General features: G+C 64.8%; 44 protein-coding genes. 21 read left to right on the top strand and 23 right to left on the bottom strand.

Features of this window, described 5'->3' with window-relative positions; genetic code table 11:
- Positions 1-306 precede the first annotated feature (306 nt).
- The gene (locus AC5ZG5_RS39960; RefSeq protein WP_456646226.1) at positions 307-1752 is read right to left on the bottom strand and encodes a helix-turn-helix domain-containing protein; all 1446 of its coding nucleotides are present in this window, start codon (positions 1750-1752) and stop codon (positions 307-309) included.
- A 181-nt stretch (positions 1753-1933) separates the two neighbouring features.
- Here AC5ZG5_RS39960 and AC5ZG5_RS39965 point away from each other — a divergent pair, with 181 nt between their 5' ends.
- The 3 genes from AC5ZG5_RS39965 (at position 1934) to AC5ZG5_RS39975 (ending at position 4575) form a co-directional block, all read left to right on the top strand.
- Positions 1934-3571 carry an isocitrate lyase gene (locus AC5ZG5_RS39965; protein ID WP_028167479.1) on the top strand — a complete coding sequence of 546 codons (1638 nt, stop codon included), beginning with the start codon at positions 1934-1936 and terminating at the stop codon, positions 3569-3571.
- Between the two features lie 25 nt (positions 3572-3596).
- Positions 3597-3806 (top strand): DUF4170 domain-containing protein, encoded by a 210-nt coding sequence (locus AC5ZG5_RS39970; protein WP_028167478.1) that lies wholly within the window; start codon positions 3597-3599, stop codon positions 3804-3806.
- A gap of 211 nt (positions 3807-4017) precedes the next feature.
- Positions 4018-4575 (top strand): hypothetical protein, encoded by a 558-nt coding sequence (locus tag AC5ZG5_RS39975; protein ID WP_456646224.1) that lies wholly within the window; start codon positions 4018-4020, stop codon positions 4573-4575.
- A 5-nt stretch (positions 4576-4580) separates the two neighbouring features.
- Here AC5ZG5_RS39975 and AC5ZG5_RS39980 read toward each other — a convergent pair whose 3' ends face one another.
- Positions 4581-5468, bottom strand: coding sequence for a metallophosphoesterase family protein (locus tag AC5ZG5_RS39980; protein ID WP_456646223.1), 888 nt, complete (start codon positions 5466-5468; stop codon positions 4581-4583).
- Between the two features lie 145 nt (positions 5469-5613).
- On the opposite strand from AC5ZG5_RS39980, the gene AC5ZG5_RS39985 reads away from it, so the two are divergent.
- The 4 genes from AC5ZG5_RS39985 to AC5ZG5_RS40000 are packed head-to-tail and all read left to right on the top strand — an operon-like array spanning position 5614 to position 8831.
- A complete protein-coding gene (locus AC5ZG5_RS39985) occupies positions 5614-6090 on the top strand; it encodes an NUDIX domain-containing protein (RefSeq protein ID WP_035691794.1) in 477 nt (158 codons plus the stop codon).
- Between the two features lie 57 nt (positions 6091-6147).
- Positions 6148-7293 carry a hypothetical protein gene (locus tag AC5ZG5_RS39990; RefSeq protein ID WP_456646222.1) on the top strand — a complete coding sequence of 382 codons (1146 nt, stop codon included), beginning with the start codon at positions 6148-6150 and terminating at the stop codon, positions 7291-7293.
- A 17-nt stretch (positions 7294-7310) separates the two neighbouring features.
- Positions 7311-8270, top strand: coding sequence for a glycosyltransferase family 2 protein (locus AC5ZG5_RS39995; protein WP_456646221.1), 960 nt, complete (start codon positions 7311-7313; stop codon positions 8268-8270).
- Positions 8271-8318: 48 nt separating this feature from the next.
- Complete coding sequence (locus AC5ZG5_RS40000; protein ID WP_028167472.1) at positions 8319-8831, top strand: GNAT family N-acetyltransferase; 513 nt, start codon at positions 8319-8321, stop codon at positions 8829-8831.
- Positions 8832-8889: 58 nt separating this feature from the next.
- Here the strand turns inward: AC5ZG5_RS40000 and AC5ZG5_RS40005 are convergent, their stop codons facing one another.
- The 6 genes from AC5ZG5_RS40005 to AC5ZG5_RS40030 all read right to left on the bottom strand — a co-directional run bounded on the left by AC5ZG5_RS40005 (position 8890) and on the right by AC5ZG5_RS40030 (position 18998).
- Positions 8890-11271 (bottom strand): TonB-dependent receptor, encoded by a 2382-nt coding sequence (locus AC5ZG5_RS40005; RefSeq protein ID WP_456646220.1) that lies wholly within the window; start codon positions 11269-11271, stop codon positions 8890-8892.
- A 102-nt stretch (positions 11272-11373) separates the two neighbouring features.
- Entirely contained in the window at positions 11374-11787 is a 414-nt protein-coding gene (locus AC5ZG5_RS40010; protein WP_456646219.1) for a DUF2946 family protein, read from the bottom strand.
- 276 nt (positions 11788-12063) lie between these two features.
- Positions 12064-14127 carry a hypothetical protein gene (locus AC5ZG5_RS40015; RefSeq protein WP_456646218.1) on the bottom strand — a complete coding sequence of 688 codons (2064 nt, stop codon included), beginning with the start codon at positions 14125-14127 and terminating at the stop codon, positions 12064-12066.
- 133 nt (positions 14128-14260) lie between these two features.
- Positions 14261-17065 carry a DUF4159 domain-containing protein gene (locus AC5ZG5_RS40020; protein ID WP_456646217.1) on the bottom strand — a complete coding sequence of 935 codons (2805 nt, stop codon included), beginning with the start codon at positions 17063-17065 and terminating at the stop codon, positions 14261-14263.
- The gene (locus tag AC5ZG5_RS40025) at positions 17062-18003 is read right to left on the bottom strand and encodes a DUF58 domain-containing protein (protein ID WP_028167467.1); all 942 of its coding nucleotides are present in this window, start codon (positions 18001-18003) and stop codon (positions 17062-17064) included. Before AC5ZG5_RS40025 ends, AC5ZG5_RS40020 begins: the two co-directional genes overlap by 4 nt.
- A complete protein-coding gene (locus AC5ZG5_RS40030) occupies positions 18003-18998 on the bottom strand; it encodes an AAA family ATPase (RefSeq protein WP_028167466.1) in 996 nt (331 codons plus the stop codon). Before AC5ZG5_RS40030 ends, AC5ZG5_RS40025 begins: the two co-directional genes overlap by 1 nt.
- 234 nt (positions 18999-19232) lie before the next feature.
- Between AC5ZG5_RS40030 and AC5ZG5_RS40035 the strand changes: the two genes are divergently transcribed.
- From AC5ZG5_RS40035 to AC5ZG5_RS40055, 5 genes are read left to right on the top strand one after another with little or no spacing between them, the layout of a single operon-like run.
- Positions 19233-19847 carry a DUF1285 domain-containing protein gene (locus tag AC5ZG5_RS40035; protein WP_456646216.1) on the top strand — a complete coding sequence of 205 codons (615 nt, stop codon included), beginning with the start codon at positions 19233-19235 and terminating at the stop codon, positions 19845-19847.
- Positions 19848-19855: 8 nt separating this feature from the next.
- Complete coding sequence (locus tag AC5ZG5_RS40040) at positions 19856-20515, top strand: CoA pyrophosphatase (RefSeq protein ID WP_409334758.1); 660 nt, start codon at positions 19856-19858, stop codon at positions 20513-20515.
- Positions 20512-20775, top strand: coding sequence for a DUF6111 family protein (locus tag AC5ZG5_RS40045; protein WP_456646215.1), 264 nt, complete (start codon positions 20512-20514; stop codon positions 20773-20775). Before AC5ZG5_RS40040 ends, AC5ZG5_RS40045 begins: the two co-directional genes overlap by 4 nt.
- Complete coding sequence (locus AC5ZG5_RS40050; RefSeq protein WP_456646214.1) at positions 20772-22028, top strand: CCA tRNA nucleotidyltransferase; 1257 nt, start codon at positions 20772-20774, stop codon at positions 22026-22028. The genes AC5ZG5_RS40045 and AC5ZG5_RS40050 overlap by 4 nt, the downstream gene beginning before the upstream one ends.
- Complete coding sequence (locus AC5ZG5_RS40055) at positions 22025-22783, top strand: TSUP family transporter (protein WP_456646213.1); 759 nt, start codon at positions 22025-22027, stop codon at positions 22781-22783. The genes AC5ZG5_RS40050 and AC5ZG5_RS40055 overlap by 4 nt, the downstream gene beginning before the upstream one ends.
- 151 nt (positions 22784-22934) lie before the next feature.
- Here AC5ZG5_RS40055 and AC5ZG5_RS40060 read toward each other — a convergent pair whose 3' ends face one another.
- From AC5ZG5_RS40060 to AC5ZG5_RS40085, 6 genes are all read right to left on the bottom strand, one after another.
- A complete protein-coding gene (locus tag AC5ZG5_RS40060) occupies positions 22935-23186 on the bottom strand; it encodes a YodC family protein (RefSeq protein ID WP_456646212.1) in 252 nt (83 codons plus the stop codon).
- Positions 23187-23315: 129 nt separating this feature from the next.
- Positions 23316-24077, bottom strand: a complete 762-nt coding sequence (locus AC5ZG5_RS40065) for an HAD family hydrolase (protein WP_456646211.1) — start codon at positions 24075-24077, stop codon at positions 23316-23318.
- Positions 24061-24948 carry an oxygen-dependent coproporphyrinogen oxidase gene (hemF, locus tag AC5ZG5_RS40070; RefSeq protein ID WP_028167458.1) on the bottom strand — a complete coding sequence of 296 codons (888 nt, stop codon included), beginning with the start codon at positions 24946-24948 and terminating at the stop codon, positions 24061-24063. The genes AC5ZG5_RS40065 and hemF overlap by 17 nt, the downstream gene beginning before the upstream one ends.
- 2 nt (positions 24949-24950) lie before the next feature.
- Positions 24951-25316 carry a 6-pyruvoyl trahydropterin synthase family protein gene (locus AC5ZG5_RS40075; protein ID WP_454617271.1) on the bottom strand — a complete coding sequence of 122 codons (366 nt, stop codon included), beginning with the start codon at positions 25314-25316 and terminating at the stop codon, positions 24951-24953.
- Between the two features lie 16 nt (positions 25317-25332).
- Entirely contained in the window at positions 25333-25965 is a 633-nt protein-coding gene (gene queE / locus AC5ZG5_RS40080) for a 7-carboxy-7-deazaguanine synthase (RefSeq protein ID WP_130228188.1), read from the bottom strand.
- Positions 25966-25975: 10 nt separating this feature from the next.
- Positions 25976-26431, bottom strand: a complete 456-nt coding sequence (locus tag AC5ZG5_RS40085) for a tRNA (cytidine(34)-2'-O)-methyltransferase (protein ID WP_456646210.1) — start codon at positions 26429-26431, stop codon at positions 25976-25978.
- Between the two features lie 276 nt (positions 26432-26707).
- Here AC5ZG5_RS40085 and petA point away from each other — a divergent pair, with 276 nt between their 5' ends.
- The 4 genes from petA (at position 26708) to AC5ZG5_RS40105 (ending at position 31161) form a co-directional block, all read left to right on the top strand.
- Positions 26708-27238, top strand: coding sequence for a ubiquinol-cytochrome c reductase iron-sulfur subunit (petA, locus tag AC5ZG5_RS40090; protein WP_456646209.1), 531 nt, complete (start codon positions 26708-26710; stop codon positions 27236-27238).
- Between the two features lie 61 nt (positions 27239-27299).
- Positions 27300-29372, top strand: a complete 2073-nt coding sequence (locus tag AC5ZG5_RS40095) for a cytochrome c1 (protein ID WP_456646208.1) — start codon at positions 27300-27302, stop codon at positions 29370-29372.
- Between the two features lie 125 nt (positions 29373-29497).
- Entirely contained in the window at positions 29498-30172 is a 675-nt protein-coding gene (locus AC5ZG5_RS40100; protein WP_456646228.1) for a dienelactone hydrolase family protein, read from the top strand.
- A gap of 89 nt (positions 30173-30261) precedes the next feature.
- A complete protein-coding gene (locus AC5ZG5_RS40105) occupies positions 30262-31161 on the top strand; it encodes an NAD-dependent epimerase/dehydratase family protein (RefSeq protein ID WP_456646207.1) in 900 nt (299 codons plus the stop codon).
- Between the two features lie 21 nt (positions 31162-31182).
- On the opposite strand, the gene AC5ZG5_RS40110 is transcribed toward AC5ZG5_RS40105, so the two are convergent.
- A complete protein-coding gene (locus AC5ZG5_RS40110) occupies positions 31183-32187 on the bottom strand; it encodes a VOC family protein (protein WP_456646206.1) in 1005 nt (334 codons plus the stop codon).
- 325 nt (positions 32188-32512) lie between these two features.
- Between AC5ZG5_RS40110 and AC5ZG5_RS40115 the strand changes: the two genes are divergently transcribed.
- Positions 32513-34678 (top strand): anthranilate synthase component I, encoded by a 2166-nt coding sequence (locus AC5ZG5_RS40115; RefSeq protein ID WP_130228193.1) that lies wholly within the window; start codon positions 32513-32515, stop codon positions 34676-34678.
- A gap of 117 nt (positions 34679-34795) precedes the next feature.
- Complete coding sequence (locus AC5ZG5_RS40120; RefSeq protein WP_028167448.1) at positions 34796-35335, top strand: adenine phosphoribosyltransferase; 540 nt, start codon at positions 34796-34798, stop codon at positions 35333-35335.
- Between the two features lie 135 nt (positions 35336-35470).
- On the opposite strand, the gene AC5ZG5_RS40125 is transcribed toward AC5ZG5_RS40120, so the two are convergent.
- From AC5ZG5_RS40125 to AC5ZG5_RS40160, 8 genes are all read right to left on the bottom strand, one after another.
- Entirely contained in the window at positions 35471-36139 is a 669-nt protein-coding gene (locus AC5ZG5_RS40125) for a P-loop NTPase family protein (protein ID WP_456646205.1), read from the bottom strand.
- 60 nt (positions 36140-36199) lie between these two features.
- Positions 36200-36949: a P-loop NTPase family protein gene (locus AC5ZG5_RS40130; protein ID WP_456646204.1), complete on the bottom strand. Its 750-nt coding sequence runs from the start codon at positions 36947-36949 to the stop codon at positions 36200-36202.
- 167 nt (positions 36950-37116) lie between these two features.
- Positions 37117-38334: a M48 family metallopeptidase gene (locus tag AC5ZG5_RS40135; protein WP_456646203.1), complete on the bottom strand. Its 1218-nt coding sequence runs from the start codon at positions 38332-38334 to the stop codon at positions 37117-37119.
- A 149-nt stretch (positions 38335-38483) separates the two neighbouring features.
- Positions 38484-39044, bottom strand: a complete 561-nt coding sequence (locus tag AC5ZG5_RS40140) for a LemA family protein (protein ID WP_456646202.1) — start codon at positions 39042-39044, stop codon at positions 38484-38486.
- A gap of 110 nt (positions 39045-39154) precedes the next feature.
- Positions 39155-40123 (bottom strand): small ribosomal subunit Rsm22 family protein, encoded by a 969-nt coding sequence (locus tag AC5ZG5_RS40145; protein ID WP_456646201.1) that lies wholly within the window; start codon positions 40121-40123, stop codon positions 39155-39157.
- 119 nt (positions 40124-40242) lie between these two features.
- Complete coding sequence (gene smc, locus AC5ZG5_RS40150) at positions 40243-43704, bottom strand: chromosome segregation protein SMC (RefSeq protein WP_456646200.1); 3462 nt, start codon at positions 43702-43704, stop codon at positions 40243-40245.
- Positions 43705-43906: 202 nt separating this feature from the next.
- Positions 43907-44563, bottom strand: a complete 657-nt coding sequence (locus AC5ZG5_RS40155; protein ID WP_130231715.1) for a DsbA family protein — start codon at positions 44561-44563, stop codon at positions 43907-43909.
- Positions 44564-44682: 119 nt separating this feature from the next.
- The gene (locus tag AC5ZG5_RS40160; protein WP_028167440.1) at positions 44683-45162 is read right to left on the bottom strand and encodes a DUF721 domain-containing protein; all 480 of its coding nucleotides are present in this window, start codon (positions 45160-45162) and stop codon (positions 44683-44685) included.
- Between the two features lie 129 nt (positions 45163-45291).
- On the opposite strand from AC5ZG5_RS40160, the gene mutY reads away from it, so the two are divergent.
- From mutY to AC5ZG5_RS40175, 3 genes are all read left to right on the top strand, one after another.
- Positions 45292-46392, top strand: coding sequence for an A/G-specific adenine glycosylase (gene mutY, locus AC5ZG5_RS40165; RefSeq protein WP_456646199.1), 1101 nt, complete (start codon positions 45292-45294; stop codon positions 46390-46392).
- A 61-nt stretch (positions 46393-46453) separates the two neighbouring features.
- The gene (locus tag AC5ZG5_RS40170) at positions 46454-46873 is read left to right on the top strand and encodes a PaaI family thioesterase (protein ID WP_456646198.1); all 420 of its coding nucleotides are present in this window, start codon (positions 46454-46456) and stop codon (positions 46871-46873) included.
- A gap of 77 nt (positions 46874-46950) precedes the next feature.
- Positions 46951-47568: a glutathione S-transferase family protein gene (locus AC5ZG5_RS40175; RefSeq protein ID WP_456646197.1), complete on the top strand. Its 618-nt coding sequence runs from the start codon at positions 46951-46953 to the stop codon at positions 47566-47568.
- Positions 47569-48080: the final 512 nt, after the last annotated feature.

Consider the following 48080-nt stretch of genomic DNA (forward strand, 5'->3'; position numbering starts at 1 on the left):
CTACCCCCGTGCTTTTTGTTGCACGGGACCCACGGGTGCAACCAGCACCCGGCTTTCCCTGCGCCCTCTGCTATCGAGGAGGGTGGAAAGTGAAGCAAAGCTCGGGCGCAAAGCGCCGCGAGAATGCGGCTTCATATCCACGGTTTGAATCAGACGTAGGATGGGTAGAGCGCAGCGAAACCCATCATTCGCGCAGCTTGCTCCAAAGCCGATGGGTTTCGCTTCGCTCTACCCATCCTACAGGTCCGTTGCTTGATATTTGAATCAGACCCATCCGCGTTATTGCGAGCGCAGCGAAGCCGACGGTCACAACTCCCGCGCATTCGAGAACGCAAACGAACTCACCCGCCGCGTGTTCTCGTCCAGGATCAGCGTGCGCGTGATCGGCGGCTCGGCGCGCTGGGCGCAGTTCTCGCGCTCGCAGAGGCGGCAGTTGACGCCGATCGGCGTGCCCTCGGCCTTTTCGAGGTCCATGCCGGCGGCGTAGACGAGGCGCGAGGCGTGGCGGATCTCGCAGCCAAGGCTGATGGCAAAGCGCGGCTGCGGCAGCGGATGCGGGGCGATCGGCCGGCGCACCATCTGCGCGATCGAGAAATAGCGCGTGCCGTCGGGGAGCTCGATCACCTGCTTGAGCAGGCGGTCCGGGGTGTCGAAAGTCGAATGCACGTTCCACAGCGGGCAGGTGCCGCCGAATTTCGAGAACGGAAACGTGCCGGAGGAGAAGCGCTTGGACACGTTGCCGGCATTGTCGACGCGCAGCATGAAGAACGGGACGCCGCGCGCGTTCGGCCGCTGCAGCGTGGTGAGGCGATGGCAGATCTGCTCGAAGCCGGCGTTGAAGCGCTGCGCCAGCACATGCACGTCGTAGCTCAGCGCCTCCGCGGCGCTAAGGAAGGGCTGGTAGGGCATCATCACGGCGGCGGCGAAATAGTTCGCGAGCGTGATGCGGTAGAGCCGCCGCGCCGCATCGTCGAGCGGCCCGCCGCGACCGGCGATGGAATCAATGCTTGCTCCGCATTCGGCGAGCCCGATCTGCAGCGCGAGCTGGAAGGTGCGGCTCGGCGTATCGACCAGCTCGGAGATCAGGAGCTGCCGGCGATGGCGGTCGAAGCGCCGCAGTGTCTCGCGCATCACGTCAACAGGCATGATCCGGGTCACGATCGAATGCTTTTCGCGCAGCCGCGCCGAGAGCGCGGCGAACAGCCCGTCGGCCGCCACGTTCATTTCGTCGCGCAAATTCTCTGCCGCGGTCTCGAGTTCGGGGAAATAGTTGCGGTTGGCCTCGATCAGGTCGCGCACGCGCTCGATCGGATTGGCCTCGAAGCGGGCGCCTTCGTTGCGGTCGGCCATCTGGGCGGCGACCAAGGTCTCGCCGCGGCGCGCCTCGGTATAGGCGGCATAGAGCCGCTGCAGCGCGTGGGTCACGCCGGGGCAGAGTTCGGCGAGGTCACGCAGTTCCTGCTTGGGAACGTCGATCTGGCGGAACAACGGATCGGAGAAAATCTCGTTGAGCTCGGCGAAGAAGCGATCCTCGTCGGCGGTCGCAAGATCGCGCAGGTCGAGGTCGTAGGTCTCCGCCAGGCGGAGCAGGATCTGGGCTGTCACCGGGCGCTGATTGCGCTCGATCAGGTTGATGTAGCTCGGGGAAATGCCAAGCCCCTCGGCGATCTGGGTCTGCGACAGCCCCAATTGCTGCCGGATCCGGCGGAATCGGGGGCCGACAAACAGCTTTTTTCCGGACTCGGCAGGCATGGCAGTGTTCCTGACCTAATTTTTACAAAACTTACAAAATGACATTCCACACAAAAACAGATGTTACATGACATCACCAATAGAATGCAAGGTATCTGTACTAATTCAAGCGCTTCGCGTTTAGCTCCTGACACGCATTTCGCAATGCACTGTCACGAATGTCGATTGAAGGATCACACACATGAACTATCAGCCACGTGGGATCAGCGACCGGGCTATCCAGGGACCGGCTTCCTATCTGAGCGAGATTGAAGCGGCCGAAGCACTGCTCAAGACCAAGGACACGTGGAACGGCGTGACCGCCGAAGCCGTGGCACGCATGCGGCTGCAGAACCGCTTCAAGACCGGCCTCGATATCGCCCGCTACACCGCGGCGCTGATGCGCGCCGACATGGCCGCCTATGACGGCGACCCCACCAAGTACACTCAGTCGCTGGGTTGCTGGCACGGCTTCATCGCCCAGCAGAAGCTGATTTCGGTGAAGAAGCATTTCGGCACGACCGATCGCCGTTATCTGTACCTGTCCGGCTGGATGATCGCCGCGCTCCGCTCCGAGTTCGGACCGCTGCCCGACCAGTCGATGCACGAGAAGACCTCGGTGCCGGCCCTGATCGAGGAGCTCTACACCTTCCTGCGTCAAGCGGACTCCCGCGAGCTGAACGATATCTTCCGCGCGCTCGACGCCGCCCGCAAGGAAGGCGACAAGGCCAAGGAAAAGGCGCTGATCGAGAAGATCGACAACTTCCAGACCCACGTCGTGCCCGTCATCGCTGACATCGATGCCGGCTTCGGCAACGCGGAAGCGACCTACCTGCTCGCCAAGAAGATGATCGAAGCGGGCGCCTGCGCCCTGCAGATCGAAAACCAGGTCTCGGACGAGAAGCAGTGCGGCCACCAGGACGGCAAGGTCACCGTGCCGCATGAGGTGTTCCTGGCGAAGATCCGCGCCTGCCGTCACGCGTTCCTTGAGCTCGGCGTCGAAGACGGCGTCGTCGTGACCCGCACCGACTCGCTCGGCGCCGGCCTCACGCAACAGATCGCCGTGAGCCATAAGCCCGGCGATATCGGCGACCAGTACAACAGCTTCCTGGATTGCGAGGAAGTGACGGCCGCCAACGCTCGGAACGGCGATGTCATCATCAACCAGAACGGCAAGATGATGCGTCCGAAGCGGCTGCCCAGCAATCTCTATCAGTTCCGCCCCGGCACCGGCGAAGACCGCTGCGTGCTGGACTGCATCACCTCGTTGCAGAACGGCGCCGATCTGCTGTGGATCGAGACGGAGAAGCCGCATATCGAGCAGATCGCCAAGATGGTCGATCGGATCCGCAAGGTGGTCCCGAACGCGAAGCTGGCCTACAACAACTCGCCGTCGTTCAACTGGACACTCAACTTCCGTTGGCAGGTCTACGATGCAATGAAGGAAGCCGGCAAGGACGTCAGCAAGTACAACCGTGCCGAGCTGATGAAGGCGGAATACGACGACACGCCGCTGGCAATCGAAGCCGACGAGCGCATCCGCACCTTCCAGGCCGATTCAGCCAAGCGTGCCGGCATCTTCCATCATCTGATCACGTTGCCGACCTATCACACGGCAGCTCTGTCGACGGACAACCTCGCAAGGGAGTATTTCGGCGAGCAGGGTATGCTTGGCTACGTGAAGAACGTTCAGCGCCAGGAGATCCGTCAGGGTATCGCCTGCGTCAAGCATCAGAACATGGCCGGCTCGGATATCGGCGACGATCACAAGGAATATTTCGCGGGTGAAGCCGCTCTGAAGGCGGGCGGCGTCCACAACACGATGAACCAGTTCGGCTAACGGTTGAATCGATCAGGAGACTATCATGACCACAGGCAGCAATTTCTGGGTGATCGGCGGTGAGTTCGGTTCGATGAACTTCCACAAGCTCGTCGAAGGCTCGGCCCAGGTCAAAGGTCCGTTCAAAACCCGCAAGGAAGCGGAGGACTGCTGGCGCGAAGTGTCGGAAGAGAACCGCCACAAGGCCGGCGTACGCTTCTCCATCGTGGAGGAGCCCTCCCGCGTCCCCGCCTGAGGCTGCCGACGGTCAAGCGTAGAAGAAGACGTCCAAGGACGGACGGCCCCATCCGGATTTCCGGGTGGGGCTGTCTGATTTCGGGACGCCCCTTTGAGGCCCCTTGGGGATAAGTCGCGCGATAACCCCTTGGGAACCAACGGCCTTTGCGGACGTAACGGTTACTGATAGGTTAATAGGCGTAGAACCCGTCAGGACGAGGCCGCAAGGGATGTCGGACGCCCAGAATACCGGCAATGCCGCCAGCGAGATGCGGCCGACGCTGCGCGAAGCCTTGCGCAAGGCGCGGATCGAGGCTGCGGACCGCACCGGCGTCGTCGTCGAACTGCGCGATGCCGAGGTCGCGCGGCTGGAAATCTTGAACGAGGCGCTTGATCCCTTGTTTGCGCAGGTGCCGGAAAAGGTCGATCTGTTCGACCGCGGCATCAGCCAGGGTGAGACGCCACGGCTGTGGATCGATGTCGTTGCCCATGTCGTGATGGGACGCGACAAGCGGGTCTACCGCTTCGTGCAGGACACCCGCTTCGGCCGCATCGTACTCGCCGAATCGCACGATGTGCCTGTCATCGTCGATGCCGTCACCGACTATGTTGCCCGCCGCATGATCGAGCGCGAGCATGCGATGGTGGCGACGGCGAAGGTGGCGGGGCCCGTGCCCGCCGAGAAGCCGCGGCGCCGCCGCGGGTTCGGGATGTTCCTGCTCGGCTTCATCCTCGGCGCGCTCGCGCTGTTCGGCCTCGCCCTGTTCGCGAGCCTGGGCAATCTGTAGCAGCGTCACACCAGCCGCGTGTCGCTCAGACGCCCGACGCGCAGGTCGTCGCCGATCCCGCGCACCACTTGCTCGCAGCGCCAGGCATTGCCGTCGCGCTCGATCGAAAACAGATTATACGCCGCCGCCGGATAGTGATGGCGCGGCAGCGCCGAAGCCGAGGGCACGCCGATCGCCGGGATCTTGCCGCTGGGGCCGTCGAACCACATCGTGGAATGGATGTGGTCGTGGCCGTGCAGGATCAATTCCACGCCGTATCGCTTGATGAGATCGAGCAGCTTGTGCGAGTCGGTGAGCCGCTTGACGCGCGCATCCGAATGCAGGGGATGATGAACCAGCAGCACGCGGAAGGCACCTTCGGTCGACAACTCCGCCAGCATCCGCTCGAGCGCCGCGAGCTGCGCGTGGCCGAGCCATCCGGTCGCCATCAAGGGCGGCGTCGGCACCGCGGAGGATGTCCCGATCAGGGCCACCGGACCGCGCCGGCGCAGGAACGGAAACAATGCGGCGCCATCTGCGCCATCGCCGCGCAGATAGTCGGCGAAGGTCGTGGCGAAGCGATGCCGCGTCGCCCGCACATAGGCGTCGTGATTGCCGGGAACGACGGTCACGCGATCCGGCGGGCCGACGCTCTCGAGCCAGGCGCGCGCCGGCTTGAACTCCGTCTCCAGCGCCAGATTGACGAGATCGCCGGTAATCGCAGTGTGATCCGGATGTTGCCCCTGCAAGTCCGCCACCAGCGCATCCAGCACCTCGCGCCGATGGTATTTGTGCCGGTTGCGGGTCCAGTTCAGATAGCCGAAGGCGCGCTTGCCTGCGAGGTCGCGCAGCCGCGCCACCGGCAGCGGCGGCAGATGCGGATCGGACAGATGCGCCAACCGAAACGCCGCCATCATTCCGTCCCTGTTGGCCTGTCCGTGATATACAGCCGCGGCATGGTTATTCCCTGATGGTCCGCATTCTATTGGCAAGCGGGCGGCTTCCGCGCAAGGATCAAACGTCGTTGTCGTTCCAGTCGAGGTTTTCGTGACGTTTCTGATGGATTTGCGCAAGCGCTACGAGCCGCAGCTCAGGCGGGTGTTCCATCTCTATTTTCGGCTGGCACGCGGCATGACGCTCGGCGTGCGTGCGGTCGTGCTTAACCACGAGAACAAGGTGTTCCTGGTCAAGCACAGCTATGTCAGCGGCTGGTATCTGCCGGGCGGAGGCGTCGAGGTCGGCGAGACGCTGATGGAAGCGCTGCGGCGTGAGCTCGAGGAGGAGGGGCGCATCGAGCTTGTGGGCGCCCCGGTGCTGCACGGTGTCTTCCTCAACAGCCACGTCTCCCGCCGCGACCATGTCGCGGTCTACGTCATCAGGCAGTACCGCCAGGACCGCCTGCCGGAGCCGAACCATGAGATCGTGGACACCGGTTTCTTCGATCCGGCGGCATTGCCCGCCGACACCACGCCCGGTACCCGCCTGCGGATCGCCGAAGTGCTCGATGGCGGGGCGCCGATCGCCACATGGCGCTAGCGACGGCTTGTGCTAGAAGACCCAACCTTGAAGATGGAACGCCGCGACAGGGGCCGGATGAAACAATTGAAAACCGCCTTCGGCGTCGTGTTGCTGCTGATCCTGATCAGCAACATCTGGACAATCTCGAAATGGAACGAAAGCCGCGGCGTCTACGATGACATCTGCTACCTCCGCCAGGCGCATCTGTTCCAGCGGTTCGGCGCCAGCGGCCTGGACACGAACGTCGTCAGGGATGACGACGGCTACACACTGCGTAAACTCCAGGAGATCCACTTCCCGGATCCGGGCGATCCCGCGCGCTGGCCGTGCCACACCTTGACGGCGGCGTTGAACAAGGTCGTGCTGCAATATCCGCCCGGCACCGGCTTTGTGCTCGCGCTGTTTCCGTCGGGCTTCCAGGTGACTCCGCTCTATGCCGCCGCGTCGATCGCGATTTTCGCCGTCGCGCTGCTTGCCCTGGCCCGCGCTGCCACGCGTTCCGCTGTCGTGCTCGCCGGCCTGTTCGGTATCGTGGCGCTCTATTTGATGATCAACCCGACCAAGGCAAGCTATTCCGTGGCGCCGACCATGATCGTCTGCGCGCTGACTGGATTCCTGACCGCGCGGCTGTTTGCGAGTAGCGGCGCACGTCGCATCCTGCTTGCCGCGTCGGTCGGCTTGTTGATCGGCCTTTCCGTCAATTTCCGTCTGCCGAACCTGTTTCTGTCGGCAGGCTATGCGGTGTTCTTCCTTATCGCCTTCCTGCGCGCACGGAACATGAACACCTTTTGGCAAGGTCTTTCGTTCGGCATCGCGTTCCTGATCGGCATGGCACCGACAATGATTGCGAATGCGATCAATGCGGGAAGCCCGTTCTCGACCACCTATGGCGGTGTCGACGCGGTGCCGCCGGCATTGGATGCGTCCGTCCTGCTGCAATATGTGCGGGATGCGCAATTCCCGCTGCTGCTGATTGCGATCGCCTGGGTAGTGGCGCTGTGGCGGTCAGGGGGGCGCGTGGCGACACGACAGATCGTCGCCGTGGTCGCGCTTAACCTCGTCATCAATCTGATCTTCTTCACGAGCCATCCCGTCTTCACGCCCTATTACGTGATCCCGATTGTCATGCTGTCATTGTGGACGTTGTTGTTCGCTACCCTGGATCATTGGGCGCCGAAGCTCGCGGATGATTTTCGCGTGCCGCAAAAAGCGGGTGCCTGATGGTGAGCGAGGACGTCATGGCTCGGTCAGCGACGGTGGCGATGGCGGCGTCCGCATTGCGCGTCGCGGTGCTTGTGCCGTGTTTCAACGAGGAAGCGGCGATCGGCACTGTGGTTTCCGATTTCCGCAATGCGCTGCCGGAGGCGCAGATCTTCGTCTATGACAACAACTCGCGCGACCGTACCGCCGAGATCGCGCGTGCCTCGGGTGCAGAGGTCCGCAGCGAGCGGCGCCAAGGCAAGGGACATGTGGTGCGGCGGATGTTCGCCGACATTGACGCGGACATCTATGTTCTGGTCGATGGCGATGCGACCTATGACGCGCCGAGCGCCTCGCGCATGATCGAGACGCTGGTGAACGATCATCTCGACATGGTGGTCGGCGTCCGGATCGATCAATCCGCGGCCGCCTACAGAAGAGGCCACCGCACCGGCAACCGGATGTTGACCGGCTTCCTGTCCGCCGTGTTTGGCCACGCATTCCGCGACATCCTGTCCGGCTATCGGGTGTTCTCGCGCCGCTTCGTCAAGTCCTTTCCGGTGCTGTCGGACGGTTTCGAGATCGAGACCGAGCTCAGCGTCCATGCGCTGGAATTGGCATTGCCGGTCGGCGAGATCGAGACGCCCTATTATGCCCGGCCGGAGGGATCGGTCAGCAAGCTGAACACCTGGCGTGACGGGTTTCGGATTCTCGGAACCATCCTGAGGCTCTACCGTTCGGAGAAGCCACTGCGGTTTTTCACCGGCATTGGCGTGGTCCTCGCGCTGATCTCGATCGTGCTGGCGATCCCGATCGTCATCACGTTCATCGAAGAGGGCATCGTGCCACGGCTGCCGACGGCGGTGCTGTCGACCGGCCTCATGATCGTGGCGATGCTGTCGGTCTCATCAGGGCTGGTGCTTGACACGGTGACCCGCGGCCGCCGCGAGATGAAGCTGCTCGCCTATCTGTCCCAGCCGGGTATTAACAAGAAATGACGCGGGCGATGGACCGCGCCCGATCCAGGTGCTATCCCGCGCATCACCATGAGTGATTTGTCGCTGACCATTCTGCCGGAAACGCCGAACGACGCCCAGGCGATCGAACGCCTGCATGAACGCACGTTCGGGCCGGGCCGTTTCGTGCTTAGCGCCTATCGGCTGCGCGAACATGTCGACCATCTGCTCGATCTGTCCTTCACCGCGCGCATCGGCACGCTCCTGGTCGGTTCGGTCAGGCAACTGCCCGTCATGATCGGCGACACGCCGGCGTTGATGCTGGGCCCATTGACCGTGGAGCCGCCGTTTCGTGACCGCGGCGTCGGCCGCGCGCTGCTCGACCGCGCGCTCTCCGACGCCAAGGCCAAAGGGCACCGCCTCGTGATCCTGGTCGGCGACGAGCCTTATTACAGCCGCGTCGGCTTCAAGGTGGTCCCGAAGGGCAGGGCGACCATGCCCGGCCCGGTCGACTACAACCGCCTGCTGGTGGCCGAACTGGTGGAGGGCGCCTTCGCCGACGTTTCCGGTCCGATCGGCCCCGATTGGAGCAAGGCACGGTAGAGGAAGTCACCGTGCTCTCCCTCTTCCGCAGCAAGCGAAAGAGGGAGAAGGAACCGGCTCAGAACTTCAGGTTCGCAAAGGCCCTGACGCCAATGCCGGGCAGCAGCACCTGGTCCTTGGTATAGGAGACGGAGTTGCGGGTGTTCTCGTTGAGCAGGTTGTTGCCGACGAGGCCGACCGTCATCTCGCGTGCGCCGATCCAGGACTGGTCGAGCTTGGTGTTGTAGCTGACCTCCGCCTTTAGCAGGTTGTAGCCCGCCGTCGGCGTGTCCGCGATCGGAGCGACGTCGTTCTGTGCAAACGCGTGCAGCAGGTTGACCCGCATGAACCAGTTGGCGTCGCGCCAATAGACGCCGCCGCCGACGCGCATCGGCGGGATGCGTGGCACGTTGGTGCCGTCGCTGAAGGTGGCGCGGACGATATCGAACTGGTTCTCGATGCCCCAGATGCCGCTATAGAGTGGTCCGATATCGAGCTGGCTCTGGAACTCGCCGCCGCGGAAGGTGGCGTTGCGCTGGGAATAGACCGCCTGGTTCAATTCACCGTCGGGCGCGCCGCAGGAATTGAAGTCCCCGTCACACATCACGCCGGTGAGCCGGCGAAAGATGAAATTGTCGAAATGGGTGTAGTAGGCGGTTGCCTCGAAGCGGAACGGTCCGGTCGCCTTGCGCAGACCGATCTCGATCGATTTCGCGGTCTCGATCGTCAGGTTGGGATTGCCGATATCGAAGGTGGCGGTAGCGTCATGCGGTCCGCGCGAAAACAGTTCCGCGGGCTTTGGCGCGCGCTCGACATATTGTGCGGTGATGCTGCCGACGAGATCGTAGGGCAGGTTCTGGATCAGCCCGATGCTGCCGCTCTTCGGCGTAAAGGATGGATTGCGGGCGATGTTGAACTGCGGATTGCCGTCAGGCAGGAAGTCGGGTGGGAAATTCGGCGTCGAGCCGTGCAACTCGACATGCTCGATACGGCCGGCGATTTGCGCCTTGGTCGTCTCGGAGAATTTGAACTCGTTGAAGACGTAGCCGGCGATACGGTTGTTGTTGTTCGGATTCCACAGGCCGTTGAATAGCGAACCGGGATCGTCCGGGCTCGGAGCGGTCAATTCCTGGTGGCCGCCCTGCAGGCCGAACGCGGTCGTCACGTCGGCAAAGCGCGCGTTGAACGGCATCAACTGAACCTCGACGCGGGCCTCCTGCTCCTTGTTGGTGAAGGTCTGACGTACGCCGTCGCTGAAGGGATTGGCTGGATCCGCCAGCCCAAGCTCGTTGTGTCTATAGTCAGTCGCGCCGGCCCAGAGACGGATTGCGTCGATGGCCGCGGCATCCGGCCGGTATTCGCCTTTCATGGTGATCTTGGTCTGATGTGCGTCGATCCGGGTCTGATGGTCGGCGCCGTCGATACCGGGGATGTGATAAAGTGTATCGTTTTGGGTGATTGCGGCGCCGATGAAGCCGCCATTGAAGATATACGAGCCGCCGATCGAGGCACCATCCGCCTGCATGGCCGAGTTCGGCTGGCGGTAGTTCACCGGTCTCGAGTGGTCGAACAAGTAGGGATAGCTCGGGATGTCGTAATCGCCGGCCTTGCGACCAAAGGCGTCGGCGTGAAAAGCGAAATTGCCTGCGCCGGTATCGAGCAGGATGCCGCCGTCGACGCCACGGTCGGCGGAGTTCACCGCTGTTCGCGTCTCGACGTTCACGCAAGGTGACGAAGGCGCGCCGGCCAGCGGCGCTTTCGCCGGCAGGCCGTAGCTTTGGAACGGCGGGGCCGCGCATGAGGGAAGGGCGTCGGGAATGCGGTTGTTGGTCGCGCTGACGATGCCTCCGATCGAAGTCGAGCCGTAACGCATCGCCGCCGGACCACGAATGACCTCGACCTGGTTGGTGGCGAGCGGATCAACCGGCACGTAATGATCCTCACCGAGATCCGAGGCGCCGCCGGCGTTATTGCCGTTCTCGATGATCCCAACGCGATTGACGTCGAGACCGCGGATAATCGGCCGGCTCGAAGCGCCCGGCGCAAAGGTTGAGCCGGTGATGCCCGGTTTGGAAAACAGGAGGTCACCGAGCTGTGCGGTGCCCTCGCGGCGAATTTCCTCGTTCGGCACCACGGTGACCGTTGCAAACTGATCGGTCACGACCTGCAGCACCCCTTGCTGTGGCGCTGGCGGCGCGGCCGGCGCGGGCTGCGGTTGTTGGGCTACGCGCTCGCGATTGCGACCGGGCGTGCTGCGCGCGGCGCGAACGGGGGCGCGCGCCGGAGCAACGGCCCGGTGGCGCCGCACGATCGGACTTGGTGCCGTCACGTTGATGTCAGGCAGTTGCGTTGCCGGCGCCGCTGCGGGTGCATCCTGAGCGATCGCGCCGCTGCCGAGCGCGCATAGTACCAGCCAGCTTGCTCCACCGATGTGGAAAGCTCGTTTTTTCTTGAATCCCATTTTCCTGATCCTGATGTCGTCGGCCGCGCCGACGGACCCGATTGCGATGTGCTTCGCATCTCGCTTGAGCAGCGGGCGTGCGAAGGCGGTTCGGTCAATCGATCAGGAGAGGGGTGGCGCGCGCGACTGGAACGCTCGATGGGCGGTGCCGAGATAGGCGAAGCCGGCTTCGGTGGTGAGCTGGAGAAGTTCGATCGCCTGCGGCAGCAACAGCACCGGAGACGTTGCGAACAGCATGCCGTGCGCCATCGTGATGACCGCGCAGATGGCGCAGCCGTCGGCGGGCTGCTGATGGTTATCCTGGTGCGGAGATTGTTGCTGGGGCGCGGACAGGCTCGCCGCATCCGTGACCACGAGGTCCGCGGCACGAAGGAAGTCGGTCTGCGATGTCACGGTCTGGAGAGCGGGAGCGGCCTGCGCCGGATGGAAGTGGCCGAACGACAGCACAAACTGGACGGCGAGCGCGAACAGCGCCAGCCGCGCGCCAAGTTTGACGTGTTTTCGAATCCACTTCACGAATCTATGCCCACCCCCGGGGGACGGCCTACCCTGACCGCCCGATGTTACATTATAACATCGGAAGGAGATGGCGGTGTCAACCGCGGCTCGGGCGAGCGTCGCGCGATCAGTTGAGGCTGTGTGATTGTTGCAACGGCGCGGACGATAGACCCTCATGGCGAGGAGGCGCATAGCGCCGTCTCGAACATGAGGCCCTGATCTCACTCGGAGCCCATCCCTCGAGACGCCGCTTCGCGGCTCCTCGGGATGAGGGGAGACCGTGGCCGATTTCGCCTACCGCCCCTCGCGGAGCCACGTCGCGGCGAAGGCGCCGAGCAGCAGCAACAGGCCAATCAGCCCTGCGAACATCGGCAGCACGCCGACGCCCTTGACGACGCTGGCGTCGCGCATCCTGACGCCCATCCAGCCCTCGCCGCGGAACACGCTCGACGCACGGACCGGCACGATGCGGGGCATGTCGAGGCTGCTGCCGTCGACCACGCGGCGGGCGTCGCCGCCTGTTGCCTGCGCCAGCGGCTTCAGCATCTCGGTCGTGGAGGTCACTTCCGAGAATTCCTTCGGGTTGGTCGGACCGACATTGACCAGCGCCTTCAGCGTGCTGTCGGTCGCCTGCCACAGGCCGAGCTCGTTGGCGGGCAGCGTCGCCTTCCATTCGCCCGGCTCGCCCTGGGTCAGCGTCATCTCGCGCGTGGCGCCGCTTGGCGAGGTCACGGTGATCGGCGGGACGCTGTCGCCCATGGTCTGGCGCACCACGGAGAGATCGCGGCCCTGGAGCTGCAGCCGCAACGCTTCCTCGTCCAGATCGGGCTGCTTCATCAGCCAGTGCGACATCCGCCTGAGCAGGTCGAGATGCGGACCGCCGCCCTCATAGCCGCGCGCCCACAGCCAGATGTGGTCGGAGAGCAGTAGCGCGACGCGGCCCTCGCCGAAGCGCGACAGCAGCAGCAGAGGCTTGCCGTCGGCGCCGGTCATCACGGGCTGACCGATGGCGTTGCGCGTGTCGACGGTACGGAAGAAGCGGCTCCAATGCGGCGGCTCGCTGTTCGAGCCTTCCAGCCCGCGCGTCACCGGGTGGCGCTTTCCGGCGTCGGAGAGATGTGCATAGAACGGCTTCTCGGTGACGCCGACGGGTTCGGCCGGGAGTACCGAGTCGAGCGGCGTACGCCAGATGCTGGTGGTGGATGCATAGTCCGGACCGGCGGAGACCAGCACCGCGCCCCCCGCGCGGACGTAGCGCGCGATATTGTCGAAATAGGCGATCGGCAGCACGCCCTGGCGGGCATAGCGGTCGAAGATGATGAGCTGGAACTCGTTGATCTTCTGCTGGAACAGCTCGCGGGTCGGAAACGCGATCAGCGACAATTCATTGATCGGCGTGCCGTCCTGCTTTTCCGGCGGACGCAAAATGGTGAAATGCACGAGGTCGACGCTGGCGTCGGACTTCAGCAGGTTACGCCAAGTGCGCTCGCCGGAATGCGGCTCACCCGAGACGAGCAGCACACGCAGCTTGTCGCGCACGCCGTCAATCGCAACCACCGCGCGGTTGTTGACCAGCGTCAGTTCATTCTCGAGCGGAGATGCCTCGATCTCGACGATATTGGGTCCGGCATGCTTGATGTCGATGTCGACATTGGCGGTCTGGCCGCTCTGCAGCGTGCGCTCGTTGATCACCTCGCCGTCGCGCCGCACGGTGATCCTGGCGCTCTGGCCAGTCACGCCCTGATCGTCGAGCCGGTAGGTGATGGTCTGGGTCTGGCCGACGATGCCGAAGCGCGGCGCGGCCGAAATTGCAATCCGTCGATCACGCTCGTCCTTGCGTCCGGTGATCAGCGCGTGCACCGGCGCCTGGAAGCCGAGGCCGGCGGCATTGGCCGGGATGTCGTGCACACGGCCGTCGGTGATCAGGAAGGCACCGGCGACACGGTCGACCGGAACGTCCGATAATGCGGAGGACAATGCGCCGAACAGCTTGGTGCCGTCGGTCTCGCCGTCGGCCTGGCCGGCGTCGACGACGCGCACTTCCAGGCCCTTGATCTTCTTCAGGCTGTCGACCAAGGCCTCCTGCGCCTTCGCGGTCTCCTGGTTGCGCGTGCCGAAATTCTGGCTCGGGCTCTTGTCGATCACGACGGCGGCGACCGAGGATAAGGGTTCACGGTCCTCGCGGGTGAAGGAGGGGTTGGCAAGCGCGAGCAGAATCAGCGCCAGCGCCGCGACGCGTATCCATGCGCCGCGCGTGCGTGACAGCAGGAGAAGCGCCGCTATGACGACGATCGCCGCAAGGCCGATCCACAGCACGAGCGAGGGCACCAGCGGCGTGAAGGCAATGCCGTAATTCATAATGCGAACCTATCCGCATCGTCATGCCCGGGCTTGTCCCGGGCATCCACGTTCTTCGTGCCGAGCGGCGAGGCGTGGATGGCCGGGACAAGCCCGGCCATGACGGCGTGTGCGTGGTGAATGTCCCAGCGTATCATTGTCCCAGCCGCTCGATCAGGGCCGGCGCGTGCACCTGGTCGGCCTTGTAGTTGCCGGTCAGCGTATACATCACGATGTTGACGCCGGCGCGGAAGGCGAATTCGCGCTGGCGCGGCTCGCCGGGGGTGAGCGGCAACATCGCCTGGCCGTCGGGCCGGATCGCCCAGGCGCCGGCGAGATCGTTGGAGGTGATGATGATCGGCGAGACGCCGTCGCCGCCGCGGGCGGGGCGCTGTGCGGCCTCGTCATCGTCTTCGCGCGGCAATGTCTCGACCCAGGTCTGGCCCGAAGTGAAGCGGCCGGGGAAGTCGCGCAACAGGTAGAACGTCTTGGTCAGCACGTGCTCACGCGGCACCGGCTTGAGCTCGGGCACGTCGAGCGAGGACAGGATCTCGCGCAGCGCCTGCATGCCCGGCGTCTGCGAGCCGCCATTGTCGCCGGGCGGCGCCTCGACGGCGTCGCGGGTGTCGAACAGCACGGTGCCGCCCTGCTTCATATAGGCGTCGATCTTGTTGATTGCGTCCTGCGGAGGCTTTGGCGCGCCGGGCACGATCGGCCAGTAGATCAGCGGGAAGAAGGCGAGTTCGTCGCGCGCGGGGTCGACGCCGACGGGATCGCCGGCTTCCAGCGCGGTGCGTTGCGCCAGGAACAGTGTCAGCCCGGACATGCCGGCTTTCACGATGGAGTCGACGTCGGCATTGCCGGTGACGACATAAGCCAGCCGCGTCTGCGAAACCGCCTTCATGGCGAAGTCGTCGCTGTTCTCGGCGCGCGTGGCGGACGGAGCGATCGATGCCAGCAGGAAGGCGAGCGCCAGCGCCGCAGGTGCGGCGCGCCGCCGCCACAACGCGGCAAGGCCGGCGCCGAGCATGGCTACCACGATGGCATCGAGCAGGAACAGGCCGAGCGCCGATGACAGCAGGATGCCGCGGAGGTCGCGTGGCTCGGCATTGGTGTAGCTCGCCCGCCGCGCACGCAGGGCAGACGTGTCGAGCGGGGCGATGCGGTCGGCGGTCGCCAGCGTGTTGACGGCGATCGGGGCGTCAGCCGGGCCGTAGAGGCCGGGCGGGTGATCCGGTGTCGCGCGGTCGCGATAGTCGGCCAGCATTGGTTTGGCGGTCGACGGCGGCGGACCGAACGCGCCAAAGCCATCCAGCGTGCGGAGCGGCGCCACGGTCTCGGCCTTGGCTTCGCCAGCCACTCCAGCACCAGGCGTCGAGGTGTAGCCGGACATGTCGACCAGCCGCCGCAGCATCTCGACGAAAGTGCCGGACATCGGCAGGTCCGACCAGCGCGAGTCCGCGCCGACGTGGAACAGGCTGACCACGCCCTTGCCGCGATGCTCGCCGGTGACGAGCGGCGTGCCGTCTTCCAGCGACGCCCAGCTCTTGGTGGCGAGCACGGCATCCGGCTCGGCCAGCACCTGCCGGCTCACGGTAACGTCCTTCGGCACTGGAAGACCGGCGAACGGGCCCTCGGCCGTGAACGACGCTAGATGCTGTGGCTTCTCCCAGGTCAGGCTGCCGCCGAGGACGCGGCCACCGCGGCGCAGCTTCACCGGCACCAGATCGTCATCGGCTTGCGCCAGCCGTGGGCCGGCGAAACGCACCAGCACGCCGCCCTGGTCGATCCAGGCATTCAGCCGCTCGCGGATATCCGGCGACAGCGTGCCGACATCGGCCATCACGATCATCGGCAGCCGCTGGTCGAGGAATTGGGCGATCGCCTGCTGAGGCGCGCCGCGGTCGCCAAGACGCACATCGGCGAATGGCGACAATGCGCGGGAAAGGTAGAAGGTTGAGGCGAGCAGCGGCTGCGCGGTGTCGTTGGTCGCGCCGGAGACGATGCCGACCGCACGGCGCCGCCACCTCTTGTCGAGGAGCTGCACCGCGCCGGCGGAGCGCTCGCCTGATATCTCCAGCCGGGCGATGTCGTTGCGCAGTTCGACCGGGAGATCGAACGATGCCTCGGTCTCGCGATCCTGCGGGGCGAAGGCGTAGCGCGCCTCGCCGATCGGCGAGCCCTTGGCATCCAGCGCGCGAACCGTCCCGGAAGTGATGCCGGTCTCGGTGCGCAGGACCTTCACGGTCATCTTGGCCGCGGCGTTCTCGGCGGCAACGAGCGCCTGCGCGGACGGCGCACCGCCCTCGTAGATCGTCAGCGTGCGGTTTTCGACCAGCTTGCCGAGCCCTTCGGTGAATTCTGTGCCGCGCCCGGTGTCGACGCCGTCGGACAGCCAGGCGATCTCGGCATCGCCAGTGGCTTTCAGGAACCGATCGATGACCGGCAGCGTGTCGACGCGATCGATCGAATAGGGCTTTGGCGCGAGCTGCCGCAGCGCGACGCGCGCGGTGCCGGCCGGCATCAGCGTGATGTCGCGCGCGGGCTCCGACAGCGGCACCAGCGCTACGCCGCGGCGGTCATTGTCCGCACTGGCGATCAGTTCGTCGGCGGCCCTGATCCGGGCATCCCAGCTCGAGGCCGAGCTCCAGCCGTCGTCGAGCAGGATCACGAGCGGCGCCTTGGAGGATGCAAGCCCGGTCTGCGGATTCCAGATCGGCCCGGCCGCGGCGAAGATGACGAGCGCGGCGGCGAGGAGGCGCAGCAGCGTCAGCCACCATGGCGTGCGCGAGGGCGTTTCTTCCCTGGGCTGGATGTCGAACAGCAATCTGGTCGGCGGAAATTCGATACGCCGCGGCCGTGGCGGCATCACGCGGAGCAGCCACCAAAGGGCCGGCAGGCTCAGAAGGCCGAGCAGCAGCATCGGTTCGGCAAAGGACAGCGGCAGGCCTGCGATCATGCGCCGAGCCCCACTTTGACGGTGGACCGTACGCTGGCCTTGCTCACCGTCATGCCGTTATGCAGGAACAATAGCAGCTCCGCCGCGGAACGGCTGGTGGTATGGGTCGAGAACAACCAGTCGAGCCGGTTGGTCTCGGCGCGGATCTCGTCACGATGCAGCGCGACGCGCGCGACATAGTCGCTGGCCCAGCTCTCGGCGCGGCCCGCGGTAATCGCAGTGCCCGCTTCGGGTTCGACGAATTCAACGCGGCCGGAATAGGGGAAGGTTTCCTCGGCGGGATCGACGACCTGGATCACCGTGCCGTGCGCGCCCGAGGCCGACAGCCCGGCGAGCGTGGTTCGGATTTCCGAAATCGGCGACCAGAAGTCCGACAGCACCACGATCTCGGAAAGTGCCGACGGCACGAAGGACGGCGGCAGGCTGGCGCGGGTCGCATCGTCATGCAGCATCGCCTGCGCCATCTTGTCGATGACCGTGCGGCTCGCGGTCGGGTTCATCAGGCCGGGAATGCCGACGCGTTCGCCGCCGGCGACCAATAACTCGGCCAGCGCAAAGGCGACGATCAGGCCGCGCTCGAGCTTGGAATCGCGCGCCTGCTTGGACGCGAACGCCATCGACGGCGAGCGGTCGGGCCAGATCCAGACAGTGTGCGCCGCCTCCCACTCCTGCTCGCGGACGTAGAGGTGATCGTCGCGCGCCGAGCGCCGCCAGTCGACATTCTGCGACGGCTCGCCGGAGACGAAGCGGCGATATTGCCAGAAGCTCTCGCCGGCGCCTGCGCGGCGGCGGCCGTGCAAGCCATGGATGACGTTGTTGGCAATGCGGCGGGCCTCGAGCACCAGGCGCGGCAGCGACGCGGCGAGCGATCGGCTTTCGCCGTCGGCACGTCGGACTGCGAGGATCTCCTCGTCCAGGCGCTTGTTCTCCGCGGCCATTAAGCGATCCGCGTCTTCAATTGCTTGATCACGTCAGGAATAGTGCGGCCTTCGGCGCGCGCAGTGAACGTCAGCGCCATGCGGTGCTTGAGCACGGGTTCGGCGAGATCGAGCACGTCGTCGATCGAGGGCGCGAGCCGCCCGTCGAGCAGGGCGCGGGCGCGGACGGCGAGCATCAAGGCCTGGCTGGCGCGTGGGCCCGGTCCCCAGGCGATCAGCTTCTCGCCTTCCGGGTTGGGCCGCGCGGCGCGCACCAGCGACAGGATGGCGTCGACGACGGAATCGCCGACCGGCAGCCTTCGCACCAGTCGTTGCGCGCTGAGCAGCAGTTCCGCGTTCATCGCAGCCTTCGCCAGCGTTTCTTCCGCGCCGGTGGTTTCGAACAGGATGCGACGTTCGGCCTCACGGTCGGGGTAGTCGACATCGATCTCCATCAGGAAACGGTCGAGTTGCGCTTCGGGCAGCGGATAGGTGCCTTCCTGTTCCAGCGGGTTCTGCGTCGCCAGCACATGGAATGGCTTGGGAAGGTCATGGCGGGCGCCCGCAACCGTGATGTGCTGCTCCTGCATGGCTTGCAGCAGCGCCGATTGGGTGCGCGGGCTGGCGCGGTTGATCTCATCCGCCATCAGAAGCTGCGCGAATACCGGACCCGCGATAAAGCGGAACGAGCGCTTGCCCGTGTTGCTCTCGTCCAGCACCTCCGCGCCGAGGATATCCGACGGCATCAGGTCCGGGGTGAACTGGATGCGCTTCGTGTCGAGGCCGAGCGTGATGCCGAGCGTCTCCACGAGCTTGGTCTTGGCAAGGCCGGGAACCCCGATCAGCAGCGCATGCCCGCCGGAAAGGATCGTCACCAAGGTATTCTCGATCACCCGGTCCTGGCCGAAAATAACCGTGGAAATCGCCTCTTTCGCCGTACGGATCTGGCCGGCAACCTGCTCGGCCGAGCGGACGATCACGTCTTCCAGTTTTTCGACACTGTCTGCACCAGCCATTCCGTGCTCCTATCGACGGCGCAACCTTCACATCGTCACGCCATGGGCCCCAAGCTAAGCATAAGCGAAGGCCATGTATTCGTTGAATTAAACTATCCCCACCTTAGCGGCTTTTCAGGGTATGAACGCCATCACGATGTGGCGAGAACGGCATACCTACGCACATCTGAAAGATGTACGTAAGAAACGTGCACCAATCGTGCCAGATTGAAGCTCTCAACCTTAAGGCAAACCATGGCGAACGAAGGGCAAACAAGCCGTCAGGGCCTCGAAGGATTGACCGCCGCGGCCACTAATGCCGCAAAAACAAATCCGGCCGGCGGCAAGGGCCTTCCACCCGTGCATTTATGGAATCCGCCGTTCTGCGGCGATCTCGATATACGAATCGGCGGCGACGGCACATGGTACTATATGGGAACACCGATTGGCCGGCCGGCGCTGGTGCGGCTGTTCTCCACCATCCTGAAACGCGAAGACGGCAAGCATTTCCTGGTGACGCCGGTGGAGAAGGTCGGCATCCGCGTCGACGATGCGCCCTTCCTTGCGGTCGAGATGCAAAAGGATGGGGACGCGCGCGGGCGGCTGCTCAGGTTCCGCACCAATGTCGACGACTGGGTCGATTGCGACGCCGCGCACGGCCTTCGTTTCGAGCCGGGCAATGACGGCGGGCTCATGCCCTATCTGCATGTCCGCGCCGATCTCTGGGCCAAGGTCACCCGTCCGCTCTACTACGATCTGGTTGACATGGGGGAAGAGCGGATGGTCGATGGTCGTCCGATGTTCGGAATCGAGTCCGGCGGCGCATTCTTCGCGATGGCGGATGCGAAAGAGGTGAGGGACGCGCTTTGAACGAGCCGATGCTGAAGACGGAGCCGGCGGCGATCAGCTCGGCGGAGTTTTTCGCGCGCAGCCATGCGCGGCTGAATTTCGACGTCCCGCCCGGCCTGGTCGATCCGAACATCATTCCGAGGACCGGCGACTCCGGCAATGACCGCATGCTCGAGATCGTCGCGCACGAACAGCCGGTGCGGCCGGCCGCGGTGCTGATCCCGGTGGTCGACCGCGATGAGCCGACGGTGCTGCTGACGCAGCGCTCGGAGCATTTGAGCAGCCATGCCGGCCAGATCTCATTCCCCGGCGGCAAGATCGACGCGACGGATGCCTCTCCGCTCGATGCCGCGCTGCGCGAGGCCAATGAGGAAGTCGGGCTCACGCGCGACTTCATCGAGCCGCTCGGCTATCTCGATCTCTACGGCACGGCATTTGGTTTTCGTATCCTGCCGACGGTGGCGCGGGTGAAGCCCGGCTTCAGGCTCAAGATCAACGAGGGTGAAGTCGTCGACGCGTTCGAGGTCCCGCTTTCGTTCCTGATGAACCCGGCGAACCATCAGCGCCACAGCAAGGAATTCCGCGGCATCGAGCGCTCCTATTATGCGATGCCCTTTGCCGAACGTTACATCTGGGGCGCGACCGCCGGGATCCTGCGTGTATTGTACGAACGGATCTACCTGCCATGATCCGTCCGGTATTGACCGAGATCGGAATCTTCCTCATCCCTTTCGCAGTCTATGCCGTGTTCCTCATTGCAACGCGCTCCGGCGTCTTGGCGAAATCTTCCTGGCCTTTGCCTTTGATTGCGAAGCTGGTGCTGGGTGCGCTGCTGCTGGTCGTGGTCAGTTTCGTGCTGCTCGCCCATTTCTCTGGTGCGCCGCCGAATTCGACCTATGTCCCCGCTCATATCGAGAATGGCAGGCTCGTGCCCGGAGTTGAGAAATGACGCACGCACGCGCGCTGGAGCAGGCGCCTTGGCTGAGATCGGGACCCACGGCACGCGTGCTCGCGCTGCTCAACGCAGACGGTGAGGAAGCGCGTGTGGTCGGCGGCGCGGTGCGCAACGCGCTGCTGCACAGGCCGATCGGCGACATCGATCTCGCGACCACGGCAGTCCCTGAGGAGGTGATGCGCCGCGCCAAGGCCGCAGGAATCAAGAGCGTGCCGACCGGCATCGAGCATGGCACGGTGACGCTGGTCGTCGACAAGCATCCGTTCGAGGTCACGACCCTGCGCGAGGATACCGAAACCTATGGCCGCAAGGCCAAAGTCGCATTCGGCCGCGACTGGGCGCGCGATGCCGAGCGGCGCGACTTCACCATCAACGGCCTTTCGGTCGATGCAGCCGGCGTGGTGCACGACCATGTCGGCGGGCTCGATGATATCGCCGCTCGCCGCGTGCGCTTCATCGGCGATCCCGGTCAGCGCATCGCCGAAGACTACCTGCGCATCCTGCGCTTCTTTCGCATGCATGCGGCCTACGGCGCCGGCGATCCCAATCGCGCCGGCTATCTTGCCTGCATCGCCGGCCGTGCCGGCCTGGCGCAGCTTTCGGCGGAGCGCGTGCGCATGGAAGTGCTCAAGCTCGTGGTCGCCGACGGCGCGGTGACCGCGGTCACCGCGATGGCCGATGGCGGCCTGCTGCAGATGATCCTGGGCAGCGTCGGCTATACCGGGCCGTTCGCAGTCATGATCGCGGCCGAGCGCGAGCTCGGGCTCGAGGCGAGCGCGGTGCGCCGGCTCGGTGCGCTGGCGCTTGCCATCACCGAGGACGCAAGGCGCGTTGCCTCCAAGCTGCGGCTCACCAATGCCGAGGCGAAGGCGCTGGAAGCGATGGCGGATCGCTGGTGGCAGCTCGCCGGCATCGACGAGGCGGCGGCACGCCGCTGGCTCTACCGTCTCGGTGAGGCGGCCTATCTCGACCGGATGATGCTGGCCTGGGCGCGGATGAGCGATGGCCGCGACATTGCTCGTTGGCGCGAACTGGCGCGCCTGCCGCAGCGCTGGCAGGCGCCGAAATTTCCGCTGAAGGCGGCCGATTTCATTTCGCGCGGGATTGCCGAGGGGCCTGCGCTCGGCCATGTGTTGGCACAAGCCGAGCAGGCGTGGCTCGCCGCGGAGTTTCCTCTTGACCAGACGGCGCTCTCGGCAATCGCCGATGAGACCGTCGCCCGCTTCACCCACGACCACCGATTGTGAACATCCTCGCCAGCCTTTCCGATATCTCCGTGCTCCGACTTCTGCTGGTCGCCGGTGTCGCGTTGCTCGCTTCGGCCGTCGGAGGGCTCGCGGGCTATGGCACCGGCGCCCTGATGCCGTTGGTGCTGGTGCCGCTGGTCGGTGCCGAGCCGGTGGTGCCGATCATCGCGATCTCCTCGATCTTCACCAATCTGAGCCGCTTCGTCGCCTATGTCAGCTATGCCGACCGCCGCCGCGCGCTGATCGTGGTCGCGGCTGCGATCCTGACGACCGCGCTCGGTGCGTACGGCTACACACGGCTCTCCGGTGCCGGTGCTTCGATCGTGATCGGCAGCATGCTGATCCTGAGCGTGCCGCTGCGGCGGCTGCTCAAGCGCCATGATGTCAGGATCGGCGACACTGGCCTTGCCGCGGGCGCGGTTGGTTACGGTGTCGTGGTCGGCGGCACGGCGGGCTCGGGTGTGATCCTGCTGTCGCTGCTGATGGCGGCCGGCCTCGACGGTGCCGCTGTCATCGCAACCGATGCGGTGATCTCGCTGGCGACCAGCATCGTGAAGATTTCGGTGTTCGGGCTTGCCGGCGTGGTTACTGCGCAGGTGCTCGCCTTTGCGATCCTGATCGGTGTGGTCGCGATCCCCGGCGCATTCCTGGCGAAAGCGTTCGTCGAGCGCATGCCCGTGCACGTCCACACCGCAATCCTGGATATCGCCGTGATCACGGGCGGTATCGTGATGATCTCATCGGCGCTGAGATAGTGCTGTAGCCCGGGTGAAGCGCAGCGTAACCCGGGAGCGCTCGTCAACATCGATTGAGCTGTCCCGGGTTGCGCTGCGCTCCACCCGGGCTACGAGATTTCTCGCCGACGCCGCCAGGTCTTGTGAACCGGGCCGCATCGCAGGAAGGGACTTACGCGACCTTGCCCTTGCGGTCGTCTTCGTCCTCGTCTTCTTCCTCGTCGTCGTCGTCTTCCTCGTCGTCGTCCTCTTCCTCGTCATCGGGATTGGCGGCTTCGAGGACGGCAACGGGAAGCGTTTCCCGAAACAGATCGCCGTCGATACCCATCCAAACACACTCGACAGAGTCCTCGTTCACTTCCGCCACCGTAATCGGGTGCCCGCCCGATTTCAGCATCACCACATCGCCTGGTTTCAGTTCCATGGTCCACCCATCCTTCGCGTTGATCGACGCGCCGGCACGTTACAGAGCTGTCATGACAGTCCGATCACGAAGGAACGTCCCCACAGGATTTTGACGGGGATTGATCTGCGCGGCGAAGCGCGGGCGCCGTTACCGGTCTGCGCCGGGAAGCAGTTCCGTCAGGGAGCGGATGATGCGATTCGGCCTGACGGTCGATCCCGTGGGAAGACCATCCCCGTGCACGTCGATCCAGATCGCGTAAATGCCGAGCCGTTGCGGTGCGACGACCTCCCATTCCAGATTGTCGCCGATCATCCAGGTGTCCGCTGCGCTGACGCCGAGCGCATCCATGGCGTGCAGATAAGCGCGCTCTTCCGGCTTGCCGAAGCCGTGCTCGCCTTCGATCTGGATGTGATCGAAGCGGTGCGTCAGTGCGAAGCGCTCGATCTTGGCGCGTTGCATCAGCGCAGCGCCGTTGGTGACAAGCGCGAGCTTGATGCCAAGCGACCGCAGCCCGTCTATGGCGTCGTGCGCGCCGGGAAAGATAAAGATGCTTTCCTCGCGAAACGTCGTGAAGCGGTCGGCGATCCGGACCGCGAGGTCGTCTGAAAGGGGCGGGTGGCCGCTTGCACGAAGCGTGGCGAAGCCGCCCCTGACCGTTTCGCGGCGCGCTTCCTCAAGTTTCAGGCGCCAGATCGGCTCCGCCGTGGACCAGAATTTCCGGGCGAAAGCGAGGATCGCGGCGGCAACGACCGGCGGATCCAGTGGCGCCAACTCATCGGCGAATTCGGCCGCGATCGTGTTCCAGGCGATCTCGGGCCGGGCATAGGCCGACAGGATGGTGTCGTCCATGTCGATCAGCATGGCGCGGGGGAGTTTGGTCACGATGGCGATCTCACGGCCATTTCGCATGCGGCGGCATCGACGACAGGATCGAGTCGACATTGCCGCCGGTCTTCAGGCCGAAAATCGTGCCGCGGTCGTAGAGCAGATTGAACTCGACATAGCGGCCGCGCCGGACCAGTTGCTCCTCGCGATCGTCGGCGGTCCATGCCGTCGCAAAATTGCTCCTGACCAGTTCGGGATAGATCTTCAGGAACGCGCGACCGACATCCTGGGTGAAGGCGAGGTCGGCGTCCCAGTCGCCGCTGTCGTGCCAATCGTAGAAGATGCCGCCGATGCCGCGCGCCTCCTTGCGGTGCGGCAGGTAGAAATAGTCGTCGCACCATTTCTTGTATTTTTCATACGGCGCGATCCGCGCATGCGCATCGCAGGCCGACTGCATCGCGGCATGGAAGGCGAGCGCATCCGGATCGTCCTGCGTGCGCCGCCGGTCCAGCACCGGCGTGAGGTCGGCGCCGCCGCCGAACCACGCCTTGGTGGTGACGACGAAGCGGGTGTTCATATGCACCGCCGGCACGTTCGGATTGTGCAGATGCGCGATCAGCGAGATGCCCGAGGCCCAGAAGCGCGGATCATCCGCCGCGCCCGGGATCTGGGCGCGGAATTCGGGAGCGAACTCGCCATGCACGGTCGAACAGTGCACGCCGACCTTCTCGAACAAGCGCCCACGCATCATCGCCATCACACCGCCGCCGCCGGGCTTGCCGGTGTGATCGGTGCGTTCCCACGGCGTGCGCACGAAGCGCCCGGCTTCGCCTGGATAGAGCCAAGCAGGCGCGTCATCCTCCAGCCGCTCAAAGGCCGCGCAGATATCGTCGCGCAGTATTTCAAACCAGGTTTTCGCGCGCGCCTTGCGCTGTTCGATGGCGGATTTGTCCATGCTCAAGCTTCCGGTCCGAAATAGGTGCAGCTCTCGTTGCAACTGTCGCGGTGCACGCTGACGCGGGTGACCTTGCCCGCATGCTGCACCCGTTCGAAGATGAATCGCGACAGGTTTTCAAGGGTGGGCAGTCCAAGCGCCTCGATCTTGTTGAGGAACTTATGGTCGAGCGTCTTCTGCACCTCGGCGATGCGGCGTTCGAGGAGGCCGAGGTCAAGCACCATCCCGGTCGCTGGGTCCGGTGTCCCGCGCACCGTCACTTCCGCACGAAACGAATGGCCATGGATCTCCTGGCTGCTCGCGCCAAGGGTCGTTCCGGAGAGCGCATGCGCCGCCTCGAAGCGGAACGATTTCGTCAATTCCCACATCCTGAAAGTCCAACTCCTATCTGATGCCCAGCGTCTTGTGCGTCTGCACGCTCAGCCGCCATTGCGGGTGTTGCAAGCAATACTCGACCGCGCGCGCGGTGTTTTGAAGCGCATCAGGCCCATCCATCGGCTGTAGCGAGAAGCGTTCGAAATCGAGATCGACAAAGCGCTCCGGCGCGGCATCCTGCTGCGGATAGACCAGCTTCAACTCATTCCCCTTCCGCACCGCGAGTTCCGCGCCCGCCTTCGGGCTGACGCAGACCCAGTCCAGCCCGTCCGGCGGTGTGATTGTGCCATTGGTCTCGACGCCGATGGCAAAGCCGTGCGCATGCAGCGCGTCGATCAGCTCGGCGTCGACCTGCAGCAGCGGCTCGCCACCGGTCAGCACGACATAGCGGCCGACATTATCGCCCGTCCATTGCGCGGCGATGATGTCGGCAAGTGCGGCGGCACTCGCATAGCGGCCGCCGAGTGTGCCGTCGGTGCCGACAAAATCGGTGTCGCAGAATTGGCAGGTTGCGCTGGCGCGGTCCTGCTCGCGGCCGCTCCAGAGGTTGCAGCCGGCAAAGCGGCAGAACACCGACGCACGGCCGGCATGCGCGCCTTCGCCCTGCAGGGTCAGAAAAATCTCCTTGACCGCGTAGCTCACGGAATCTCCTTCAGCTCAGGCTGCGGGTCTGCCGCAAGGCCTCGCCGATCGCCATCGCCGCTGACATCGCGACATTGAGCGAGCGCATGGGCGGCTTGATCGGGATCACCAGCCGCGCATCGGCCGCCGCCACCACCGCGTCGGTGACCCCAGCGGATTCGCGCCCGAAGAGCAGTATATCGGAAGCGGCATAGCGAAAATCGAGGTAGGAACCGGCGACCTTGGTCGTCAACAGGATCAGCCGACAGCCTGCCTCGCGGCGCCATTCCTCGAATTTCGTCCAGGAATCATGGCGCATCAAACGGACCTGGTCGAGATAGTCCATTCCCGCCCGGCGGAAATGCCGGTCGGAGGTCGGGAAGCCTGCCGGCTCGATGATATGGGCCGCCACATCCAGGCAGGCGCACAGCCGCAGGATGGTGCCGGTGTTCTGTGGGATATCGGGCTGGAAGAGCGCGATCTGCATGGCCGTGGCGCTGGGTTAGGTACCGACGAAATGTCTCAAGAAAACAACGTTCGTCGCTCATTTAGTGCATTGCACGCCTGCGAGCCGATAGCGGGCTTGCGCTCGTCCGGCAAGGGTGCCAATAGAACGATTCTGGACTGCTATTCCGCCAGTAGGGAGGAGGGATAGTGGTTTTCTGCCGCCGCGGGGGGCCGCGGGCGCCGGCAGACCTCCCGGTTGCAATGGGCGCCACCGGGGCGGTTCCACCGGCTGCAGACAAGGAAAGGGCTTGGAATCGTGACGACAGCGTCTTCGGCGGACCATCCGACACGCCGTGATTTCCTTTATGTTGCAACGGGTGCTGCTGCTGCGGTGGGTGTAGCGGCGACGGTTTGGCCGCTCATCGACCAGATGAATCCGGACGCGGCGACCATCGCCGCTGGTGCGCCGATCGAGGTCGATCTGGCGCCGATCGCCGAGGGGCAGGACATCAAGGTGTTCTGGCGCGGCAAGCCGATCTATATCAGCCACCGCACCAAGAAGCAGATCGACGAGGCGCGCAGCGTTCCGCTCTCGAGCCTGCCCGATCCGCAGACCGATGAGGCCCGGGTCAAGTCCGGCCATGACCAATGGCTGGTCGTGATCGGCATCTGCACCCATCTCGGATGTATCCCGATCGCCCATGAGGGCAATTACGACGGATTTTTCTGCCCCTGCCATGGCTCGCAATACGACACCTCCGGTCGTATCCGCCAGGGGCCTGCGCCCGCCAATCTGGCGGTGCCGCCGTATCAGTTCGTTTCCGACACCAAAATCCAGATCGGCTAAGTCTCGGCCCAGCCCGAGGCTTCGACCGATCGCGTCGTCTTTACTTCTCAGGATCGCATCAATGAGCGGACCATCCGATTTTCAGCCGACCAATCCCGCCTTGAGGTGGATCGAGCGGCGACTGCCGATCTTCGGCCTCATGCACTCCTCCTTCGTGGCCTATCCTACGCCGCGCAACCTGAACTATTGGTGGACCTTCGGCGCCATTCTCTCGATGATGCTGGCGGTGCAGATCCTGACCGGCGTGATCCTGGCGATGCACTATACGCCGCATGCCGATCTTGCCTTCCGCTCGGTCGAGCTGATCGTGCGTGACGTCAACTACGGCTGGCTGCTCCGCAACATGCACGCCTGCGGCGCGTCGATGTTCTTCTTCGCCGTCTACATCCACATGTTCCGCGGCCTTTACTACGGGTCGTACAAGGAGCCGCGCGAGGTGCTGTGGATCCTCGGCGTCATCATCTATCTCTTGATGATGGCGACCGGCTTCATGGGTTACGTGCTGCCGTGGGGCCAGATGAGCTTCTGGGGCGCCACCGTCATCACCAACCTGTTCTCCGCCGTGCCCTATTTCGGCGAGAGCATCGTGACGCTGTTGTGGGGCGGCTACGCCGTCGGCAACCCGACGCTGAACCGCTTCTTCTCGCTGCACTATCTGTTGCCCTTCGTGATCGCCGGCGTCGTCGTGCTGCACGTCTGGGCGCTGCATGTGGCGGGTCAGAACAACCCGGCCGGCGTTGAGGCCAAGACCGAGAAGGACACGGTCGCCTTCACGCCCTACGCGACGATCAAGGACCTGTTCGGCGTCTCCTGCTTCCTGATCTTCTATTCCTGGTTCATCTTCTACATGCCGAACTATCTCGGCGATGCCGAGAACTACGTTCCGGCGAATCCCGGCGTGACGCCGGCGCATATCGTGCCGGAATGGTATTACCTGCCGTTCTACGCCATCCTGCGTTCGATCCCGAACAAGCTTGCGGGTGTGATCGCGATGTTCTCGGCGATCATCATCCTCTGCTTCCTGCCCTGGCTCGACAGTGCCAAGACCAGGTCGTCGAAGTACCGTCCGCTGGCCAAGCAGTTCTTCTGGATGTTCGTCGTCGTCTGCGTCCTGCTCGGCTATCTCGGCGCGCAGCCGCCGGAAGGCATCTATGTGATCGCCGGCCGCATCCTGACGGTCTGCTACTTCGCGTACTTCCTGATCGTGCTGCCGCTGCTCTCGCGGATCGAGACGCCGAGGCCGGTACCGAACTCGATCGCCGACGACGTGTTGGCGAAGACGGGCAGCAAGGCCGCGCCGATGGTCTCGACCGTGATCGCAATCATGATTGCAGGCGGGCTCTTGGTCGGCGGCGCGCAAAGCGCCAAGGCCGAGGGGGGCGAGGTCGCACCGCCGGCGCAGAAATGGTCGTTCTCAGGCCCTTTTGGCAAGTTTGACCGCGGCGCGGTGCAGCGCGGGTTGCAGGTGTACAAGGAGGTCTGCGCGACCTGCCACAGCCTGTCCTTCGTCGCGTTCCGCAACCTCGCCGATCCCGGCGGCCCCGGCTATTCGACGGCCCAGGCCGCCGCGTTCGCCTCCGAATACAAGATCAAGGACGGCCCGAACGACCAGGGCGAGATGTTCGAGCGTCCGGGCCGGCCGGCCGACTACTTCCCGTCGCCGTTCCCGAACGAGCAGGCGGCCCGTGCGGCCAACGGTGGTGCGGCTCCGCCGGACCTGTCGCTGATCACCAAGGCCCGTTCCTACAAGCGCGGCTTCCCCCTGTTCCTGATCGACTTCTTCACCCAGTATCAGGAGCAGGGCCCGGATTACGTTGATGCGATCCTGCAGGGTTTTGAGGAGAATCCGCCGGCCGGCGTGACCATCCCCGAGGGCTCCTACTACAACAAGTACTTCCCGGGCCACGCCATCAAGATGCCGAAGCCGCTGAGCGACGGTCAGGTCGCCTACACCGACGGTTCGCCGACCACGGTCGCGCAATATGCCCACGACGTCACGACCTTCTTGATGTGGACCGCGGAGCCACATATGGAAGCGCGCAAGCGGCTCGGGCTTCAGGTGTTCGTGTTCCTGATCCTGTTCTCGATCCTGATGTACTTCACCAAGAAGAAGGTCTGGGCCAACGCCCACTGATCGCGCTTTCGGCAACGTGATTTGAAAAAGCCCCCGCGGGGGCTTTTTTGCTGCCGCGATTGCGTCACGCGCGGTGAGCCGCCACAATGGCCGCCAATCTCCCCCTAAACATTCCGGAGGAATTCATGGGCACCACCATCACCTTCAAACGTCCGGACGGCAAGGACGCCAACGGTTACCTCGCCAACGCGGCGCGCGGCGATGCACCGGGCGTGGTCGTGATCCAGGAATGGTGGGGCCTGCAGGACCAGATCAAGGGCATGTGCGACCGTTTCGCGCGCGCCGGCTTCGACGCGCTGGCGCCTGATCTCTATAAGGGTACGGTGGTGCCGTATCACGACACCGATGCCGCGGGTCGCGAGATGAACTCGCTCGACTTCATGGACGCCACCACGCAGACCGTGCGCGGCGCCGCGCAATACCTGGCGCGGAACGGCGCCAAGGTCGGCCTCACCGGCTTCTGCCTCGGCGGCGCGGTGACCATCATCGGCGCCACCAAGATTCCGGAACTGACTGCCGGTGTCGTGTTCTACGGCATCCCGCCGGAGCAGGCGGCAAAGCCGGCCGACGTGAAGATCCCGCTGCAGGCGCATTTCGCCAACAAGGACGATTGGTGCACGCCGCAACTGGTCGACGCCTTCGAGAAGGCCATGAAGGCCGCCGGCAAGTCGCTCGAGCTGTTCCGTTATGACGCCGAGCACGCCTTCGTCAACGAGCAGCGCATGTCGGTCCATGACCGCCAGGCCGCCGAACTCGCCTGGGGAAGGGCAACGGAGTTCTTCAAGAAACATCTGGGCTGATCTTGCCCGTCCGCTTGTCGGAAAAGAGGGCGGAGCGATGAGGCGGCGAGGCCCTCACCGACCGCGAACTCCTCGGTGGAGAGACCGGGATGAAAGTCTTTTGCACGGGCGCATCGGGCTATATCGGCGGATCGGTTGCGGCTCATCTTGTCGCCGCCGGACATCATGTGACCGGGCTGGTTCGCTCCCCGGAAAAAGCCGATGCGGTTCGCATCCACGGCATCCAGCCGCTGTTCGGAACGCTGGATGACAAGGAATGTCTGGTGCAAGCGGCGCAAGCCGCTGACATCGTTATCAATGCGGCCAGTGCCGATCACAAGGGTGCCGTCGTTGCCCTGACCGGCGCTCTGGCTGGAACGGGCAAGCTGTTTATACATACCTCCGGATCGAGCATTGTCGGCACGCGTGCCAAGGGCCACCGATCCGACGAGATCTTCGACGAAGATACGCCGATCACCCCGTCGCCAGCCCGCGCAGCACGGGTTGCGCTCAACGAATACATTCTCTCTCACCGCGAGAAGGGTAGCCATCCGGTCATCATCTGTCCGAGCCTGATCTACGGTCTCGGTCATGGCGCCGAACCGCACAGCATGCAGGTCCCCCTGCTCATCTCCCTTGCCAGAAAGCGTGGTTGTGCGGCCCATGCCGGGCCCGGCGAGAACGTCTGGTCAAACGTCCACATCGACGACCTGGTGACGCTCTACGCGCTCGCCATCGAGAAGGCCCCGGCCGGGGCTTTCTATTTCGCCGAGAACGGCGAGAACTCGATGCGCGAAATCTGCGAGGCCATCAATACCATGCTGGGGTTTGATCGGCCGCCGTCGGCGATGTCGATGGAAGAGGCTGCCTCCGAATGGGGGGAGGGCGTCGCCGAGGACACGATGGGCTCGAACAGCCGGGTGCGAGGCGTGCGTGCGCGGCGGCAGCTCGACTGGGAGCCGAAGGCCCGCGATCTGCTCGAAGAGATCGAACAGGGGTGTTATCGGTAACCGGAATCCGAGAGACGATTGTCAGACCGTTCCTTTGCGGATCCCGTCCCACCACGGGCAGGTGCCCGACATCAGCTTGTAATTGCCCTGCATCACCTGCACCGGCGCGCGGCGGCCTTGGGCGGCGGCGTGCATCCGCATCTCGCGGGCGAGCTCGCGGTCCCTAGCCGGCAGCCAGACGCGCTCATGACCCCACAGGCTCGGACCGTCCTGCATCTCGTGAGGCTGCCACGTCGCCGGATCGATCTCGCGGCCACCCCAGCCGCATTCGATCATGAAGGATGACGGCGTCCTCGCGTAGAACGAGGTCATGAAGTCGTTGGTGTGGCGGCCGAGCGAGGTGCCGATGCGATCGGGCTGGCTCAGCGCCACGTCGTAAGCTTGCCCAACATCGTCGAGCGAAAACATCTCGACCATCAGATGATGCATGCCGCTCTTCCCGGTCTCGATCAGCGCCAGACTATGATGGCGCGGGTTGACGTGGAAGAAATAGGCGCGAAACGGCTTCAGAATGTAGTCGGAAAGCCCGAAGCCGAGCACGTCGACATAGAACGCCAGCATCGGATCGACGCGCTCGACCGTCAGCACGGCGTGCCCGAGCCCGAGCGGTCCGGTGCGGAAGCCCGATATCGCGCGGCCCGGCTTGAACGGCATGGCATCGATCTCGGCGCCATAAAACGCTTCCAGCCGGTTGCCTTCGGGATCCTGGAAGGAGATCAGGCCGCGCACATGCCTTGCATCGGCGAGCGCTTGCGGCTCGGCGGTCACCGCGACGCCGGCTTGCTCGAGCCGGGCGGCGAGCTCATCCAGTGCCGCCGCATCCGTCACCTCCCAGCCGAAGAAGCGCGATCCTTCCGGAGCGGCGCGATCGATCACGATGCGTTGTTTGCGATCGTCCATCCGGAAGGCGAGCAGGGAGTTGCCGCGCTCGACCGCCTGCAGGCCGACGAGCGTGGTGCCGAATTCCCGCCAGTCGTCGAGCTCGGCCGCGCCGAACCCGGCATATCCGAGACCCAATAGCCCCATATGCGCCTCCCTTGTTGTCCATCGGGGCGGTTGGCCTGCCCTTCTTGGGCATCAAACTTACGCGAATTCGCAGGCCTTCAAACCCCAAAGATGGGTTTTTGAGCAGGCCGCCGGCCGCGCCCATCCCTTGACATCGCTCCCGCCGGGTGGTGTTTAGCGGGTTATGAGCACCGTTGCCCGCCCATCCTGTCTATGGTGGCCCACCTCCTCATAGGTGGCCGGTGCGATTTCATTTAAAATATCGTCGAAGGTCGCCATCGCAGTGCGACGGTCCCTTCGGTTGTCCTGTGTGGCGCTCCCTCGTTAAGTCTCGTAAGAGGAACACATGAACAGGACAGTCTTCTCCCTGCCGGCGAAAAGCGAGTACCGCACCAGTGGCGGGCTTGCGGTCACCCGTGTGGTCGAACAGTTCACCGGCAATGCCGGCCGCCTCGATGACCTCATTGATCTGCTCGACCGCCGCCGCGGCGTCGTGCTGTCCTCGGGCACAACCGTGCCCGGGCGTTACGAGAGTTTCGATCTCGGCTTCTCCGATCCGCCGCTGGCGCTGGAGACGTCAGGCACGAACTTCTCGCTAGCAGCGCTGAACAAGCGTGGCGAGGTGCTGATCGCCTTCCTCGGCGACGTCCTGCGCGAGCCCTGCATCGTCATCACCGAAAAGAGCGCGGCGCGCCTCGCGGGCCATATCATCCGCGGCGAAGCCCCAATCGAAGAAGACCAGCGCACCCGGCGCGCCAGCGTGATGTCGCTGGTGCGCGACCTCGTGGCGGCCTTCTCGTCCAATGCGGATCCGCTGCTCGGTCTGTTCGGCGCCTTCGCCTACGACCTCGTGTTCCAGATCGAGGACCTCGTGCAGAAACGGCCGCGCGAGGCCGACCAGCGCGACATCGTGCTGTACGTGCCCGATCGGCTGCTCGCCTATGACCGCGCCACCGGCCGTGGCGTGGTGCTGACTTACGATTTTGCCTGGAACGGCAAGTCGACCGAGGGCCTGCCGCGCGAGACCGCCGAGAGCCGTTACGTCAAGACGGATCGGCAAGGTTTTGCGGATCACGCGCCCGGCGAGTATCAGGCGACGGTGGAGGTCGCGCGCGCGGCGTTCGCCCGCGGCGATCTGTTCGAGGCGGTGCCCGGCCAGCTCTTCGCCGAGCCCTGCGAGCGCTCCCCGGCGGAAGTGTTTCAGCGGCTGTGCCGCATCAACCCGTCGCCCTATGGCGCGCTGATGAATCTGGGCGAGGGCGAATTCCTGGTGTCGGCTTCGCCGGAAATGTTCGTCCGCTCCGACGGCCGGCGCGTGGAGACCTGTCCGATCTCGGGCACAATCGCCCGCGGCAGCGACGCGATCGGCGATGCCGAGCAGATCCGCCAGCTCCTGAACTCGGAGAAAGACGAGTTCGAGCTCAACATGTGCACCGATGTCGACCGCAACGACAAGGCGCGCATATGCGTGCCCGGCACCATCAAGGTGCTGGCGCGCCGCCAGATCGAGACCTACTCAAAACTGTTCCATACGGTCGATCACGTCGAGGGCATGCTGCGTCCGGGCTTCGACGCGCTCGATGCCTTCCTCACCCATGCCTGGGCGGTGACCGTGACCGGCGCGCCGAAATTGTGGGCGATGCAGTTCGTGGAAGACCACGAGCGCTCGCCGCGGCGCTGGTATGCCGGCGCGATCGGCTGCGTGAATTTCGACGGCAGCATCAATACCGGGCTCACCATCCGCACCATCCGCATGAAGGATGGGCTGGCGGAGGTTCGCGTCGGCGCCACCTGTCTGTTCGACTCCGATCCGGCGGCCGAAGACCGCGAATGCCAGGTGAAGGCCGCAGCCCTGTTCCAGGCGTTGCGTGGCGATCCGCCGAAGCGGCTCTCCAGCATTGCCCCCGATGCCACCGGCTCCGGCAAGAAGGTGCTTCTGATCGACCACGACGACAGCTTCGTGCATATGCTGGCGGATTATTTCCGCCAGGTCGGCGCCGCCGTCACCGTGGTCCGGCACATCCATGCCCAGGAGATGCTGAAGCAGAAGAGCTGGGACCTGCTGGTGCTCTCGCCCGGTCCGGGGCGGCCGGAGGATTTCGGGATCGGAAAGACCATCGGCACCGCGATCGAGAAGAAGCTGCCGATCTTCGGCGTTTGCCTGGGCGTGCAGGCGATCGGCGAATATTTCGGCGGCCAGCTTGGCCAGCTCGGCCAGCCCGCCCATGGCCGCCCCTCGCGCATCCAGGTGCGGGGCGGCCGGTTAATGCAAAATTTGCCGAACGAGATCGTGATTGGCCGCTACCATTCGCTTTATGTCGAGCGCCAGAGCGTGCCTGATGTATTGTCGGTGACGGCGACCACGGAGGACGGCATCGCGATGGCGATCGAGCACAAGACCTTGCCGGTCGGCGGCGTGCAGTTCCATCCGGAATCGCTGATGTCGCTCGGCGGCGAGGTGGGCCTGCGCATCGTGGAAAACGCGTTCCGGCTGGATGCGGAGGCGAATTGAGGGGACCGGTCATTGCGAGCGAAGCGAAGCAATCCATATCTCCACCTGCGGAGACATGGATTGCTTCGTCGCTATCGCTCCTCGCAATGACGGTGGAGACACGAAAGCGAGACAGCAATGACATTTGACCTCGACCTGAAGGCCGCCGTTCGTACCATTCCGGACTATCCGAAGCCCGGCATCCTGTTCCGCGATATCACCACGCTGCTTGCGGACGCCCGCGCGTTCCGACGGGCGGTGGATGAATTGGTGCATCCATGGGCTGGCTCGAAGATCGACAAGGTCGCCGGCATCGAGGCCCGCGGCTTCATCCTCGGCGGCGCGGTGGCGCACCAGGTCTCCGCCGGCTTCGTGCCGATCCGCAAGAAGGGCAAGCTGCCGCACACCACAGTGCGGATCGCCTATTCGCTGGAGTACGGCCTGGACGAAATGGAGATGCATGCCGATGCCGTGCATCCCGGCGAGCGCGTGATCCTGGTCGATGATCTCATCGCCACCGGCGGCACCGCGGAGGGCGCGGTCAAGCTCCTGCGCCAGATCGGTGCCAACGTCGTCGCCGCCTGCTTCATCGTCGACCTGCCCGAACTCGGCGGCGCCGCCAAGCTGCGCGCGATGGATGTCCCGGTGCGGACGCTGATGGCTTTCGAAGGGCATTGACGCTGCCCTCGCGTAGAGGCCGTAGGGTGGGCAAAGCGAAGCGTGCCCACCATCGCGAGCGCGGTGCTGGATGGTGGGCACGGCGCCAGTGCGCCTTCGCCCACCCTACGGCACTGTAGCCCTACGGCTACGAAGCTACGACCGCTGCAGCATCACGCTTAGTTCGAGATCGCGGAAGATCGTGTAATTGCGCCGGATCCACTGATGCAACTCGGTGGACGAGTCCTTCTCGTGCCGGAGATAGCCGGTGAAGGAGAAGTTCAGCCGGTCGATATAGGTCTTCAGGAACACCGGCAGCGCGCTGAAGCGGAGCACCCGGCCTTGGCCCATGGCCGCGGGCAGTTCGCCGCGCACCACGAATTCGTTGTCAATGGTCATCAGCGCCCGCGGCGGGATCTGCTGGCGCAGCATCTCGTAGCTGCGTGCGGAGGCACGGTCGGTATCGGCGACGAACAGGATGACCGGCGCGACGTGGCGGCGCAGCGCTTCCTTCATGAAGCCGATTTCGTCGATCATCTTGAAGAATTCGTCGAAGGCGTGGTAGCCGATGTCGATCACCTTCGCCAGCCCGTCATTGACGATCAGCCGGTCCATTAGCTGCATCTTGCCGTAGGTGTCGATGACATCTGCCGTCTCGGTGGTCCTGGGCAGGTAATCGAGCAGCGACGGCTCCTTCAGGTTGATGTCGAAGGACATCACATCGCCGTTCTTCAGCAGCAGAAATTCGCTCAAGAGCCGCGCGACCAGGGTCTTGCCGACCTGGGGGCGGGGCGAGCAAATGATGTAGACGGGCGTAGCTGACATCGCCTGCTATATCAGGCGATTTTCCTGCCTAATCCAGCCCCGCATCCCCCGGAGGCGCGACTATTTTTCGCCGCCGCGCGTCACCGACTTGGCACCGACCAGATCGGTCAGCTTGATGCGGTCGAACTCGCTCCAGACATTGGCGAGCCAGTGCCGGACATAGCCGCGGAGCACGAACGAATAGTTCGCGGCTTCGTCGTGCGGGCCCTTGTTGGCGACGAATTTGAGGAACGGGACGGAAGCGACCTCGACCTGCTCATAGGCCATCTCGTTCAGCTTCGGGATGGTCAGGTCGGTGGCATCCTTGATGCGGTGGAAATAGGAATTGTAGGTCGACTGGTCCCACTGGAAGAACTGGGTGTCGTTGATGAAGTTCTTCACCAGGAAGTATTTCGCGCCGCTCATGAAATTGGCGGTTTCGGCGATCTCGTCCAGCGAAGCGATCGAGGGGCCGAGGATATGGAACACCGCGAAGGTGATCTGGCCGGACCGGGCCGCATCCAGGAAGCCGATGTCGCGGAGCGAGGCCAGCGCCGGCGATAGCAGGCCGGCGCGGACGTCGATCACGGTGACCATGGAGCCGGCGTTAAGCGTGTCGAAGATCTTCATCTGGTCCGCGGTCGTCGTCATGTCGACGATCTCAGTGATCTCAGGATGGAAGCGCTTCAGCGTTCCCCGCGGCGATTCGGTGTCGAAGGCCCGAGTCCCGACGTTGTTCGCGTTGAAATAATCCAGAAGCGTCCGAGATACGGTCGTCTTGCCGACCCCGCCCTTGTCCGCGCCCACCACAATCACGACTGGCTTTGCCATGGAAATCCCTTAAGACACGCCCCCGACCGCGAGGGCGCGATCGGCAAGTCCCCATTCCTGCTTTGGGCGCGAACATGGCAGAAACAAGGGAGAATTCAATTCCTTGAATGCCAAGTGACGCGTTTGGTAGGAATTTTCTTAATGAGTTGAAGGGCGTTAGGCCACAATCAAAAATGTCGGCCCCAAGGCCCCTGAAGCGGACCCTGACCAGGCTGTTGCTGCGACTGGCCGGCCGGCTCGGCTGCGTCGTCCCAGGGGCCGCGCGAAGGGCCGCGCGGAGCGGGAGGCGGAAGTTCGCCTTGTGCCGACGGTTCCTGCGCACCTTCTTCGGGACTAGCTGCGGGATCGTCCGGCAGGGCGGTCGGCCCGGGATCATGGCCGCCGGCGAACTTCACCAATGCGTCCACCCGCGATTGTACCGAGGGATGGGTCGCAAACAGGTCGGCGAAGCCCTCCCGCGGATTGTCCACGCATAGTTCCATCACAGCCGAAGTCGCACCCGGCAATTCGCCGCGATTTTCGATCTTGCGCAGGGCCGAGATCATCGCATCGGGGTTCTTGGTCAGTTCCACCGACCCGGCATCCGCCAGATACTCGCGCGATCGCGACAGCGCCAGCTTGACGACCTGCGACAACAGCCACGCCGCCACGATCAGGACGATGGCGATGATGATCACGATGATCGCGCCGCCGCCCGAGCCCTTGCGATCGGACGAAGATGAGGAGGAGGATGATGACGACGACGAAGAGGAGGACGACCAGCCGCCGCTGGAATTCCAGGACAGGTTGGTGAACATCCGGAAGAACAGTTCGCCGAAGAAGCCGACCGCGCCGGCGATGATGACCGCGATCACCATCAACTGCACGTCGCCGTTGCGGATGTGGGTGAGTTCGTGGCCGAGCACGGCCTCGATCTCCTGGTCGTTCAACGCCTGCAACAGCCCCGTGGTGACCGTGACGGAATATTGGCGCCGGTTCAGCCCGCTCGCGAAGGCGTTCAGCGCGGGGCTGTTCATGATCTTCAGCTTCGGCATCGGGATGCCACGGGAGATGCAGAGATTTTCCAGGAGATTATAGAGCCGCGGCTCTTGCTGCCGCGTCACGCTCTCGCCGCCGGTGACGGCGTCGATCATGTTCTGGTGGAAGAAATACGCGATCACGATCCACAGCGCCGCGCCGATCGTGGCATAAGGGGAAGCCGAGATCAGGTCGTGCAGCGCCCGCGTCAGGTAATCGTCGACTGAGCGGCCGCCGTCGATCATGACCTCCGCGACCAGTGCGCCGGCATAGACCAGCACGTAGATCAGGACGAACAGCCCGGCAAGCAGAAGCATCGAACGAAACTTGTTCGACGCGATATGGGTGTAGAGACCGTAGGCGGCCATGCTGGACGTCCGCTAACCACCGTCATTCCGGCGCGCGCGAAGCGCGAGCCCGGAATCCATCGTGCCGCAGGCGATGCGGTGAAATGGATTCCGGGCCTGCGCCTTGCGGCGCATCCCGGAATGACGGAGAAGATGTAGTGTCATCTCGCCTAGAACTTCACGCTCGGCGCGGTCTCGACTTCGGCGCGGCTGGCGCCGAGGTCGAAGAAATCCTTGCGGGTGAAGCCGAACATCCCGGCGAACAAAGCGGCCGGGATCTGCTGGATGCCGGTGTTGTATTCCTGGACCGCGTTGTTGAAGAAGCGGCGGCTAGCCGCGATCTTGTTCTCGAGGTCGGAGAGCTCGCTTGCGAGCTGCTGGAAATTGGCGTTGGCCTTCAGGTCCGGATAGGCTTCCGACAGCGCGATCAGGCGGCCGAGGGCGCCGCTTAGCTGGTTCTCGGCGGCGCAGACCTGCGCCGGTCCCTGCGCTGAGATCGCGGAGTTGCGCGCCTTGATCACATCATCCAGCGTGCCGCGCTCGTGCGACGCATAGCCCTTTACGGTCTCGACCAGATTCGGCACCAGGTCGTGGCGCTGCTTGAGCTGGACGTCGATGTCGGCAAAGGCCTGGTTGACGCGCTGGCTCAGCGCCACCAAACGGTTGTAGGCGGCAAACGCAAACAGCACGAGGACGACGATGACGCCGAGAACGATCCAGCCGGTCGACATAAAAAAACTCCTGATGGGATCAACCCGCGAAACCTAGACGAAAATCGGCGCGCGCGTCGACCTGCCCCCAGCGGCAGGCATGTGTTGGTCGGATCGGGCAGGGAATTAGTTCAAGCGTTCGGCACGGCATCGCCCCATCGCCAGCGCCGGGCGTGGGCATAGTCGGCCTTGGCGCGGCGGGGGATCATTGCAAACGAGAGGCCGGTCGGTGTGCAGAGCTTTGCACTCACTTCCGCTTTGCCGACGACGGGTTGCGCCAGTACGCGGGACGGGCGGTTCGCGCTGGGTGTCCGCGTCAGCGCGACATAGGCAAACCGCTCGTCCTCGAACGGCACCTCGGCGCCCTTTACCTGCATGTGCGCGCGCGAGCGGGAGAGCCGCTGGCTGAAATGGCACCAGTCTGGCGCCTGAAGCGGGCATTGTTCGTCGTGCGGGCAGGGCGCTGCGACATGTGCGCCGGCCGCGATCAGTTCCGCCCGCAGCGCGATGATCCGCGCATAGCCCGCGGGCGTGCCGGGTTCGACGATCACAAGCGCCTCGCCCGCCTTTTCCCACATCAGGCGTGCGAGCGCGGCTCGCTCGGTCTCATCGATCTCGCCGACCATGTAGCTTGCGACGACAATATCCGCCCGTTCGGCGTCGGCGAGCAGCTTCCGCGCCGGCCCCAACTCATAGCGCGCGCCGCGCAGCCGCGTGCCGGCGAGCTCAAGCGCCAGTGCGCGCAAGCTGGCGTTGGCATCGAGCAGGGCGAAGCGTTGCAGCGACGAGAAGGCTTGCGCCGCCGCCCAGCTCGCCGTAGCCGGCCCGGCGCCGATATCGAGCAGCGACGTCGGCGCGAAATCCGGCCTGATTTCGACGAGCGCATTCAGGCTGGCGGCGACGGCCGCGTAGGTCGCGGGCATCCGCGCCAGCGCATAGGCGAGCGCATCGGTCTCTGATTTGATCGTGCCCGAGCCGCCGCCGTCGCGGTAGGTCCGGGAGATCGCGGCGGCGCGACTTGCTGCCTCATTGCGCGAAACCCCCTGCAGCCTCGCGTCGAGTGCCGCTTTCAGTTCGGCGGGAAGGTCGGGCGAGATCATTTCTAGCGCACCATCCCTCCGTCATTGCGAGCGAAGCGAAGCAATCCATGGCGCCGCTTGCGGAGAGATGGATTGCTTCGTCGCTGTCGCTCCTCGCAATGACGAAGCTGACGCTCCGCTCACGCCACGTGCTGATCCAGGATGCCGACTGCGCCTTCGAGGTCGACCGAGACCAGTTGCGACACGCCGCGCTCGGCCATGGTGACGCCGAACAGCCGGTTCATGCGCGCCATGGTGATCGGGTTGTGCGTGATGACGATGAAGCGCGTCTCGGTCGAGGCCGTCATCTCGTGCAACAGGTTGCAGCAGCGCTCCACGTTGTGGTCGTCGAGCGGCGCGTCGACCTCGTCCAGCACGCAGATCGGCGAAGGGTTGGTCAGGAACACCGCGAAGATCAGCGCCAGCGCGGTCAGCGCCTGCTCGCCGCCCGAGAGCAGCGACAGCGACTGCGGCTTCTTGCCAGGGGGCTTTGCGATGATCTCGAGACCGGCCTCGAGCGGATCGTCGCTCTCGATCAGGTGCAGCGCGGCCTCGCCGCCGCCGAACAGCTCGACGAACAAGCGCTTGAAGTGGCTGTTGACGGTCTCGAACGAGGTGAGAAGCCGCTCGCGTGCTTCGCGGTTGAGGCTCTGGATGCCCTGGCGCAGGCGCTTGATCGCTTCGACCAGGTCGTCGCGCTCGGTGGTGAGCCCGGTGTGCTGGGTCTCCACCTCGCGCAGCTCTTCCTCGGCGCGCAGATTGACGGCGCCGAGGCGTTCGCGATCGCGGCGCATCTTTTCGAGCTCTTCCTCGATCTGGCCGACCGGCGGCAGTTCGGCGCCCGGCTCGATCTCGGCGAGGCTGGCCAACGCCTGCGGCTCAACCTCGAGCATGTCATGGACCTCGCGCTCGATATCGGCGAGCCGACGCCGAGTTCCTTCCATCCGCTCCTCGGCGCGGGCGGTCGCCTCGCGGGCGCTCGACAGCGCTTCCAGCGAGGCCTTGGCGGTGCGGTCGGTCTCCGCCATCGCGGTCTCAGCAGCGGCGAGCGCGTCGGCGGCGCCGCGGCGATCGTTCTCGGCGTACTCGATCTCGCTGATCAGCGCGCTGCGCTTCTCCGCAAACACCTCCGGCGCATTGACGAGCTCCTCGCGCTCTGCGGTCAGCTCGGTGATGCGGGCCTCGATCGTTCCGATCTGCGAGGCGCCGCTTGCTTTGCGGTTCTGCCACTCATTGCGCTCGGCGAGGATCGCCTGCACGCGGCGGTCGGCGAGCTCGGCTTCACGAGCCAGCGCCTGCGCTTCGGCGCGCACCTGGGCGGCCACACGGCGCCGGTTCTCGATCTCGCTCCGGACCGCGCCGAGTTGGCTTTCAGCCTCGATGCTCGGCGGCAATTCGGCGAGCGCCGCATCGGCGTTCTCGTGCGCGGCCTCGGCTTCCGCACGGTCGGCGGCGAGGCGGTTGTGCGCTTCCGTCAGCGCGGATTTGCGCGCGGCGTGGCGGTTGATCTCGCGCTCGGCTGCGGCATGGCGCTCGCGCGCGGCATCGCCCTCGCGACGCGCGGCACGCACCGCCTCGCGCGAGGCGGTCTCGGCGGCGGAGGCGGCGCGCAATTCGGCTTCCGCATTCTCCAGCGCCTGCCGCTTGGTGATCACCTCGTTGCGCGCCTGCTCGAGCTCATGCTCGATGTCGACGAGGCGGGCACGCTCGGCGAGGCGCCGCGCCGCGCCGGTCGGGGCGTGGGCGGCGGTGACAAAACCGTCCCAGCGCCAGACGTCGCCCTCGAGCGACACCAGCCGCTGGCCGGTCTTCAATTGCGACACCAGCTCCGCGCCGCGCTCCTTCGCCACGACGCCGATCTGGGCGAGGCGGCGCGCCAATTCCGGCGGTGCCTGCACATGATTGGCAAGGCAATCGACGCCTTCGGGCAGCGCCGGGTCCTCGCTAGCGGGGACATTGGTCCAGCGCATCGGTGCCGAGGGATCGACGGGCGCATCGAGATCGTCGCCGAGCGCGGCGCCGATCGCCTTCTCATAACCCTTGGCGACCGTGATGCCGTCGATGATCGGCGGCCACAGATTCTTGGTCTCGCCATTGAGGATCTTGGAGATGGTGCGCGCCTCGGTCTCGAGCCGCTGCACGCGCTTCTCCGCTTCGGTCAGCGGGCTGCGCGAAGCTTCGAGCGTCTGCCGCGCGACCACGTGACCGGTTTCGCTCGCCTGCACGGTGGCTTCGGCCTCGGCCAGCGTCTGCTGCGCGGTCTCGACCGCGGCGGCGAGCACATCGATATCGCCCAGCGAGCCGGTTTCCTGCGCGAGGCGCTCCTCCTCGGCCTGGACGCTTGCGATCTCATGGTCGAGCCGGGCGAGCCGGTCGCGATGGGTGCGCACGCCGGCTTCGAGCTGGTTGCGCTTGGCGGTGAGGTCGGCAAGCTCCGTGGTCAGCTCGGCGAACCGGCGCTCGGTTTCGGCAAGCATGGCTTCCGCTTCCGCGACGCGCTCGTCGACGCCGGAGCGCTGCTCGACCCGAGACTTGATCTCTTCCTTCAGCTCGGCGTCCTCGGTGTCGAGCCGCTGCAGCGCGACGTCGGCGTCTGCCGTCTGTTGTTGCTCGCGCGCGATGTCGGCAACGAACTGCGCCAGGCGCCGGTCGAGTTCGGAAACGCGTTCCTTGGCACGCTCCTCCTCGCGATCGAGCATCTCGCGCGCATTGTTGAGCCGCTGCAGGCCCGCGGCGGCGCGGGCTTCCGCCTCGCGCAGCGCCGGCAGTTCGGCCGCGCGGATTGCCTGGATGCGCGCGGATTCCGCCTGCTCGCGGGTGCGCTCGGCCGCCTCGCGAACGGCGAGATCATGCGTCTGCGCGGCATCGTTGACGTCAGCGTGAGCCTCGATCCAGCGCAGGTGGAACAGCATCGCCTCGGACTTGCGGACCTTCGCGGCGACCTCGCGGTAGCGGATCGCCTGCCGCGCCTGTTTCTTCAGCCCGTCCATCTGGCCGGTGAGCTGGCCGATCACGTCCTCGACGCGGGTGAGGTTGGTCTCGGCTGCCTTCAACCGCAGTTCCGCTTCATGGCGGCGGGCATGCAGGCCGGCGACGCCGGCGGCATCTTCGAGGATGCGGCGGCGCTGTTCCGGCCTGGCCTGGATGATCTCGCCGACCTTGCCTTGGTGCACCAGTGCCGGCGACCGCGCGCCAGTCGCGGCATCGGCGAACAGGAGCTGCACGTCGCGCGCGCGCACGTCACGTCCGTTGATGCGATAGGCGGAACCCGCCTCGCGCTCGATGCGGCGGGAGATTTCCAGGAGCTGGCTGTCATTGACCGCGGCCGGCGCCGTGCGATCGGAATTGTCGATCGTCATCACGACTTCGGCGTGGTTGCGCGCCGGGCGATTGCCGGAACCGGCGAAGATCACCGCGTCCATGTCGGCGGCGCGCAGTGACTTGTGCGAGGTTTCGCCCATCGCCCACCGCAGCGCTTCCACCAGGTTGGACTTGCCGCAGCCGTTCGGTCCGACCACGCCGGTCAGGCCCGGCTCGATCATGAAGTCGGTGGGTTCAACGAACGATTTGAAACCGTGGAGGCGTAGGCGCGTGAGCTTCATGAACACAAATCTCTGTTGGCCGGGCGCGAATCTCCCAGCCGTGACAGTACCATGAAAGGCAATGTCGGTAATGCAGGCGGACCGCTCGCTGCGGCTGTGGCCGCGACAATGGCGAGGCCGGAGCGCACCGGCAACCGCCGCCTCGGGCTTTTCCCAAGGCTTTTGCTTGGTTTATCTGATGTTGCGAATAGCTGTGGACGAATCAGCTTTTCAACAATGAATTGATGCGCTTGCTGAATTCATCGAACGAGGTCTCGCCCTTCAGCATCTCGCCGTTGATGAAGAAGGTCGGGGTCGAATTCACCTTCAGCACGTCGTTGGCGTATTTCTGGTCAGCGGCGATCTTGTCGAGCAGCGCCTGGTCCTTCAGGCAATCCTCGACCTGCTGCTGGCTGAGGCCCGCCTGCTTGCCGATTCGCGTCAGCGTCTCCGTGGTGTTCTTCATCACCCAGTCGTTCTGCTGGCGGAACAACAGGTCGATGACTGCGAAATATTTCGGCGCGTCATCCTTGGCGATGCAGCGCGCCAGCATCGAACCGGCGGCGGCCTTGATGTCGAGCGGGAATTCGCGGAACACGTAGCGGATCTTGCCGGTGTCGATGAATTCCGACTTGATCTTCGGGAATACCGTGTCGTTGAAGTTCGCGCAGTGCGGGCAGGTCATCGAGGCGTACTCGGTGATGGTCACCGGGGCGTTCTGCGGGCCGAGCGCCATGTCCGGTAGTGATTGCGGCTTGGCGACATCGGCGGCGGTCTGCGCCATCGCCTCCGAAATCAGGCGCAGCGGCGAGAGACCGATCAGGGCGGCAAGACCAGTCAGTGACAAAGCAGCGGTGAAGGCGCGGCGCGTGATGATCAAGATCGGCTCCCGGATTGGCGCATGCACGCCTAAAAGAGGTCTAAAAAAGCGAGCTTTCGCTAGCTTGAAATGGTGATTGTGGCAATGCTGCGCTCCAAGGCCCGCCGCGCAAAAAAGTCTCAATTTCGCTTGATCGAGGCCCCCAATCGCGCCAGTGCGGCACGCAGCGCCTCGTCCTCCACGGCGGACAGGGTCTTTTCGACCGCCGCCACCGCCTTGGGGTCCGGCGGCCGCGGCCGCACCGGGCGCTCCCGCCGGGACAGAGGCGCCTGCCGCAGCGCCAGCCGGCCGACCGCGTGCCAGCCGAAGAAGCGGTTGACCCGCTCCAGAATGCGGTCGGAGGAATGCTGGATCTCCAGCGCCATCGGCCCCTCGACCCGGAGCACCAATGTTGCCGGCTCCTGCGGCTGCCCCTCCACCGGCCGCGGCCATTGCATCTTCATCGGCTCCGAATACCGCGCGATCTCGGTCCCCGCGATTTCCGCCCACCGCGTTACCAGCTCGCGCGCGGCGAATCCCTGCTTGGCATAGGCGTCGGAGAAGACGTCGTTGAGCAGGATAGAGAGCGGCTTTGCGCTGATCGGGCCGGGTTTTGACATGGGTCCTTATAGCACTTTGGGATTGACCCCAGGAACCACCCCGATTCCGGTACGAAGAAAGGCGTGGATGGCCGGGCCAAGCCCGGGCATGACGTGGAGAGATTCGGGCGCCAACATTAAAGTCATCGCATGAGGTCTCGCGCAGCCACCACGACAAAATCACGACAACCGCCTGACGCGGTCGCCGCACGTCCCGCCCTGCTGCTGGCCTGGTATGACCGGCATCGCCGCCGGCTGCCGTGGCGCGCGCCTGCCGGTGAGCGGGCCGATCCGTACCGGGTGTGGCTGTCGGAGATCATGCTGCAGCAAACGACGGTCAAGGCGGTCGGGCCGTACTTCGAGAAATTCGTCTCGCGCTGGCCGGATGTCGGTTCGCTGGCGCGCGCCTCGCTGGACGATGTGCTGCGGATGTGGGCCGGGCTCGGTTACTATTCCCGGGCGCGCAACCTGCACGCCTGCGCGGTGGCGGTGCTGCGCGATCATGGCGGCATCTTTCCCGATGATGAGGAGGGGCTTCGCACGCTGCCGGGGATCGGGCCGTACACGGCCGCCGCAATCGCTGCGATCGCCTTCGACCGCCGCACCATGCCGGTCGACGGCAATATCGAGCGCGTGATGTCGCGGCTGTTCGCGGTCGAGGAGGCGTTGCCGCAGGCCAAGCCGCTGATCCAGCAATTGGCGAGTACGCTGCTCGGTCCTTCTCGCGCCGGCGACAGTGCACAAGCGCTGATGGATCTGGGCTCCTCGATCTGCACGCCGAAGAAGCCGGCCTGCGCGCTGTGCCCGCTCAACGACGATTGCGCAGCGCGCGCCCGCGGCGACCAGGAGAGCATTCCGCGCAAGACACCGAAGAAGACCGGCGCGCTGCGCTCGGGCGCGGCCTTTGTCGTCATCCGCGGCGATGAGCTCCTGGTCCGCACCCGCCCCGAGAAGGGTCTGCTCGGTGGCATGACGGAAGTGCCGACCTCCGACTGGCTGGCCGGACAGGACGACGCGGCTGCACTCGAGCAGGCGCCATCTCTGAAGGGCGTGACGCGCTGGCACCGCAAGGCCGGCGTCGTCACTCACGTCTTCACGCATTTTCCACTCGAGCTTGCGGTCTATACCGCAACCGTTCCGCCGCGCACGCGGGCGCCAGAGGGGATGCGCTGGGTCCCGGTCGCCACCCTCGCGGACGAAGCGTTCCCGAACGTGATGCGCAAGGTGGTCGCGCATGGGCTCGGCACGTGAGGTTGCTGACAGCATGCTGGCAGTAGCCTTGCGTTAGCGAGGAGCACCAACGGAGGCTCCCATGATCGCGACCGCGCTTGACCGACTTGCCACGCCGCCCTGCTCGAGGCTGCTTGGCTGGCACCTGCTCGATGCGCGCCCGGACGAAGGCTGGATCCGGATCGGCTTCGAGGGCAAGCTGGAGTTTTGCAACCCGGCCGGCTTTATCCAGGGCGGGATGTTGTCGGCGATGCTCGACGACACCATGGGCCCGGCGGTGTTCGTCATGACCGACGGCAAGCTCTACACCGCAACCATCACGATGACGGTGAATTTCCTGGCGCCGGCGAAGCCGGGACCGATCCTCGGCGAGGCCAGGGTCACCCAGCTCGGCAAGACCGTCGCCTTCGTGGAGGGCAGGCTGTTGGCGGAAGACGGCGTCGTGCTCGCGACGGCATCGACCAGCGCACGCCTGGTGGAGACGGCAAAGGCCGTTCGCTGAGGCAGCCAGTCGGCGCGGGGATGGACGGGGCAAGAGCGCGCCGTTAACTTCGTATCCCTCTGAATGAGGGATGAAACATGCTCAAGCTCTATTACACCCCCGGCACCTGCGCGCTCGCCTCGCACATCGCGCTCGAAGAGGCCGGTGCGCCCTATACGATCGAACGGATCGACTTCAAGACCAACCAGCAGAACAGCCCGGACTATCTCAAGGTCAACCCGAAGGGACGGGTGCCGGCGCTGGTCACCGATCATGGCGTCCTCACCGAGACACCCGCGCTGCTCGCTTTTATCGCGCAGAGTTTTCCGCAGGCGAAACTGGCGCCGCTCGATGACGCCTTTGCGTTCGCGCAAGTGCAGGCGTTCAACAGCTATCTCTGCTCGACGCTGCATGTCGCGCATGCCCACAAGATGCGCGGTTATCGCTGGGCTGCGGACGAATCCTCCTTTGCCGACATGAAACGCATGATCCCGAAAACGGTCGGTGCCAGTTTCGCGCTGGTCGAACGCGACATGCTGAAAGGCCCGTGGGTGATGGGCGAAGCCTTCACGATCTGCGACATCTATCTCTTCACGATGGCGCAGTGGCTGGAGGGCGACGGCGTCGATCTGGCGGCATTGCCGAAAGTGGTCGATCACCGAAGCCGCATGGCCGCGCGGCCCGCGGTGAAGAAGGTGCTGGACGCGGAGGCGTGAGCGGTTTGTAAGAGTGGCGAGGCTTTGTCGTAGGATGGGTAGAGCGCAGCGAAACCCATCGCGACGGAGCAAGCCGCGCGAATGATGGGTTTCGCTCCGCTCCACCCATCCTACGATTCCAGTGAACCTCGCACCGGTGTCGTCCCCGCGAAGGCGGGGACCCATAACCACAGGGAGTTGTTGTGGGGCGAGCAAGCGGTTGCAGCGGAGCACAATACAAAGGCCTGCGGTTATGTGTCCCGGCTTCCCGGCTACGCCAAGGGGCTTCGCCGCGGCGCGCAAGCCCGGGACGACGGGGGTGAGTGCTGATTCAAATGTCAAACAGCAGTGAGGATGTGAGGTCGCGTTCTCGCGGCGCGTTGCGTCCGAGCTTTGCGCTACTTTCCGTCCTCCTCGATGGCAGAGGGCGCAGGGAAAGCCGGGTGCCGGTTGCAGCCATGGGTCCCGTGCAACAAAAAGCACGGGGGTAGGACCACAGGTTCAACCGAAGCATTCCGGCTTTCCCTGCGCGA

Source organism: Bradyrhizobium sp. Ses1, assembly GCF_059512365.1.

Bases quoted from the DNA above. Each gene is read 5' to 3' on its own strand.
- AC5ZG5_RS39960 (WP_456646226.1), bottom strand. From the start codon at position 1,752: ATGCCTGCCGAGTCCGGAAAAAAGCTGTTTGTCGGCCCCCGATTCCGC.
- AC5ZG5_RS39965 (WP_028167479.1), top strand. From the start codon at position 1,934: ATGAACTATCAGCCACGTGGGATCAGCGACCGGGCTATCCAGGGACCG.
- AC5ZG5_RS39970 (WP_028167478.1), top strand. From the start codon at position 3,597: ATGACCACAGGCAGCAATTTCTGGGTGATCGGCGGTGAGTTCGGTTCG.
- AC5ZG5_RS39975 (WP_456646224.1), top strand. From the start codon at position 4,018: ATGTCGGACGCCCAGAATACCGGCAATGCCGCCAGCGAGATGCGGCCG.
- AC5ZG5_RS39980 (WP_456646223.1), bottom strand. From the start codon at position 5,468: ATGGCGGCGTTTCGGTTGGCGCATCTGTCCGATCCGCATCTGCCGCCG.
- AC5ZG5_RS39985 (WP_035691794.1), top strand. From the start codon at position 5,614: ATGGATTTGCGCAAGCGCTACGAGCCGCAGCTCAGGCGGGTGTTCCAT.
- AC5ZG5_RS39990 (WP_456646222.1), top strand. From the start codon at position 6,148: ATGAAACAATTGAAAACCGCCTTCGGCGTCGTGTTGCTGCTGATCCTG.
- AC5ZG5_RS39995 (WP_456646221.1), top strand. From the start codon at position 7,311: ATGGCTCGGTCAGCGACGGTGGCGATGGCGGCGTCCGCATTGCGCGTC.
- AC5ZG5_RS40000 (WP_028167472.1), top strand. From the start codon at position 8,319: ATGAGTGATTTGTCGCTGACCATTCTGCCGGAAACGCCGAACGACGCC.
- AC5ZG5_RS40005 (WP_456646220.1), bottom strand. From the start codon at position 11,271: ATGGGATTCAAGAAAAAACGAGCTTTCCACATCGGTGGAGCAAGCTGG.
- AC5ZG5_RS40015 (WP_456646218.1), bottom strand. From the start codon at position 14,127: ATGAATTACGGCATTGCCTTCACGCCGCTGGTGCCCTCGCTCGTGCTG.
- AC5ZG5_RS40020 (WP_456646217.1), bottom strand. From the start codon at position 17,065: ATGATCGCAGGCCTGCCGCTGTCCTTTGCCGAACCGATGCTGCTGCTC.
- AC5ZG5_RS40025 (WP_028167467.1), bottom strand. From the start codon at position 18,003: ATGGCCGCGGAGAACAAGCGCCTGGACGAGGAGATCCTCGCAGTCCGA.
- AC5ZG5_RS40030 (WP_028167466.1), bottom strand. From the start codon at position 18,998: ATGGCTGGTGCAGACAGTGTCGAAAAACTGGAAGACGTGATCGTCCGC.
- AC5ZG5_RS40035 (WP_456646216.1), top strand. From the start codon at position 19,233: ATGGCGAACGAAGGGCAAACAAGCCGTCAGGGCCTCGAAGGATTGACC.
- AC5ZG5_RS40040 (WP_409334758.1), top strand. From the start codon at position 19,856: ATGCTGAAGACGGAGCCGGCGGCGATCAGCTCGGCGGAGTTTTTCGCG.
- AC5ZG5_RS40045 (WP_456646215.1), top strand. From the start codon at position 20,512: ATGATCCGTCCGGTATTGACCGAGATCGGAATCTTCCTCATCCCTTTC.
- AC5ZG5_RS40050 (WP_456646214.1), top strand. From the start codon at position 20,772: ATGACGCACGCACGCGCGCTGGAGCAGGCGCCTTGGCTGAGATCGGGA.
- AC5ZG5_RS40060 (WP_456646212.1), bottom strand. From the start codon at position 23,186: ATGGAACTGAAACCAGGCGATGTGGTGATGCTGAAATCGGGCGGGCAC.
- AC5ZG5_RS40065 (WP_456646211.1), bottom strand. From the start codon at position 24,077: ATGCGAAATGGCCGTGAGATCGCCATCGTGACCAAACTCCCCCGCGCC.
- hemF (WP_028167458.1), bottom strand. From the start codon at position 24,948: ATGGACAAATCCGCCATCGAACAGCGCAAGGCGCGCGCGAAAACCTGG.
- AC5ZG5_RS40075 (WP_454617271.1), bottom strand. From the start codon at position 25,316: ATGTGGGAATTGACGAAATCGTTCCGCTTCGAGGCGGCGCATGCGCTC.
- AC5ZG5_RS40085 (WP_456646210.1), bottom strand. From the start codon at position 26,431: ATGCAGATCGCGCTCTTCCAGCCCGATATCCCACAGAACACCGGCACC.
- AC5ZG5_RS40095 (WP_456646208.1), top strand. From the start codon at position 27,300: ATGAGCGGACCATCCGATTTTCAGCCGACCAATCCCGCCTTGAGGTGG.
- AC5ZG5_RS40100 (WP_456646228.1), top strand. From the start codon at position 29,498: ATGGGCACCACCATCACCTTCAAACGTCCGGACGGCAAGGACGCCAAC.
- AC5ZG5_RS40105 (WP_456646207.1), top strand. From the start codon at position 30,262: ATGAAAGTCTTTTGCACGGGCGCATCGGGCTATATCGGCGGATCGGTT.
- AC5ZG5_RS40110 (WP_456646206.1), bottom strand. From the start codon at position 32,187: ATGGGGCTATTGGGTCTCGGATATGCCGGGTTCGGCGCGGCCGAGCTC.
- AC5ZG5_RS40115 (WP_130228193.1), top strand. From the start codon at position 32,513: ATGAACAGGACAGTCTTCTCCCTGCCGGCGAAAAGCGAGTACCGCACC.
- AC5ZG5_RS40120 (WP_028167448.1), top strand. From the start codon at position 34,796: ATGACATTTGACCTCGACCTGAAGGCCGCCGTTCGTACCATTCCGGAC.
- AC5ZG5_RS40125 (WP_456646205.1), bottom strand. From the start codon at position 36,139: ATGTCAGCTACGCCCGTCTACATCATTTGCTCGCCCCGCCCCCAGGTC.
- AC5ZG5_RS40130 (WP_456646204.1), bottom strand. From the start codon at position 36,949: ATGGCAAAGCCAGTCGTGATTGTGGTGGGCGCGGACAAGGGCGGGGTC.
- AC5ZG5_RS40135 (WP_456646203.1), bottom strand. From the start codon at position 38,334: ATGGCCGCCTACGGTCTCTACACCCATATCGCGTCGAACAAGTTTCGT.
- AC5ZG5_RS40140 (WP_456646202.1), bottom strand. From the start codon at position 39,044: ATGTCGACCGGCTGGATCGTTCTCGGCGTCATCGTCGTCCTCGTGCTG.
- AC5ZG5_RS40145 (WP_456646201.1), bottom strand. From the start codon at position 40,123: ATGATCTCGCCCGACCTTCCCGCCGAACTGAAAGCGGCACTCGACGCG.
- smc (WP_456646200.1), bottom strand. From the start codon at position 43,704: ATGAAGCTCACGCGCCTACGCCTCCACGGTTTCAAATCGTTCGTTGAA.
- AC5ZG5_RS40160 (WP_028167440.1), bottom strand. From the start codon at position 45,162: ATGTCAAAACCCGGCCCGATCAGCGCAAAGCCGCTCTCTATCCTGCTC.
- mutY (WP_456646199.1), top strand. From the start codon at position 45,292: ATGAGGTCTCGCGCAGCCACCACGACAAAATCACGACAACCGCCTGAC.
- AC5ZG5_RS40170 (WP_456646198.1), top strand. From the start codon at position 46,454: ATGATCGCGACCGCGCTTGACCGACTTGCCACGCCGCCCTGCTCGAGG.
- AC5ZG5_RS40175 (WP_456646197.1), top strand. From the start codon at position 46,951: ATGCTCAAGCTCTATTACACCCCCGGCACCTGCGCGCTCGCCTCGCAC.